The following is a 57671-nucleotide window of genomic DNA, read 5'->3' as shown; positions in this document are numbered from 1 at the left end:
ATGGACCTTGCACGCCACCGGTTCGCTGACCACGGCCGCCGAGGAACCCGCCGCGATCACGGAGTGGCCGCCGTCCGGCGCGGAACCCGTTGACCTGGAAGGCTTCTACACCACGCTCGCTGACGCCGGACTCAGCTACGGGGATCCGTTCCGCGGCCTGCGCGCGGCCTGGCGCCAAGGTGACGACGTCTTCGCCGAGGTCTCGCTGCCCGAGGGCACCGACGTCCGCGGGTTCGGGCTGCATCCGGCCCTGCTCGACGCCGCCCTGCACGCCGTCGGCCTGACCGGCGGCCCGGCGCGGCTGCCGTTCTCGTGGGCCGGGCTGGCGTTGCACGCCACCGGTGCGAGCACGTTGCGTGCCAGGCTCACCCCGGTCGGCCAGGACGCCGTTTCCTTGCAGGTCACCGACGGCACGGGCGCGCCGGTGCTTTCGGCCGCATCGCTGAGCCTGCGTCCTGTCGGCGATGGGCCGCTGCCCAGCGCCGCCACCGACGCGCTGTTCGGCATCGACTGGATCCCCGTCGCACTGCCTTCAGAGGCCGAAGACGTCGCCGTGTACGAGGCCTCTTCGGTCGAGGCCACTCTGGAAGCGTTGCAGGAGGCCGAAGACCGGCTCGTCGTGCACCTCACCGGAGACAGCCCGGCGCACGCCGCCGTCGCCGGACTGGTGCGTAGCGCACAGGCAGAGTACCCGGACAAGTTCGTCCTGGTCCACGGCGACGGGGACGCCCGGATCGCGGCCGCCACCGGTGAACCCGAGGTCAGGCTGACCGAGGACGGCCCGCGCGTGCCCCGCCTGACGCGGTCCCGCGCCACCGCCGACCCGGACTGGGCGCTCGACGGAACCGTGCTGGTCACCGGCGGTACCGGCGGACTCGGCGCGCACGTCGCGCGGCGGCTCGTCGAGCGGCACGGCGTGCGGCACTTGCTGCTCGTCGGGCGCCGGGGCGCCGACGCCCCCGGCGCCGAAGTCCTCCGGGAGGATCTGCGCGCGCTCGGCGCCGAGGTGACGATCGCCGCTTGCGACGTCGCCGACCGGTCCCAGCTCGAGTCCGTGCTCGCGCTCGTCGAAGAACCGCTCAGCGGCGTGGTGCACGCGGCGGGCATCCTCGACGACGGCGTCCTCACCGCGATGACCCCCGAGCGGCTCGCCGCCGTCGCGGGCCCGAAGGCGGAGGCCGCGCGGCACCTGCACGAACTGACCACCGGCCTCAAGCTGTTCGTCACGTTCTCCTCGATCGCCGGTGCCCTCGGCGCGCCCGGTCAAGCGAACTACGCGGCGGCCAACGGCTACCTCGACGGGCTCGCCACGCTCCGGCGCGCCCAGGGCCTTCCCGGGACGTCGATCGCTTACGGCCTCTGGGAAACCGGCATGGGCGAGGGGCGCGGGGGAGCGGCGCTGCCCGTCGAAGCCGGTCTTGAGCTGTTCGACCTGCTGGCCTTCGGTGACGACCCGCGTCCCGTCGCGACCAAGCTGGACCTCGCCGCGCTGCGCGCCGAAGCCGAGGTGCCGCACGTGCTGCGGAGCCTGGTCCGGCCGCGACGCCGCCGTGCGGCGGAGGAAGCGGAAGCCGCGGGGCTGCGGCAGCGGTTGGCGGGCGTTCCCGCCGGTGAACGCACGCGGCTGCTGACCGAACTGGTCCGCACCGAGGCCGCGCACGTCCTCAGTCACACCAGCCCGGACGCCGTCGAAGCCGACCGCGCGTTCGGTGACCTCGGCTTCGACTCGCTCACCGCGGTCGAGTTCCGCAACCGCCTCAGCACGGTGACTGGGCTGCGGCTGCCGGCGACGTTGACCTTCGACCACCCGACCCCGGCGGCGCTGGCCGAATTCCTGCTCGCCGAACTGCTCGACGAACCCGCCGACGCGACCCCGGTCTTCACCGCGGCCCGCGCCGACGGCGACCCGATCGTCATCGTCGGCATGGCGTGCCGCTACCCGGGCGGCGTGACGTCGCCGGAAGAGCTGTGGGACCTCGTCTCCGGCGGCCGCGACGGCGTGACCCGGTTCCCCGAGGACCGCGGCTGGGACGTCGACGGCATTTACGACCCCGACCCCGACCGGCCGGGCAAGACCTACACCCGCGAAGGCGGATTCCTGCACGACGCGGGTGACTTCGACCCCGAGTTCTTCGGGATTTCGCCCCGGGAAGCGCTCGCGATGGACCCGCAGCAGCGCCTGCTGCTCGAAGTCGCGTGGGAGGCGCTGGAGCGCTCCGGCACCGACCCGACGGCGCTCAAGGGCAGCCCGACCGGCGTGTTCGCCGGCGTCATGTACCACGACTACGGCACCCGGCTCGGCAACGACGTCCCCGACGACGTCGAGGGTTTCCTCGGCACCGGCACCTCGGGTTCCGTGCTGTCCGGCCGCGTCGCCTACACCCTCGGCCTGGAGGGACCGGCGGTCTCGGTCGACACCGCTTGCTCCTCGTCGCTGGTCGCCCTGCACTGGGCGACGCAGGCGCTGAAGTCGGGAGAGTGCTCGCTGGCGCTGGCCGGTGGTGTCACGGTGATGGCGACGCCGGAGACGTTCATCGGGTTCTCCCGTCAGCGCGGCCTCGCCGCCGACGGCCGCTGCAAGTCCTTCTCGTCCGACGCCGACGGGACCGGCTGGGCCGAAGGCGCCGGAATGCTCGTGCTGGAAAGGCTTTCCGACGCGCGCCGCAACGGACACCAGGTGCTCGCGGTCGTCAAGGGCTCCGCAGTGAATTCCGACGGCGCGTCCAACGGCCTCACCGCCCCCAACGGTCCCTCGCAGCAACGCGTGATCCGCCAGGCGCTGGCCGCCGCCGGTGTCCCGTCGTCCACTGTGGACGCTGTCGAGGCGCACGGCACTGGCACGACCTTGGGCGACCCGATCGAGGCGCAGGCGCTGCTGGCCACCTACGGCCGCGAGCGCGACGGAGAACCGCTGTACCTGGGTTCGGTGAAGTCCAACTTCGGGCACACGCAGGCCGCGGCTGGTGTCGCCGGGATCATCAAGATGGTCCAGGCGATGCACCACGGCGTCCTGCCGCCGACGCTGCACCTCGGCGAGCCGTCACCGCACGTCGACTGGGAAGCCGGTGACGTCGAGTTGCTGGGCGAAGGCCGTGGCTGGCCGGAGACCGGACGTCCGCGGCGGTCCGCCGTGTCGTCCTTCGGGATCAGCGGGACCAACGCACACGTCATCCTCGAACAGCCTCCGATCGAAACATCCGCCCCGCGCGAGGTCGTGACCCCGGCACTGGTGCCGTGGGTGCTCTCCGGTCGCGCCGAAGACACCCTGCGGGAGCAGGCCGGACGCCTGCTCGGCCGGGACGGCGAGCCGGTCGACGTCGGCTTCGCACTGGCCACGACCCGGACCGCGCACGAACGGCGTGCAGTCGTGCTCGGTGCCACGGAAGAGGAACTCCGCGCCGGACTCGGCTCGCTGGCCGAGGGCACGACCACGCCGTCGGTCGTCACCGGACGCGTACTGCCCGGACGGACAGCGTTCCTGTTCACCGGTCAGGGATCCCAGCGGCTCGGCATGGGCGAAGGGCTCTACGCCGCCTTCCCGGTGTTCGCCGCTGCTTACGATGAGGTCACCGCGCTGCTCCCGACCGGCGGCGACTTGAACCGCACCGGCGCCGCGCAGCCGGCGATCTTCGCGCTGGAGGTCGCGCTGTACCGGCTCGCCGAGTCCTGGGGAGTCGTGCCCGACTTCGTGGCCGGGCACTCGATCGGCGAGATCGCGGCCGCTCACGTGGCGGGCGTGCTTTCGCTGGAAGACGCCGCCAAGCTCGTCGAAGCGCGCGGACGGCTGATGGAGGCGCTGCCCGAGGGCGGCGCGATGGTCGCGGTCCAGGCGAGCGAGGACGAGGTGCGCGAGCACCTGACGCCGAAGGTCTCCTTGGCCGCCGTGAACGGCCCGAACGCGGTCGTTCTCTCGGGTGCCGCGTCGCCGACGCTGAAGCTGGCCAAGAAGTTCGAGAAGCTCGGCCGCCGCACCAAGAGGCTGGACGTCTCGCACGCGTTCCACTCGGCTCTGATGGAACCGATGCTCGACGAGTTCGCCGCCGTGGTGGCCGAACTCGACTTCTCGGCACCGAAGGTCCCGTTCGTGTCCACAGTGAGCGAATCAGCGGATCTGACCGACCCGGCTTACTGGGTCCGCCATGTCCGCGAGACCGTCCGGTTCGCCGCCGGGCTGGCGTGGCTGCGCGAGGCCGGGGTGACCAAGTTCGTCGAGCTGGGCCCGGCCGCCGTGCTGACCGCGCTCGCCGACGACGGCCCGGACACCTTCGCGGCGTCATTCCTGCGCGCCGACCGCGACGAGGCGGAGACCGCGCTCACCACTCTGGCCGCCGCCTACACCCGAGGTGTCGCCGTCGACTGGGCCGCGGTGTTCCGCCCGACCGGGGCCCGCGTCGTCGACCTGCCGACGTCGGTGTTCGACCGCCGCCGGTTCTGGCTCGCCGCCGGGTCCGGGGCGGGCGACGTCACCACGGCCGGGCTCCAGGCCGCCGGGCACCCGCTGCTGGGCGCCGCGGTGCCGTTCGCCGACGGCGACGGCTGGGTGCTCACCGGACGGCTTTCGGTCGCCACGCATCCGTGGCTGGCCGGGCACGCCGCGTTCGGCGAAGTGCTCGTCCCCGGCACCGGCCTGCTCGAACTCGCCGTCCGCGCCGGTGACGAAGCCGGCTGCGGAGGTGTGGAAGAACTGACCCTCGCCGCGCCGCTGGTGCTGCCGCCGCACGGCGCGCTGGACGTCCAGGTCCTCGTCGGCGCGGCGGGCACGGGTGGACGTCGTCCGGTTTCGGTGCACTCGCGTGCCCCGCAAGGGGAGTGGACCGAACACGCCACCGGCACGCTCACGCCGGAGACGGCCGCGGTGCCGTCCGGACTGACCGCGTGGCCGCCCGCCGCCGAGCCGGTCTCTCTCGACGGGCTCTACGCGGACATGGCGGCCGCGGGTCTCGACTACGGCCCGCCGTTCCGCGGCCTCACCACCGCCTGGCGCGACGGGGACACCGTGTTCGCCGAGGTGGAACTGCCCGAGGGCACCGAAGTCGACGGCTTCGGCCTGCATCCGGCGCTGCTCGACGCCGCCCTGCACACCTTGGGGCTGCTCCCGGGCGAGGGCACCCGCTTGCCGTTCCTGTTCGGCGACGTCACCCTGCACGCCACCGGCGCCACCGCGCTGCGCGTCCGGGTCACGCCTGCCGGATCCGGATTCTCCTTGCTGGTCACCGACACCACGGGCGCACCGGTCGCCACGATCGGCACGGTCGCCGTCCGGGTGGCGGAGGCGCCGCGACAGCGCGGCACAGACTCGCTGTACGAGCTCACCTGGGTCGAGGTACCCGCCGACGGCGAAGTGACCGAGGACGTCCAGGTCTTCACCGCGCCGGAAGGCGAGCCGCGAGAGGCGCTGGCCGCGACCCTGACCGCGATCCAGGAGTTCCTGGCCGACGGCGGGACGCGTCTGGTGGTGCGCACCGGTGACACTCCGGCAGGCGCCGCCGTCCGCGGTCTCGCCCGCACCGCCGCTTCGGAACACCCGGACCGGTTCGTCGTCCTCGAAGGGGAGGACGTCGCGACCGCGCTCGCTACCGGCGAACCGCAGGTCCGGATCCGCGACGGCGTCGCGGAGGTCCCGCGACTGGCTCGCACGACTCCGGGTGAGGCCGCGAGCTGGGGCGAGGGCACGGTTCTCGTCACCGGCGGCACCGGCGGGGTCGGGGCCGCGATCGCCCGGCACCTCGCACCCGGCGTCACCAAGCTGGTCCTCACCAGCCGCCGGGGCCTCGACGCGCCCGGCGCGGCGGAGCTGGCGGAAGAACTCGGCGCCGACGTCGTCGCCTGCGACGTCACCGACCGCGACGCGCTCGCCGCCCTGCTCGACGGGATCGAAGACCTCACCGGGATCGTGCACGCCGCCGGCGTGCTCGATGACGGCGTCGTCACCGAGCTGACCCCGGAGCGCTTCGACACCGTGCTGCGGCCCAAGGCCGAGGCGGCACTCGCGCTTCACGAGCTCACCCTCGGCAAGCCCCTGACCCAGTTCGTCCTGGTGTCCTCGGTTTCCGGGATCCTCGGCGGTCCGGGGCAGGCCAGTTACGCCGCGGCCAACGCCCTGCTCGACGACCTCGCGCGACGACGTCACGCCGAAGGCCTGCCTGCCCGTTCGCTCGCGTACGGCTTGTGGGCCAACGGCATGGGCGGACAGTCCGATGTGGACCGTCTGGCCCGCGCCGGATTCGGGGCACTGACCGACGAAGAAGGCCTGGCGCTGTTCGACGCCGCACTGGCCGCCTCGACGCCGGTCCCGGTGCCGGTCAAGCTCGACCTGGCGACGCTGCGCACGCTGGCCCGCACGAGCGAGCCCGCACCCGCGCTGCGCGGCCTGGTCCGGGTGCCCAGGCGACGGGGTGCGGCCAACGCCGCGGCCGCCGCCGGGCTGACCGCGACGCTCACCCGGCTTTCGCCCGCCGACCAGCTCTCGCATCTGGTCGATCTGGTCCGCGGCCACGTCGCCGACGTGCTCGGACACGGCACCGCGACGTCGGTCGAGACCGGTCGCGCCTTCACGGAACTCGGTTTCGACTCGCTCACCGCGGTCGAACTGCGCAACCGGCTCGGTGAGGCGACCGGGCTGCGGCTGCCCGCCACGCTGATCTTCGACCACCCGAACCCGGCGGCACTGGCGACCTACATCCGCTCCGAACTCGCCGGTGACGAAGCAGGTGTGGACGTCGAGCCGGTGCGGGTGGCCGGGCCGGACGAGCCCATCGCGATCGTCGCGATGAGCTGCCGGTTCCCGGGCGGCGTCAGCTCGCCGGAGGACCTGTGGCGCTTGGTCGCTGAAGGAACCGACGCGATCACGCCGTTCCCGTCCGACCGTGGCTGGGATCTCGACGGGCTGTACCACCCGGACCCCGACCACGCGGGCACCAGCTACGCCCGCGAGGGTGGTTTCCTGCACGATGCCGCCGACTTCGACGCGGAGTTCTTCGGTATCTCGCCGCGGGAAGCGGTCACCGTCGACCCGCAGCAGCGGCTGCTGCTGGAGACCGCGCAGGAGGCGTTCGAGCGCGCCGGGATCGACCCGGTCTCGCTCAGGGGCAGCGCCACCGGTGTGTTCGCCGGCGTCATGTACGACGACTACGCCTCCCGGCTGGCCGCCACACCGGAAGGGATGGAAGGCCTCCTCGGGACCGGCAGCGCGAGCAGCGTGCTGACCGGCCGCGTCGCCTACACCTTCGGGCTCGAAGGCCCGGCGGTGTCGGTCGACACGGCGTGCTCCTCGTCGCTGGTCGCCCTGCACTGGGCGGCGCAGGCGCTGCGCTCCGGTGAATGCGGGCTGGCGCTGGTGGGCGGCGCGACCGTGATGGCCAGCCCCAACCCGTTCATCGAGTTCTCCCGTCAGCGCGGCCTGGCCGCCGACGGCCGGTGCAAGCCGTTCGCGGCCGCGGCCGACGGCACCGCCTGGGCCGAGGGCGCCGGATTCCTGCTCCTGGAACGGCTTTCCGACGCGCGCCGCAACGGACGTCACGTGCTGGCTGTCGTCCGTGGCAGCGCGGTCAACCAGGACGGCGCGTCCAACGGCATGACCGCGCCCAACGGTCCCTCGCAGCAGCGGGTGATCCGCCGGGCGCTGGCGGCTGCGGGCGTCGAGTCGTCCACTGTGGACATCGTCGAGGCACACGGCACCGGAACCGCGCTGGGTGACCCGATCGAGGCGCAGGCGTTGCTGGCCACCTACGGCCAGGACCGTGAGGAACCGCTGTGGCTGGGTTCGGTGAAGTCCAACATCGGCCACACGCAGGCCGCGGCCGGGCTCGCCGGGATCATCAAGATGGTCGAGGCGATGAACCACGGCGTCCTGCCCGCCACCCTGCACGTCGACGAGCCGTCACCGCACGTCGACTGGAGCGAAGGCGAAGTCCGGCTGCTCACCGAGGCACGTCCTTGGCCTGAAGCCGATCGTCCCCGGCGCGCGGCGGTGTCGGCGTTCGGCATCAGCGGCACCAACGCGCACGTCATCCTGGAGCAGGTCCCGGATCCCGTGAAGCACAGAGCCTCGGCGGCGCCGTCGCTCCTGCCGTGGGTGCTGAGCGCCCGCACCGAGGAAGCGCTGCGGGCTCAGGCCGGACGACTGCTCGGCACCGTCGGATTCGCCGACCCGGTCGACATCGGCTTCGCGCTGGCGACCACCCGGACCGCGTTCGAACGGCGTGCGGTGCTCACCGGCGACTTGCGTGCCGGGCTGGCCGCCCTCGCCGGTGGCCGGACCACCCCGGAGGTCGTCACCGGTCGTGCGGCCGAAGGCAAGCTCGCGATGCTGTTCACCGGTCAGGGTTCCCAGCGGCTCGGTATGGGCCAGGGGCTCTATGACGCTTTCCCGGTGTTCGCAGCGGCTTATGATGAGGTCGCCGCGCTGCTGCCCCTCGACGGTGATATCGACCGCACCGGCACCGCGCAGCCCGCGATCTTCGCTCTCGAAGTGGCGTTGTTCCGGCTGGTGGAGTCGTGGGGGATCCGGCCCGACTTCCTGGCCGGGCACTCGATCGGCGAGATCGCGGCCGCGCACGTCGCGGGTGTGTTCTCGCTGGAGGATGCGGCGAAACTCGTCGAGGCGCGCGGACGGCTGATGGAGGCGCTGCCCGAGGGTGGCGCGATGGTCGCGGTCCAGGCCACGGAAGACGAGGTGCGCGAGTACCTGTCTGATGAGGTGTGCCTGGCAGCGGTCAACGGGCCGCAGGCGATCGTGCTGTCCGGTATGGACGGTCCAGTGCACGCGGTGGCCGAGGCGTTCGCCAAGGAGGGCCGCCGCACCAAGGCCTTGGTGGTGTCGCACGCGTTCCACTCGGCGCTGATGGAACCGATGCTGGCGGAGTTCGCCGAAGTGGCGGGATCCCTGACCTACGCGGAGCCCCGGATCCCGATCGTGTCCACCGTGACTGAATCGGCCGATCTGACCGACCCCGGCTACTGGGTCCGGCACGTCCGCGAAACCGTGCGGTTCGCCGACGGTGTCACCGCACTCGCCGCTGCGGGCGTCACCCGGTTCGCCGAACTGGGCCCGGACGGCGTGCTCTCCGCGATGGGCCTCGACAGTGCCCCCGACGCGGTGTTCGTTCCGGTGCTACGCAAGGACCGAGATGAGCGGAAGACCGCCGCACTCGCATTTAGCCGACTAGTTGCGGCAGGTACCGAGGTCGACTGGACGGCGTTCTTCGACGGCACCGACGCCCACGCCGTCCCGCTCCCCACCTACGCGTTCCAGCGTGAACGCTTCTGGCTCGACCCGCCCGCCGTCGCCGGTGACGCCGCCGGGCTGGGCCTGGCCGCCGCCGGACATCCGCTGCTCGGGGCGACCGTGCCGACAGCGGGCGAGGACGGCTTGGTCGGCTACGGCAGGCTGTCGCGCGCCGTGCAGCCGTGGCTGGCCGATCACGCGGTGCTCGGCACCGTGCTGGTCCCCGGCGCGGCACTGGTCGAACTCGCCGTCCGGGCGGGCGACGAACTCGGCTGCTCCCGCGTCGCCGAACTGACGCTGGCCGCGCCGATGGTGCTGCCGGAGACCGGCGGACTCGCCGTGCAGGTCGTGGTCGGTGCCGCGGACGACGACGGACGGCGTCCGGTGTCGATCCACTCCCGCCTCGACGAGGCTCCGTGGACCGAGCACGCGACCGGCCTGCTCGCCCCCGGAGACGCTTACCCCGCGGCGAAGGATGCAGCGTGGCCGCCCGCCGGGGCCGAAAGCCTCGACGTCACCGACCTTTACGCGGGTCTCGCCGACGCGGGCCTGCAGTACGGGCCGGTGTTCCAGGGCCTCACCGCCGCGTGGCTCGTGGGTGACGAGGTCTGCGCGGACCTCGAACTGCCCGCCGCCGCGCACGGCGACGCCGGGAAGTTCGGCCTGCATCCGGCTCTGCTCGACGCCGCGCTGCACGCCATCGGCCTGCTGCCCGGGAACGCCGAGACCACCCGGCTGCCGTTCCTCTGGCGTGACGTCGTCCTGCACGCGGCCGGCGCCACCGCCGCCCGCGTCCGGGTCGCCGCCTCCGGTACCGACTCGGTGCGCCTGGAGCTCACCGACGGCGCCGGGGCGCCGGTCCTGACGGTGGGATCGTTGCTGCTGCGCGAGGTCGCCGACCTCGGCCCGGCCGCTCCGTCCACTTCGGACTCGCTGTTCCGGCTCGGCTGGGCTCAGGTCACGAACGAATCCCCGGCTCCGTCGACAGAGCTGCTCTCGGCGGTACCGGGAGCCGAAGACACCCCGGCGGCCGCGCACGCTCTGCTGCGAAGCACGCTGGCGAAGCTCCAGGAGTGGCTGGCCGAGGAGAAGGAAACCCTTCTCGTGGTGCGCACCGAGAACGCGGTCGCTGTGTCTACTTCGGACCTTGTCGACCCAGCGTCGGCCGCGGTCTGGGGCCTGGTCCGCAGTGCCCAGTCCGAGAACCCCGGCCGTCTGGTGCTGCTCGACGCGGCCGAGTCCGACGTCGACACCGCGCTGGCCGTGCTGGGCGACGAAACCCAGCTGGCCGTCCGGGACGGCGTCGTCCACGCCGTCCGGCTGCTGACCGCCGCGTCGTCGCAGGATCTCGTGCCGCCGTGGCACGAACCGGCCTGGCGTCTGGACAGTGTCGTCAAGGGAACGCTCGACAGGCTCTCCTTCGAGCCGTACCCGGAGGTGCTCGAACCGTTGCTGCCGCGCGAGGTCCGGATCGCGACCCGCGCGGCCGGGACGAACTTCCGCGACGTGCTCAACGTGCTCGGCATGTACCCGGGCGACGCGGGCCGGATCGGCTACGAGGCCGCCGGGGTCATCACCGACGTCGGGTCCGAAGTGGACGATCTCGCCGTGGGTGACCGCGTGATGGGCCTGGTGCACGGCGGGTTCGGCCCGCTCACCTTCGCCGACCGCGAGCTGGTGGCCAAGATGCCCGAGGGCTGGACGTTCGAAGAGGCCGCGTCGGTGCCGCTGGTGTTCCTCACCGCTTACTACGCGCTGACCGACCTCGGCGCGCTGAAGAAGGGCGAGTCGGTGCTCATCCACGCCGCGGCAGGCGGCGTCGGCATGGCCGCCACGCAGCTCGCCCGGCACCTCGGCGCCGAGGTGTTCGGCACCGCGAGCGAGGGCAAGTGGGACGTCCTGCGCGCCGCCGGACTGGCCGACGACCACATCGCCTCGTCGCGGACGCTCGACTTCGAGAAGCGGTTCCGCGACACCACCGGCGGGAACGGCGTGGACGTCGTCCTCAACGCGCTGACCGGCGACTTCATCGACGCCTCGATGCGCCTGTTACCGCGCGGTGGACGGTTCGTGGAAATGGGGAAGACCGACGTCCGTCCGGACGGCGGCGCCGCGGGGCACCATCCCGGTGTGACTTACCAGGCGTTCGACGTGATCGACGCGGGCAATCGCCGGATCGCGCGGATATGGGAGGAGTTGATCGCCTTGTTCGACCAGGGCGCGCTCACCCCGCTGCCGATCCGGACCTGGGATCTGCGCCGGGCACCGGAGGCACTGCGCTTCCTGTCCCAGGCCAAGCACGTCGGCAAGGTCGTGCTGACCGTGCCGCGCCGCCCGATCGGCGGCACGGTGCTCGTCACCGGCGGCACCGGCGGCCTCGGCGCGGTACTGGCCAAGCACCTGGTCACCAAGCACGGCGTCACCGACCTGGTGCTCACCAGCCGTCGCGGCCCGGACGCGCCCGGCGCTGCCGAACTGGCGGTGGAACTGACCGAACTGGGCGCGAACGTGCGGATCGAGGCGTGCGACGCCGCCGACCGCGCTTCGCTCGCCGAAGTACTGAACCGCACGCCTGGGCTGACCGGCGTGGTGCACGCGGCCGGCGTCCTCGACGACGGCCTGCTGACCGCGCTCACTCCCGAGCGGCTCGAGAAGGTGCTGCGGCCCAAGGTGGACGCGGCGTGGAACCTGCACGAACTCACCCGTGGCCACGACCTGACCCTGTTCGCCCTCTTCTCCTCGGCCGCCGGAGTGCTCGGCGCGCCGGGGCAGGCGAACTACGCCGCGGCGAACACCTTCCTCGACGGGCTGGCGCACCACCGCCGCGGTCTGGGCCTGCCCGCGACCTCGCTCGCCTTCGGCCTCTGGGCCGACGGTATGGGCGACTCGGCGGACGCGGACCGGATGGGCCGCGACGGGGTCGGCAGTTTCGACCCGGCCGAGGGACTGGAGCTGTTCGACCTGGCCACCGGCCTGGCCGAGCCCGTTTCGGTGCCGGTCAAGCTCGACGTCGCCGGGCTCCGCTCGATGACCGGACCGGTGCCGCCGCTGCTGCGCGGTCTCGTCCGCGGTTCGGTGCGGCGTGCCGCGCCGGTGGACGCGGCGGCGCAGGCCGACGGGCTCAAGCGGCGGCTCGCCGGGCTTTCGCAGGCGGACGCCGAACTGGTGCTGCTCGGGGTGGTGCGCGGTCAGGCCGCGGCCGCGCTCGGGCACGACGGCGCGGACTCGATCGAGCCGGGCCGGGCGTTCACCGAACTCGGCTTCGACTCGCTGACCGCTGTCGAGCTGCGCAACGGGCTCGACGCGGCCACCGGGCTGCGCCTGCCCGCGACGCTGATCTTCGACTACCCGACCCCGGACGATCTCGCCAAGTTCCTGCAGTCGGAAGTGGTGCCCGCCGCCGGGGCCGCGGAAACCGGCCTGGAGTCGGGGATCGACCGGCTCGCCGCCGAGCTGTCCACAGTGGACATCGCGGCCGCGGACGGTGCCGAGGTCGAGGCGAAGCTGCGGAACCTGGTGGCCCTGTGGCAGGACCGCGTCCGGCCGTCCGGCGGCGACGCGGATCTGGAAGTGGACACCATCGACGACATGTTCGCCCTGCTGGACAACGAACTCTGACCCCGGCCCGGCGCCGCGAGGAGGACCACCGTCATGACGACCGACGAGCGGACGCTCGACTACCTCAAGCGACTGACCGCCGAACTGCGTGAGACGCGGCGCCGTCTGCGAGAAGCCGAGGAGAGCGGCTCGGAACCCCTCGCGGTGATCGGCATGGCCTGCCGGTTCCCGGGCGGGGTCACCTCGCCGGAAGGACTGTGGGACCTCGTCGACGGTGGCGGCGACGGGATGACGGGCTTCCCGGCGAACCGGGGCTGGGACACCGACGGGCTGTACCACCCGGACCCGGAACACCGGGGCACGAGCTACAGCGACCAGGGCGGATTCCTGCACGACGCCGGGGAATTCGACGCGGGCTTCTTCGGCATCTCGCCGCGGGAAGCCCTCGCGATGGACCCCCAGCAGCGGCTGCTGCTGGAGGTCACCTGGGAGACGTTCGAGCGGGCGGGGCTGGACACGGCCGCGCTCAAGGGCAGCGCCACCGGCGTGTTCGCCGGGGCCATGCGCAGCGAGTACGTCTCCGGGTTCGACGGCGGATCCGAAGAGGTCGAAGGGTTCCTCGGCACCGGCTCGGCCAACAGCGTGCTTTCGGGCCGGCTCGCCTACACCCTCGGCCTGGAGGGCCCGGCGGTCACCATCGACACGGCGTGCTCGTCTTCGCTGGTCGCGGTCCACCTCGCGGCGCACGCGCTGCGGTCCGGGGAGTGCTCGCTGGCGCTGGCCGGCGGGGTCACGGTGATGGCGACGCCGGAGACGTTCGTCGAGTTCTCGCGTCAGCGCGGCATGGCGCCGAACGGGCGCTGCAAGGCGTTCGCCGCCGGGGCCGACGGCACCGGCTGGTCCGAGGGCGCGGGCATGCTCCTGCTGGAGCGGCTGTCCGACGCCCGCCGCAACGGTCACCGGATCCTCGCCGTCATCAAGGGTTCCGCGGTCAACCAGGACGGCGCGTCCAACGGCCTGACCGCGCCCAACGGTCCGGCCCAGCAGCGCGTCATCCGTGCCGCGCTGAAGAACGCGAAGCTGACCGCCGCCGACGTCGACGCCGTCGAGGCGCACGGCACCGGCACGACGCTCGGTGACCCGATCGAGGCGCAGGCGCTGCTGGCCACCTACGGCCGTGAGCGGGAGAACCCGCTGTGGCTCGGCTCGGTCAAGTCCAACATCGGGCACACCCAGGCCGCCGCGGGGGCCGCCGGGATCATCAAGATGGTCGAGGCGATGCGCCGCGGCGTGCTGCCCCGCACCCTGCATATCGACGAGGCTTCCCCGCACGTCGACTGGGCGGCCGGGGCCGTCGAACTGCTCACCGAACCGAAGCCGTGGGACACCGGTGACCGGCCGCGCCGCGCCGGGGTGTCGTCCTTCGGCATGAGCGGCACCAACGCGCACGTCATCCTGGAGCAGGCTCCCGCGAACGAGGACGCCGAGCCGGAGCGGACTCCGCCCGCCGTCCAGACGTGGCCGCTTTCGGCTCGCGGTCCCGCCGCGCTGAAAGCCTCCGCCGCACAGCTTCTGTCCACAGTAGACACTGTTGACCCGCTTGACCTCGGCTGGTCGCTGGCCACCACCCGGACCGCGCTGGAGTCACGCGCCGCGATCGTCGGCAGTGGCCTGGAAGACCTCAAGGCCGGGCTGACCGCGCTCGCCGAGGGCGAACCCGCGCCCGGTGTCGTCACCGGCGAACCGCTGCTCGGGCGCACCGCGTTCCTGTTCTCCGGGATGGGCGCCCAGCGTTGCGGCATGGGCCGCGAGCTCTACGACACCTTCCCCGCCTACCGTGCCGCCTTCGACGAGGCATGCGCCGCGCTCGACACCCACCTCGACCGCCCGCTGGCCGACGTCGTCTTCGGCGACGACCAGAAGCTGCTCGACCGGATGACCTTCGCCCAGCCCGCGATGTTCGCCCTGCAAGTGGCGCTCTTCCGGCTGCTCCAGGCGTGGGGCGTGCGGCCGGACTACGTCGTCGGGCACTCCGCCGGTGAACTGGCCGCGGCCCACGTCGCCGGGGTCTGGGACCTGGCGGGTGCCGCGCGGATGATCACCGCGCGCGGCCGTCTGATGGAGGCGCAGCCGCCGGGCGGCGCGATGATCGGCATCCAGGCGACCGAGGAGGAGGTCGCGGCCGAACTGACCGACGGCCTCGCCATCGGCGCGCTCAACGCCCCCGACTCGATCGTCGTGTCCGGCGAGGAGGCCGCGGCCGAAGCGCTGGCCGCCAAATTCGCCGAACGCGGCCGCAAGATCAAGCGGCTCAACATCTCCCACGCGTCGCATTCGGCGCGGATGGACGGCATGCTCGCCGAATTCGGCGCCATCGCCGAAGAAACCCCGCACGGGACGCCGTCGATCCCCGTGGTCTCCAACGTGACCGGCCGCCTCGCCGGACCCGACGAGGTCACCGTGCCCGGCTACTGGCCGCGACACGTCCGGCAGCCCGTCCGGTTCGCCGACGGCATCGGATTCCTGCGCGGCGAAGGGGTTTCCCGGTTCGTCGAGATCGGGCCGGATTCGGTGCTGGCCGGCATGGTCGCGCGGACGCTGCCGCCCGAAGGCATCCTCACCGTCCCGGTGCTGCGCAAGGACCGCCCGGAAGCGCGGACCGCGATGACCGTGCTCGCCGAACTGCACGTCCGCGGCGCCCGCGTCGAGTGGACCGCGTTCCACAAGGGCACCGGAGCCCGCACGATCGACCTGCCGACGTACCCGTTCCAGCGCGAGAACTACTGGCTGCGCGGCGGCCACAGCGCGGGCGACCCGGGCGGGCTCGGCCTGGCCGACGCCGCGCATCCGCTGCTGGGCGCGGCCGTCCCGCTCGCCGACGGCGCCGGAGTCGTGCTGACCGGGCGGATCTCGCCGTCCACCCATCCCTGGCTCACCGATCACGCCGTCGCGGGCACCGTCATCGTTCCCGGCACCGCGCTGGTCGAACTCGCGCTGCGAGCCGGTGACGAAGCCGGCTGCGCGCACCTGGAAGAACTCACCCTCCGCGAGCCGATGGTCCTGGCCGGTCCGCTGGACGTCCAGGTCGTCCTGGCAGGACCGGACGAGAGCGGCCGACGCGCTGTCGCCGTGTACTCCCGCGCCGGTGAGGGCGCCTGGACGCTGCACGGCTCGGGCACCTTGGCCCCGCAGGCCCCGGCCGCGAGCTTCGATCTGGCCGAGTGGCCGCCGCGCGACGCCGTGTCCGTGGATGTCACCGACGTCTACCCGGTGTTCGCCGCCGCAGGCCTCGAATACGGCCCGGTCTTCCGAGGACTCAAGGCCGCTTGGCGGCTCGGTGAGGAGATCTTCGCCGAGACCGCGCTGCCGGAAGACACCGCGAAGGCCGACGTCGAGCAGTTCGGCCTCCACCCCGCGCTGCTGGACGCCGGGCTGCACGCGATCGGCCTGCTGGCCGACGAGCCGGGTGGTGCGAAGCTGCCGTTCCTCTGGCAGGACGTCACCCTGCACGCCACCGGCGCGTCCGCGCTGCGGCTGAAGCTGACACCGGGGAAGTCCGGCGCGGTCACCCTGCGCGCCGCCGACGGCACCGGCGCCCCGGTCGTCACCATCGGTTCCCTGACGCTGCGCGAACTCGCTCCCGTCACCTTGGCGACCCCTGGCCTCGACTCGCTGTTCCGCCTCGACTGGACCCCGGTGCCCACCCCGGCGGACCCGGCCCAGGTCGAGTGGGCGTACCACGGGCGGGTCGGCGGCGGCGCCGTGCCGCCGGTGGTCGTGCTCCCGGTGTTCACCGACCCGGCCGGTGCGAGCATCGCGACCCGCGAGGTTCTCGCCGTCCTCCAGCAGTTCTCCACCGAAGACCGGTTCGCCGACGCGAAACTCGTCGTCGTCACCTGCGCCGCGATCGGTCCTGGTCGCGTCGATCCGGCCGCCGCCGCGGTCTGGGGCCTCGGCCGCTCCGCGCAGAGCGAACTCCCCGGCCGCGTCGTCCTCGTCGACACCGAGACCGGCGACCTCTCCGACACCGAACTCGCCGCAGCGCTCGCGACCGGCGAACCCCAGCTGACCTTGCGCGACGGCGGTTTCGCAGCCCTGCGCCTCGGCCCGGTCCCCGGCACCGACGAACTCAGCCCGCCCGCCGAACCCGCGTGGCGCCTCGGCATGGCCGCCCGCGGCACCCTGGACGAACTGCGCCTCGAACCCTGCCCCCAGGCCCTGGAACCCTTGGCAGCCGGGCACATCCGGGTCGCCGTCGGCGCCGCGGGCCTCAACTTCCGCGACGCGCTCAACGTCCTCGGCATGTTCGAGGGCGAACCCGGCCCGCTCGGCAACGAAATCGCCGGTGTGGTCCTTGAGGTCGGGTCTGAAGTGGACGATCTGGTGCCTGGCGACCGGATCATGGGTGTCGCGATCGGCGGCATCGGCTCCATCACGACCGCGCAGCGTTCGATGTGTGCGCGTATTCCGGAGAACTGGTCGGACGAGGAAGCCGCGTCCGTGCCCCTGGTGTTCCTCACCGCCTACTTCGGCCTCAAGGAACTCGCCGGGCTGAAGGCGGGGGAGTCCGTCCTCGTCCACGCGGGCGCCGGTGGCGTCGGCATGGCGGCGATCCAGATCGCCCGCCACCTCGGCGCCGAGGTCTACAGCACCGCGAGCCCCGCGAAGCAGCATGTGCTGACTGAAGCAGGGCTGGACGACGGTCACATCGCCAACTCCCGCACCCTCGACTTCGAGCAGCACTTCTCCGCCACCAGCGAAGGACGCGGTGTCGACGTCGTCCTCGACGCGCTCACCGGCGACTTCGTGGACGCCTCCCTGCGGCTGCTGCCGCGCGGCGGCCGGTTCCTGGAGATGGGCAAGGCCGGACTTCGCGACCCCGACGAGGTCGCCGCGCAGCACCCCGGCGTCGAGTACCGGCCTTACGACCTCATCGAGGCGGGTCCGGAGCAGTTCTCCCGCATGTGGGCCGAAGTGCTGGACCTGTTCGCGAGCGGTGTCCTGAAGCCGTTGCCACGCCACGTCTGGGACGTCCGCCGGGCGCCCGAGGCGTTCCGGTTGCTCAGCCAGGCCAAGCACATCGGCAAGGTCGTGCTCACCATCCCACGCGGCCCGGAGCCCGACGGCACGGTGCTGATCACCGGCGGTACCGGTGGCCTCGGCGCGATGCTCGCCAAGCACCTGATCGCCGAGTACGGCGTCCGGCACCTGCTCCTGACCAGCCGTCGCGGTCCCGACGCCCCCGGTGCTTCCGAGCTGTCACACGAGTTGCAGGCTCTCGGCGCGACCGTCACCATCGCCGCGTGCGACAGCGCGGACCGCGACGCCGTCGCCGCGCTGCTGGCCGCCATTCCCGGCGAGCACCCTCTCACCGCCGTCGTCCACGCGACCGGCGTCCTCGACGACGCCCCGATCGACGCGCTGAACCCCGAACGCCTCGACCGCGTCCTCGCTCCCAAGGCCGACGCTGCCTGGCACCTGCACGAGTTGACCGCGGACCTCCCGTTGCGCTGGTTCGTCCAGTTCTCTTCGGCCGCCGGCGTGCTCGGAAACCCGGGCCAGGGCAACTACGCCGCCGCCAACGCCTTCCTCGACGGCCTCGCCACCCGCCGCCGCGCCGAAGGTCTCGCGGCACAGTCCGTCGCGTGGGGCCTGTGGTCCGGCGGCATGAAGGGCGAACTCGGCGACGCGGGCGAAGAACGCATGCGCCGCAGCGGTTTCCCGCCGATCAACCCCGAAGAGGGTCTGGCGATGTTCGACCGCGCGGTCGGCCTCGACCACGCCGTCCTGCTCGGCCTCAAATTCGACCGCGCGACCGTCCGCGGCAGCGACGCCCCGATCTCGCGGCTGATCCGCGGGCTGGTCGGCGGCTCCGGCCGGGCCAAGGCCAAGACCGCCACCGCCGAGCAGGCGGGCGAACTGCGGCGCAAACTCGCCGGGCTGCCCGCCCCGGACCGCGACGACCTGCTGCTGGACCTGGTGCGCCGCGAGGTCGCGCTGGTCCTCGGTCACGCCGACGCGGCCGGGATCGCCGCGACCCGTGCCTTCAACGAAATCGGCTTCGACTCGCTCACCGCGGTCGAACTGCGCAACCGTCTCGGCGCCGCGACCGGTCTCCGGCTGCCCGCGACGCTCGTCTTCGACCACCCGACGCCCGACGCGCTGAAAGTCTTCCTGCGCGGCGAACTCGTCGGGGATGAGACGCCGGCCCCGGTCGTGGTTTCCCCCGCCACGGCCGGGTCCGGTATCCACGACGACCCGATCGTCATCGTCGGCATGGGCTGCCGGTACCCGGGCGAGGTCACCTCACCCGCCGAGCTCTGGCAGCTGGTCGCCGAAGGCCGCGACGGCGTCGGAGACTTCCCGGCCGACCGCGACTGGCCCCTGGACTCGCTGTTCCACCCGGACCCCGACCACCGCGGCACCACCTACGCCTCCGAAGGTGCTTTCCTTTACAACGCGGGCGATTTCGACGCCGAGTTCTTCGGGATCTCGCCGCGTGAGGCGCTGGCCATGGACCCGCAGCAGCGCCAGGTCCTCGAGACCGCGTGGGAGGCGCTGGAGCGCTCCGGGATCGACCCAGGTTCCCTGCGCGGCACCAGCACCGGGGTGTTCGCCGGGGCGCTGTCCAACGACTACATCTCGCGGCTGAGCGCGATTCCCGAGCAGGTAGAAGGATTCCTCGGCACCGCGTCGTTCAGCAGCGTCGTGTCGGGCCGCGTCGCCTACGCGCTGGGGCTGGAAGGCCCGGCGGTTTCCGTCGACACCGCCTGCTCGTCTTCGCTGGTGGCGGTGCACCTGGCCGCGCAGTCGCTGCGGTCGGGGGAGTGCACGCTGGCCCTGGCGGGCGGCGTCAACGTGATGGCGTCGCCGGACATGTTCGTCGAGTTCTCGCGGCAGCGCGGACTGGCGCCGGACGGCCGCTGCAAGCCGTTCGCCGGGGCCGCCGACGGCACGAACTGGGCCGAAGGCGTCGGAATCCTGGTGCTGGAGCGGCTCTCCGACGCGCGCCGCAACCGACACCGGGTGCTGGCCGTCGTCAAGGGTTCCGCGGTCAACCAGGACGGCGCGTCCAACGGTCTCACCGCCCCCAACGGACCTTCGCAGCAGCGAGTGATCCGTTCCGCGCTGGCCAACGCCGGGGTCGAAGCGTCCACTGTGGACGTCGTCGAAGCGCACGGAACGGGAACGCCGCTCGGCGACCCGATCGAGGCGCAGGCCCTGCTGGCCACCTACGGCCGTGACCGCGAGCGGCCGCTGCTGCTCGGTTCGGTCAAGTCCAACATCGGCCACACGCAGGCCGCCGCCGGGGTCGCCGGGATCATCAAGATGGTCGAGGCGATGAACCACGGTGTCGTCCCGGCGAGCCTGCACGTCGACGAGCCGACCCCGCACGTCGACTGGACCACCGGCGACATCGCGCTGCTCACCGAGCGGACGCCGTGGCCGGAGACCGGTGGCCCGCGTCGCGCCGGGGTGTCGTCGTTCGGCATCAGCGGCACCAACGCCCACGTCGTTCTCGAACAGGCCCCGGCTGAAGCCGAGCCCGAACCTTCGCAGTCGCTGCCCGTCGTGCCTCTGCTGCTTTCCGGACGCACTCCGGAGGCGCTGGCCGCGCAGGCTTCCCGTCTGTCCACTGTGGAGCACTCGGTCGACACCGGTTTCTCGCTGGCGACCACCCGTACTCACCACGCGCACCGCGCGGTCGTCGTCGGCGAGCCCGGCGCCGGACTGCGGACGCTGGCCTCCGGCGAACCCGCGTCCGGTCGACTCGCGTTCCTGTTCACCGGTCAGGGGTCGCAGCGCGCCGGAATGGGACGCGGTCTCCACGCCGCTTTCCCCGCGTTCGCCAAGGCCTACGACGAGGTCGCCGCACTGCTCCCGCTCGACGGCGACCTGAGCCGGACCGGCACCGCCCAGCCCGCGATCTTCGCCCTCGAAGTCGCGCTCTACCGGCTCTTCGAGTCCTGGGGTGTGCGGCCCGCGTTCGTCGCCGGGCACTCGATCGGCGAGATCGCCGCCGCGCACGTAGCGGGTGTGTTCTCGCTGGAAGACGCGGCGAAGCTGATCGAGGCGCGCGGCAGGCTGATGGAGGCGCTGCCCGAAGGCGGCGTGATGGTCGCCGTGCAGGCGACCGAAGCCGAGGTCGCCGAGTTCGACGGTGTCGCCGTCGCGGCGATCAACGGCCCGGACGCGATCGTGCTCTCGGGCGCGGAGGAACCGGTGCTCGCCGCCGCTTCGGCTCTCGAAGCGCGTGGCCGCAAGGTGAAGCGGCTCGACGTCTCCCACGCGTTCCACTCACCGCTGATGGACCCGATGCTCGACGAGTTCGCCGCCGTGGTGCGGGAACTGTCGTTCTCGCAACCGCGGATCCCGGTCGTGTCGACCGTTGCTGTGCAGGCCGGTCTGACCGACCCCGCGTACTGGGTGCGGCACGTGCGGGAACCAGTCCGGTTCGCCGACGCGCTGACCGCCCTTTCGGCCGAAAACGTGGCCACCTTCCTCGAAATCGGCCCGGCGGCGGTGCTTTCGGCGCTGGCCGCGGGGTCCGGCGAGGCGATCCCGGCCCTGCGCGACGAGAAGGACGAGCCGGAGACCGCGGTCACCGCGCTGGCCCGCCTGCACGTCCGCGGGATCGACGTCGACTGGCCCGCGTTCTTCGCCCCCGCGAAACCGCGCGTCGTCGACCTGCCGACCTACGCCTTCCAGCACGAGCGGTACTGGCTGCGCGAGCCCGCCATGGCGCGCGTCGCCGGCGGCCTGCGCCATCCGGTCCTGGCTTCCGCCGTGACCTCGGCCGACGACGGTTCGGTCCTGTGCACCGGTGTTCTGCCCACCGAACCCTCGGACACGCTGCTCGTCGAACTGGCGATCCGCGCCGGTGACGAGGTCGGCGCGGGCACTCTCGCCGAGTTCGCCGTCGAGGCGCCGCTGACCGGGGACCGCGAGGTCCAGGTCTCCGTCGGCGCCGAGAACGACGGCCGCCGCCCGGTGTCGGTCCACACCCGGACCGGCGCGGGCTGGCAGCGGCACGGCACCGGATTCCTGGTCACCACCCCGGCCCCGGCGCCGCGGGTCCCGGAAGACACCCTGACCGAACTGACCCTGCCGGACGACAGTGCCCAGCTGTACGGCCTGCACCCGAGCCTGCTCGACCCGGTCCTGGTCGAACGCGGCTGGCCGGTCGCCTGGCGGAACGTCACCCTGCACGCCACCGGCGCCACCACCGTCCGGGCGCACCTGAGCCCGGCGGGGGAGCTGGCGGTGTTCGACCTCGCGGGAGCCCCGGTGCTGTCCGCCGAGGTGACTTTCGGTGAGCGCCCGGCGGCCGTGACGGCGCCGAGCGAGTCGCTCCACCGGATCGTCTGGTCGCCGGTTCCGGCGGGCGACGGCGAAACGTCGTGGGCCCGTCTTGAAGACGTCGGCGCTGAGCTGCCCGAAGCAGTCGTCCTGGAACTCGCCGAACCCGCGGCTGACGTGGCCGACGCGGCGCGTGCGGCGACCGCGACCGTCCTCGCCGCACTGCAGGAGTCCCAAGCCGCCCGCCTGGTCGTGCTGACCGCCGGCGCCGTCGCACTGTCCGAAGAGGACGGTGCGGATCCGGCCGCCGCCGCGGTCTGGGGCCTGGTGCGCGCGGCGCAGTCGGAGAACCCGGGCCGGTTCGTCCTCGTGGACGGCGATGGCGACACGACGATGCTCGGCAAGGCACTGGCCACCGGCGAAGACCAACTGCTGTTGCGGGAAGGCAAGCTGTACGCGCCGAAGTTGACGCTGGTGCGTGCTCAAGCCGCAGAGACCCCGACCTTGGCCGGGGGAGCGGTGCTCGTAACCGGCGGTACCGGCGGACTCGGTGCCCACCTCGCCCGGCACCTGGTCCAGGCGCACGGCGTCCGGGAGCTGGTGCTCACGAGCCGACGCGGCCCGGACGCCCTGGGCGCGACCGAGTTGTCCGACGAGTTGAAGGCCCTCGGCGCGAACGTTCGCATCGAAGCCTGCGACGTCGCCGACCGTGCCGCTGTCGAAACCCTCCTGGCCGGGATCCCCCGGCTGAGCGGGATCGTGCACGCGGCGGGTGTCCTCGACGACGGTCTCGTCGGCGCGCTCACCCCGGAGCGGCTCGCGACGGTGTTCGGCCCGAAGGCCGCCGCCGCTTGGCATCTGCACGAACTGACCAAGGGCCACGAGCTCACCGCGTTCGTCCTGTTCTCCTCGGCCGCCGGGGTCTTCGGCAACGCCGGGCAGGGCAACTACGCCGCCGCCAACGCCTTCCTCGACGGTCTCGCCGTGCACCGCCGCGCGCTCGGCCTGCCCGCCCGCTCGCTGGCCTGGGGCCGCTGGGCGGACGGCATGGGCGGCGCGCTGGGCACCCAGGCCGGGCAACGCTTGAGCCGCAACGGTTTCCCCGCGCTGAGCACGGACGAAGGCCTGGCGCTGTTCGACGCGGCGCTGGTCGCGGACGTGGCCGCGTCGGTCCCGGTCAAACTCGACCGAGACGGGCTCGCCGCGGCTGGACAGCTTCCGCCGATCCTGCGCGACCTGGTGCCCGCGGTCCGGCGCACGGCCGCGGCGGCCGACGCCGGCGCACTGCGGGTCAAGCTCGCCGGACTGGCCGAATCCGACCAGGAACGCGCGTTGCTCGACCTGGTGCGCGGACAGGCCGCGGCGGTCCTCGGACACGCCGGGGCGGCCGCGATCGCCCCCGGCCGCGGCTTCCTCGACCTCGGGTTCGACTCGCTCACCGCGGTCGAGTTCCGGACCGCGCTGGCCGCCGCGACCGGTCTCACCCTGCCCACGACGGTCGTCTTCGACTATCCGGCGCCGGACGCGCTGGCCAAGTACCTCCAGACCGAACTCGCCCCCGAGACCGGTGCCGGTGCCGCGGTGACCGAACAGATCACCCGGCTCGAAGCCCTGCTCGACGGCGCCGACCCCGGCGACGTGGAGATCGACGGGCGGCTGAAGCGGCTGGTGGCGGCCTGGGCGGCGAAGAAGCCCGCGCACGCCATCGCCGACCTCGACGCCGCGTCCCCGGACGACCTCCTCGCGCTGATCGACGACGAGTTCGGCCCGCGCTGAGACCCCCATCCATTCAGGAGCCGTGACATGCCTTCGGAAGAGCAGTACGTCGACTACCTCAAGCGGATGGCGGCCGACCTGCGGGAGAGCCGCCGCGAGCTGGCGGACGCGCGGGAGAAGGAGACCGAGCCCATCGCGATCGTCGCGATGAGCTGCCGGTTCCCCGGTGGCGTCCGCACCCCGGAACAGCTGTGGGAGCTGGTCGACGGTGGCGGCGACGCGATCTCGCCGTTCCCCGCCGACCGCGGCTGGGACACCGACGCGATCCACGACCTCGACCCGTCCGTCCCCGGCACCAGCTACGTCCGCGAAGGCGGCTTCCTGCATGACGCCGCGGAGTTCGACAACGAGCTGTTCGGCATCTCGCCCCGGGAGGCCGAAGCGACCGACCCGCAGCAGCGGCTGCTGCTGGAGACGGCGTGGGAGGCCGTCGAGCGGGCCGGGATCGACCCGCATTCGCTCAAGGGCAGCGCCACCGGCGTGTTCGCCGGTGTCGGATTCACCGACTACGCGTCGCGGCTGTCAGCACTGCCCGAGGAACACGAGGGCTACCTCGGCATCGGCACCTCCGGCAGCGTCGTGTCCGGCCGCGTCTCCTACGCGCTCGGCCTCGAAGGGCCGTCGGTGTCGATCGACACGGCGTGCTCGTCTTCGCTGGTCGCGGTCCATCTCGCCGCCCGCGCACTGCGGTCGGGGGAGTGCACGCTGGCCCTGGCGGGCGGCGTCACGGTGATGGCGACGCCGGGCGCGTTCGTCGAGTTCTCGCGGCAGCGGGGGCTCGCGCCGGACGGCCGCTGCAAGCCGTTCGCGGCCGCCGCCGACGGCACGAACTGGGCCGAGGGCGCCGGGATGCTGGTGCTGGAACGCCTTTCCGACGCGCGCCGCCACGGTCATCCGGTCCTCGCGCTGGTCCGGGGCAGCGCGGTCAACTCCGACGGCGCGTCCAGCGGCCTGACCGCGCCCAACGGCCCCTCGCAGCAGCGCGTGATCCGCGCCGCGCTGGCGAACGCCGGAGTCGAGGCGTCCACTGTGGACGTCGTCGAGGCGCACGGCACCGGCACCGCGCTGGGTGACCCGATCGAGGCGCAAGCCCTGCTGGCCACCTACGGCCGGGACCGCGAAACGCCGTTGTGGCTGGGTTCGGTGAAGTCCAACATCGGCCACACCCAGGCCGCCGCCGGACTCGCCGGGATCGTCAAACTGGTCGAAGCGATGCGGCACGCCACGCTGCCCGCGACCCTGCACATCGACGCGCCGTCCCCGCACGTGGACTGGGCGGCGGGCTCGGTGGAACTGCTCGCCGAACCCCGCCCGTGGGCCGCGTCCGACCGGCCGCGCCGGGCCGGTGTGTCGTCGTTCGGGATCAGCGGCACCAACGCGCACGTCATCCTCGAACAGCCGTCCGAAGAGGCCGCAGCGGACCGCGAGATCGTGGCGCCGCCGGTGGTTCCGTACGTGCTGTCCGGTGCCTCGCCCACCGCGGTCCGCGCGCAGGCGGCCGCTCTGTTGTCCACTGTGGACGAATCCGGCGCCGAGCCGGTCGACGTCGCGCTCTCCCTCGCCACCACTCGCGCCGGGATGGAGCACCGCGCGGTCGTCACCGGGGCGGATCGCGCCGAGCTGGCCGCCGGTCTCCGCGCCCTCGCGGGCGGCGAAGCGGGCACAGTCACCGGCAGCGACACCGCCGGACGCCTGGCCGTGCTGTTCACCGGCCAGGGCTCGCAGCGGCTCGGTATGGGACGCCGTCTCCACGAGTGTTTCCCGGTGTTCGCCGATGCCTTCGACGCGGCTTGCGCGCACCTTCCCGGCGTGCGGGATGTCGTGTTCGGCGCCGACGCCGCCCGGCTCGACCGCACCGAATTCGCCCAGCCCGCCCTGTTCGCGTTCGAGGTCGCGCTCTTCCGGCTCGTCACCTCTTGGGGCGTGAGCCCGGATTTCCTCACCGGGCACTCGGTCGGGGAGATCGCGGCCGCGCACGTCGCCGGGGTGCTTTCCCTGGAGGACGCCGCTCTTCTCGTCGCTGCCCGCGGCAAGCTGATGCAGGCGCTGCCCGAGGGCGGCGCGATGATCGCACTGGAGGCGACCGAGGACGAGGTCCGCCCGTACCTGTCCGCCGACGTCGCCCTCGCGGCGGTCAACGGCCCGCGCGCGGTGGTCCTGTCCGGCGCCGAGGCCGCGACCACCGCCGTCGCCGAACGCTTCCCGGGCCGTCGCACGACCCGCCTTTCGGTGTCCCACGCTTTTCACTCGGCGCTGATGGAGCCGATGCTGGCCGAGTTCGCCGCGGTCGCGCGGACCCTGACCTACCGTGAGCCCACGATTCCGGTCGTCTCGACGCTGACCGGCGAGACCGCCGACAGGCTCACCGATCCGGAGTACTGGGCCGAGCACGTCCGCGGCACCGTCCGGTTCGCCGACGCGGTGGAAACCCTGCACGGCCAAGGCGTCACGACGTTCCTCGAACTCGGTCCGGACGCAGGCCTGACCCCGATGGGCCGCTCGGTCCTCCCTGACGGCGCGGTCTTCGCCGCGGCCCAGCGCAAGGACCGCGATCAGGCCGCCACGCTCGTCACCGCGCTGGGCCTCGTCCACGCGCACGGCGCCCGCGTCGACTGGTCCGCCTACCTCGGCGGCAGCGGCGCACGCGTGGTCACGCTGCCGACCTATCCCTTCCAGCGCAAACGGTTCTGGCTGGAAGACCCGGGCGCGGACGTGGTCGCCGCCGAGGACGGCCGGTTCTGGTCGGTCGTCGAATCCGGCGACGTCGGCGAGTTCGCCGCCGAACTGAAACTGTCCGACGTCGAAGCGCCGCTCGGCACGGTCCTGCCCGCGCTGTCGCGTTATCGCCGTGTCCGGTCGCTGGCGGCCGAAGCGACGTCGCTGGCCTACCACGTCCGCTGGCAGCCCTTCACTCCCGCGACGACCACGGCCACCGGCCGCTGGCTGCTCGTCACGTCGACCCAGGAACACCCGTGGATCGAGACCGCTCTTGAGACCTTGTCCGGTGCCGAAGTGCGGCGGCTGGTCGTGGAGCACCCCGATCGCCTGGAGCTGCCTGACGAGTCTTTCGACGGCATCCTGTCCCTGCTGGCCCTCGACGAGACCGAGACCGACGGACTGTCCTTCGGCGCCGAAGCCACCATGGCGCTGGTCCGGGCGCTGGCCGCCCGCGATCCGCAAGGTCCACTGTGGACGCTCACCCGCGGCGCGGTCTCGATCGGCGCCCACGACGCGCCGGACTCACCCGCCCAGGCCCAGCTGTGGGGCTTCGGCCGCGCGGCGGCGTTGGAGAACCCGCAGGCGTGGGGCGGTCTCGTCGACGTCCCGGCCGAGCCGGGGGAGCGGACCGTCGCCCTCCTGCGCGGAGTCCTCACCGGTCCTCGTGGTGAGGACCAGGTCGCCGTCCGGGCCACCGGAGCCTTCGGCAGGCGGCTCGCCCACGCCGAGCCCACCGAGCCCAAACGGTCCTGGCAGCCGCGCGGCACCGTGCTCGTCACCGGCGGCACCGGCGGCCTCGGCGGGATCGTCGCCCGCTGGCTCGTCGAAAACGGCGCCGAACATGTCGTTCTCGTTTCGCGTCAAGGAGAAGCCGCGCCCGGTGCGGCCGACCTGGCGGGCGATCGCGTGACCATCGCCGCCTGCGACGTCGCCGACAAGAACGCCCTCGCGGCCGTCATCGAGCCGGTCCGTGACGACCTCCGCGCGGTCTTCCACCTCGCCGGCGTCCTCGAACTCGGCCTCATCGAGTCGATGGACCGCACGCGCTACGCCGACGTCCTGCGCCCGAAGGTCGCCGGGACGCGCAACCTCGAAGAGCTGACCGAAGGCCTCGACCTCGACGCCTTCGTCTTGTTCTCGTCGATCGCCGCCTCCATCGGCAACGCGGTCCAGAGCGCTTACGGTGCCTCGAACGCGTACCTCGAAGCCGTCGCACAACGGCGCCGCGCGAACGGCCTGCCCGCGACGTCGATCGCGTGGGGCCGCTGGGGCAAGGTCGGCATGGGTGTCGGCGCGGACCTCGACGAAATGCTCAGCGGACTCGGGGTCCCGGCCATGGCGCCGGAGACCGGTCTGGTCGCGCTCGGCCAGGCGCTGGACCGTGACGAGACCGCGCTGACCGTCGCCGAGCTGACCTGGGAGAAGTTCGCCCCGCCGTTCGCCGCGCTGCGCCCGAGCCCGCTGCTGGCCGACCTTCCCGAGGTCGTCACCATCGCCGAGGCCGAAGCCGCCCAGGCAGCCGAGGGCGCGGAAGCCGCCGACGCGTGGCGGACCCGGCTCGCCGGGCTTCCCGAGGCCGAACGCGAACGCGTCATCACCGAACTGGTCCTGACCCACACCGCCGCCGTGCTCGGGCACACCGACGGCGTCCCGGCCGGGCAGCAGTTCACCAAACTGGGCATCGATTCGCTCACCGCCATCGAACTGCGCGGCCGGATCAACACCGAGACCGGGCTGGCGCTCCCGCCGACGATGGTGTTCGACCACGCGACCCCGGCCGCGCTCGCCGCACACCTGCTGGCCGCGCTCACCCCGGCCGTGCGGGAGACGCGGACCGTCGTCACCGGGCCGGCCGCCGCGGGCCAGGACGTCGCCGTCGTCGGCCTCTCCTGCCGCTTCGCCGGCGGCAGCGACACCCCGGAGAAGTTCTGGCAGAACCTCGTCCAGGGCAAGGATCTGGTCCGCGAGGTCCCACCGGACCGCTGGACCGCCGCCGACTACTACGACCCCGACCGCACCGCGCCGGGCAAGGCGTACACGCAGCAGGGCGCGTTCGTCGACGACATCGCCGGCTGGGACGCGGCGTTCTTCGGCCTCTCGCCGCAGGAAGCGCGACGGCTCGACCCGACCTTCCGGCTGCTCATGGAGCTGGTGTGGGAAGGCATCGAGGACGCCGGGCTCACCGCCGACGAACTGCGCGGCAGCCGCACCGGCGTGTTCGCCGGGCTGATCGACACCATGCAGTACAGCATGCGGCAGCTCGAAGCCGACGGCATGGACGCGGCCGACGACCCCTACTTCGGCCTCGGCAGCTCGCTTTCCGCCGCCGCCGGGCGCATCGCGCATCTGCTCGACCTGCGCGGGCCCTGCCTGACCGTCGACACCGCCTGCTCGTCGGCGCTGAGCGCGGCGCATCTGGCCGTGCAGAGCCTCCGGCGCGGCGAATGCGACATCGCGATCGTCGGCGCCGCGTCGGCGATGATCAACCCGGACGTCTTCATCCAGTCCTGCAAGATGAGCATGCTCGCCGTCGACGGCCGCACCAAGACCTTCGACGAGAGCGCCGACGGCTACGTCATCGGCGAGGGCGGCGGCGTCGTCGTGCTCCGCCGGGCGGGCGAGGTCGGCCCATCCCACCGGACCCGCGCGGTCATCCGCGGCACCGCGACCAACCAGGACGGCCGCAGCAACGGGCTCACCGCGCCCAACCGCGCGGCGCAGAACGCGGTCATCCGCGCGGCGCTGGCCGACGCCGGGGTCACCCCCGACGAGATCGGTTTCGTCGAGGCGCACGGCTCCGGCACGCAGCTCGGCGACGCGATCGAGTTCACCGCGCTCGGCGAGATCTTCGGCGAACGGAACGCGCCCGAGCCGCTCTACGTCGGCGCCGTCAAGACGAACGTCGGCCACACGCTCGCCGCGGCCGGTATGGCCGGGCTGATCAAAACCGTGCTGTCGCTGGAAAACGGCACCCTGCCGGGCAACCTGCACATGAGCACGCCGAACTCGGTGGTCACCGTGGACGGCACCGTGCGCCCGGTCCCCGCCGCGCGGCCGTTCCCGGCCAACGGCGCCGGGATCCTGCGTGCGGGCGTCAGCTCCTTCGGCTGGTCCGGCTCGAACGTGCACTTCGTCCTCGACCAGGCCGCGCCCGCGCCGATGCCCGCCCCGGGCCCGGACTGGCAGCTGCTCACGGTTTCCGGCCAGAGCGAAGCCGGTCTGCGCGCCAACGCGGAGGCGCTGGCCGGAAACCTGACCGGAGAACTGGCCGACGTCGCCTTCACCACCCAGGCCGGGCGTAGCGCGCTCCCGCTTCGTAAGGCGGTGCTGGTGCGCGATCACGCCGACGCCGTCGCGGCCCTGCGCGCGGTCACCGGCGGCGAGGTCGTCACCGACAAGCGGCGCTTCGGCCTGCTGCTGCCCGGCACCCGCCGCGCGTGGCAGGGCACCACCGACGAGCTGTACCGCACCGAACTCGCGTTCCGTGCCGCGATCGACGAATGCGCTGCCCTGCTGGACGGCCGCGTCGATCTGCTCGGCGCGCTCTACGGCATGGCCCAGGCCGACGAACGGGCCGTGGTCTTCGCCGTCGAGTACGCCTTCACCCGGTTGCTGACGGCGTGGGGTCTCGAACCGGCCGTGCTGCTCGGACGCGGGACCGGCGAATGCGTCGCCGCGGTCGCTGCCGGGCTGTTCGGCCTCGCCGAGGGCCTCGAACTCGCGCTCGGTGGACCCGTTCCGCAGGCGGGAACCCCGGCGGTGCCGGTGATCTCGCCGCGTACCGGCACGGTGCTCACCGCCGCCGAGGCCGCCGACCCGGCGCACTGGCGGATCGCGGACGAGCGTTTCGAAGACGGCCTGCTGGCGCTGGCCAAGTACGCCGGTGTGCTGGTCGAAGCCGGGCTCGGCGACGACGGCGCCGTGGCGGCCGGCCGCTATCTGCCGCAGACGCCGGTCGTCTCGCTGTTGCCGGAGCCGGTACCCGGGGCCGGACGACAGGCTTGGCTGACCGCGCTCGGCGCGCTCTGGGAGCACGGCGTCCAGATCGGCTGGGCGGACGGCGCCGGACCGGACCGCCGGTTCGTTTCCCTGCCCGGCTACCGCTTCCAGCGCACTCGCTACTGGCCGGAGGTCGCTTCTCGTGGTGGCGGCTGGTCGCTGTCGCAGATGTCCACCGGTGAGCCGCGGCCGGAGACGCCGGTCCGTGACGGGCTGGCCGCGCACACGCCGACGTGGCGCCGGGACAGCACGCGCCGGGTGCCCGCGACGCCGGGCGACCTGGTCCTGTTCGCCGAGCCGGGCTCGTTCGCCGACGGCTTCGCGGCCGCGGCGGAGGCCGCCGGACACCGCGTCACGGTCGCCTCCGAGATCACGCGCCAGGTGCTCGCCGGGGACGGTCCACTCCGGATCGTGCACGCCCTCGGGCTCACCGCCAGCGGCCTCGAATCCGGCTTCTACAGCCTCTTGGAACTCGGCAAGGCCATCGGCGCCGAATGCGCCGCTCGCCGGGTCGACCTGCTCGCGCTGGGACACGGCGGCTTCGACGTCCTCGGCGGGGACGCCACCGACGCCTTCGCCCCGACCATCGCCGCGACGGCAGACGCGATCGCCGCCGAGTACCCGTCGGTCCACGCGCAGTACGCGGACTTCGACCGCGCCGGCGAAAATGCAGCCCAGGCCCTGCACGAACTCGATCTCCTGGCGGCATCCACAGTGGACACAGTGGATGGCGTCGCGGTCGCCGCTTGGCGAGGCGGACGGCGCTGGCTGCGCGGCTTCGACGTCGTCGAGCTGCCCGAAACCGACGACGCACTGGCCTGGAAGCCCGGCGGGACCTACCTGATCACCGGCGGGCTCGGCGTGCTCGGCCTGGCGTTGGCCAGGCGGCTCGCGCCGCTGGGCGTGAATCTCGCGCTGGCAGGCCGCTCCGAACTGCCGCCGGAGGAGACCTGGGACGCCTGGATCTCCGACCACGGTGTCGACGACCGCACGAGTGAAGTCCTGCTGGCGGTGCGCGATCTGCGTGCCCTCGGTGCCGACGTCCTGACGCTGCGAGCCGACGTCAGCGCTCCCGGCGAGGCCGCCGCGCTGCTGGCCGAGGTCCGCGGCTACTTCGGTTACCTCGACGGCGTCGTGCACGCCGCCGGGATCGCCGGTGGCGGCCTGCTGCAGAACAAGACCCGCGAGCAGGCGGCCGCGGTGCTGGCGCCGAAGATCGACGGCACCCTCGCCCTGACCGACGCGCTGCGCGTCGAACCGGTCGACCTGCTGGTCCTGTACTCCTCGACGGTGACGCTCACCGTCGGCGTCGGCGAGATCGACTACTCCGCGGCCAACGCCTTCCTCGACGGGGTCGCCTCGGCCTCGGCGGGGGGACGTGGTCCGGCGAAACAGGTCGTGTCGGTCGCGTGGGGTCCCTGGCAGCTGGACGCCTGGACGTCGTCCGGGCTCTCGGGGTCCGCCGAAGCACAGGAGGGATCCCGCAAGTTCCGCGAGGAGTTCGGCATCGGCGCCGAGGAAGGCACCGAACTGCTCTCGCGGATCGTCGCCTCCGGCGAGCCGCTGGTGACGGTGCTGCCGCTCCCGCTGACCGACGTGCTGGCCGCGCTCGCCCGGATGGGTTCGGTCGACGCGCTGGTCGGCGCCGACGCCGCGATCCCCACCGGCGAGCGGTACCCGCGGCCCGAACTGCGCACCGCGTATGTCGCCCCGCGCACCCCGGCGGAGGTGCGCGTCGCCGCCGCCTGGTGCGACTGCCTCGGCCTGGAAGAGGTCGGGGTGCACGACCCGTTCTTCGACCTCGGCGGCACTTCCCTGATCGGCCTGGTGCTGATCGGCCGCGTCGCCAAGGAGTTCGGCGTCGAACTGGCGCCGGCGAGCCTCTTCGAGAAGCCGACCATCGCCGAATTCGTCACGCTCCTCGGTGAACCCGGCGCGCCGCAGGTGGCCGCCGAACCCGCCGAAGACGTCTCCGCCCGCGGCGAACGCCGCCGCGCCCGCACCGCGAAGCTCCGCAATCGCCCGAGCCGGACCGGAAGGTGAACCACCCCATGACCACGCGAGAACGGGACACCGGCGACGACATCGCGATCGTCGGCATGGCCGGGAACTTCCCCGGCGCCCCCGACATCGGCAAGTTCTGGGCCGACCTGTGCGCCGGCCGCGACGGCATCACCCGGATGACCCGCGCCGAACTGCTCGCCGCGGGCGTCCCCGCCGAAGTGGCCGACGATCCCGCGTTCGTCCCCGCGGCCGGCCTGCTGCCCGGGATCGACCGCTTCGACGCCGACTTCTTCGGCTACAACCGGACCGACGCCGAGCTGCTCGACCCGCAGCACCGGCTGTTCCTCGAATGCGCGTGGCACGCGCTGGAGGACGCGGGCGTCGACCCGGACCGTATCGAAGGCCTGGCGGGGGTGTTCGCCGGCGGTGCTCCGAGCACCTATCTGCTGTCGAACCTGCTGTCCAACGACGTCACCGCGCTGACCGTCGGGCCGGACCAGCTGATCCTGCAGAACGAGAAGGACCTGATCGCGTCCCGGCTGTCGTACGCGCTCGACCTGACCGGCCCGTCGATCAGCGTCCAGAGCTGTAGCTCGACCGCGCTCGCCGCCGTCGCGCAGGGCTGCTCCAGCCTGCTCACCGGCGAGTCCGACCTCGTGGTCTCCGGCTCGGTTTCCGTTGTCGTGCCCCAGGAACCGGGCTACCTCTACCGCGAGGGCAGCCGGTTCGCCCCCGACGGGATCAACCGGATCCTCGACGCGGGCGCCAACGGCAAGGTCCCCGGCAACGGTCTCGGCGTCGTCGTGCTGCGGCGGCTGGACGACGCGCTGGCCGACGGCGACCGGGTCTACGCGGTGATCCGCGGCTGGGCCATCCACCACGAGGGCAACCGCGCGCGGCAGGGGTTCAACCTGCCGGGCGTGCCCGGTCAGGCCGCCGTCGTCGCCGAGGCGATGGCCGCCGCCGACGTCGAACCGGCCGAGATCGACCACATCGAAGTGTCCACTTTGGGCACTCCGTTCGGTGACGTCGCCGAGATCTCGGCGCTGCAGAAGATCTTCGACGTCGACGACGTCGAGCGGATCACGCTCGGCTCGATCGACGCGAACCTCGGGCACATCAACCAGGCGGGTGGCATCGCCCGGCTGATCAAGGCAGCGCTGGCGCTGCACCACGAGAAGCAGCCGCCCGCGGTCAACTTCGAGAAGCCCAACGCGCAGCTGGCCCTCAGCGGTGACAAACTCGTCGTGCCGACGGAACTGACCGACTGGCCGCGCGGTGAGCGGCCTCGGCTGGCCGGGGTCAGCGCATACGGCTTCGGCGGCACCGACGCCCACGTCGTCATCGAGGAAGCGCCGGAGGACTGCCCGGAGCGTCCCGCGGCCCGGCCGTATCAGCTGCTCACCTGGTCAGCGCGGACTCCCGAAGCGGCCGACGCGATGACCGGCAGGCTCGCCGCCGACAGTCCTGAATGGACAGATCTCGCCGACGTCGCCTACACGCTGCACAACGGGCGAAAGGCGTTCGAGCACCGGCGGATGACGGTCGTGTCCTCTGTGGACGACGCCGCCGACGCGTTCGGGTCCGAGACCCGGGTGGTCGCCGAAGCGGACTCGAAGCCGAGGAAAGCGGGCTTCCTGCTCGCCGGTGTCGGTGAGCAGTACCGCGGCATGGCCGGCGGGCTGTACGAGAGCGAGCCGGAGTTCAAGGCCGCCGTCGACGAATGCGCCGCGCTTTTCAAGTCTCATCTCGGCACCGACCCGACGGCGAGCCTGCACGGCGACCGCGGTTCCGACGGCGGGGATCTGGCCCGGTTGCTGGGCCGCGTCACCGACGCCGAGGACGCGTCGCCGTCCGTCACCCAGCCCGCCGTGTTCACCCTCGGCTACGCGCTCGGCCGTCTCCTGCGCGCCTGGGGTCTCCAGCCCTCCGTGCTCGCCGGGTACAGCGTCGGCGAGTTCGCCGCCGCCGCGCTCGCGGGCGCCCTGACGCTCGAAGAAGCCACCGCGCTGGTGGCCACCCGCGCGAAGCTGATCGAGAAGCTGCCCGAAGGCACGATGGCCGCGATCCCGCTGGGCGCCGCCGAACTCACCGCGCTGGTGGGCGACGTGACCGCGTTCGGTGTCGACGTCGCCGCGCTGAACGGGCCGCGGATGATCGTGGTGTCCGGCTCGGGCGACGGCGTCGAGAAACTGGCCGCCGCGCTCGCCGAACACGGCGTCCCGGCCCGGCCGCTGCGCACGACCCACGCCTTCCACTCGCGTGCCCTGCGCCCCGCCGCCGCCGAACTGACCGCTTGGGCACGGAAGAACCTCACCCCGCGCGAGCCCGAAGTGCCCTACCTGTCGAACGTCACCGGCGCGCCGATCACCGCGAAGCAGCTCAACGATCCCGGGTACTGGGCCGAGCACATGTGCCGTCCCGTGCGGTTCGCCGCGATGATCGAGCATCTTGCCAGTACTTCCCCGGATACCGTGTTGCTGGAGCTGGGAGCCGGGCAGTCGCTCGGCTCGATGTTCCGCGGTCACCCCGATTTCCCGCAGACCTCGTGGCCGCTGCTGGTACCCACCCTGCCCGGCGAGGCCGACCCCCGCCAGGACACGGCCGTGCTCACCGAAGCGCTCGGCCGGGCCTGGCTTTCCGGGGCGGACATCGACTGGCGGGCCTATCACGACGGCCGTGACCCGCGGAAGACCACGTTGCCCGGTTATCCGTTCCAGCGCGACCGCTACTGGATCGAACCGACCCAGGCCGCCGCCGACATCGCGCTCGGCGCCCGGTCCACCCGGCCGGTCTACCTGATCGAAGGCGAACTCGACGTCACCGCCCGGGATCTGGCCGCCCGGCTGGGCGCCGACCTGGGCGCGACCGTCGTGTTCGCCGAAGAGCACCCCGGCGGCGCCGACGCGGTGCGGGCCGCCCACGGCCGGCTCGACGGCGTGCTGGACCTGACCACGAGCAACGCAGCCAAGGAGGAACGATGACCCTCGTCGGAGTCGTCGGCGCCGGTGTGATGGGCACCGGGGTCGCGCAGAATCTCGCCACCAGCGGCCACGAGGCCGTGCTCATCGAGGTCGACCCGGGCAAGCTGGCCGACGCCCGCGACCGGATCGAACTCGAATGCCGGATGAGCCGGATGCTCGGCGGTCCGGAGATCGACGCGGCCGCCGTGCTCGGCCGGATCACCTTCGGCACCGAACTCGACCTCCTCGCCGAAGCCGAGGTCGTGATCGAGAACATCACCGAGAACTGGGACCTGAAGTCCCGCCTGTACCCGAAGCTCGACGAGGCCTGCAAAGCCGACACGGTGTTCGTCGTCAACACCTCCGCCATCCCGATCACCAAGGTCGCCGCGCTCACCCAGCGCCAGGACAAGGTGATGGGCGTCCACTTCATGAACCCCGTGCCGATGAAGCCGTCGTGCGAGTTCATCCCCGGCTACCACACCAGCGAGTCCACCAAGGACATCGTCCGCGAGCTGCTGCTGTCGATGGGGAAGAAGCCGATCCCGGTCAACGACGCCTCCGGGTTCGTCTCCAACCGCGTGCTCATGCTCACCGTCAACGAGGCCGCTTTCCTCGTCCACGAAGGAGTCGCGGACGCGGAGACGGTCGACGAGGTGTTCCGCGGCTGCTTCGGGCATCCGATGGGCCCGCTCGAGACCGCCGACCTGATCGGCGTCGACACGATCCTGTACAGCGTCGAGGTCCTCTACGACGAGTTCAACGACAGCAAGTACCGGCCCTGCCCGCTGCTCAAGCAGATGACCGCGGCCGGGCTGCACGGCCGCAAGAGCGGCAAGGGTTTCTACAACTACAGCGGCTGACCACCTCCCTTTGACAAGAAAGGCATCCACCATGTCGCAGGACGTCCGCGGCGAGATCCGCGCCTTCATCGGGGCGAAGTTCCCCAGCCTGTCGTTCACCGACGAACAGGACATCTTCGCACTGGGTTTCGTGAACTCGCTGTTCGCGATGGAGCTGGTCATGTTCATCGAGAAGGCGTTCGCCACGCGGATCCCCAACGAGGAACTGAAGCTGGACAACTTCCGCGCCGTCACGCGGATGACCGAGCTGGTCGAGCGGCGCACCGCCGCGGCCGCGCACTGAACGGGAGAAAGACGTGAGGGCGAGGACACGGCCCGAAACACCGGAAGTCGAGGTGGTCGGGCGTTTCGTCGACGAGGAGGTCTGCCCGCAGGCGGACGCGTGGGACCGGGCCGAGAACATCCCCGGTGACGTGCTGCGGCGGGTCGGGGAACTGGGACTGTGGGCCCCGTTCCTGCCCGCCGAGGCGGGCGGCGCCGGGCTGGACATGGTCACCCTCGGGCGGCTGCACGAGGAGGTCGGCCGCGGCTGTTCGTCGCTGCGGAGCCTGCTCACCGTGCACACCATGGCGACCGCGACGGTGCAGCGCTGGGGCGACGACGAGCAGCGCGAACGCTGGCTGCCCGTGCTCTCGGAAGGCACGACACTGGGCGCGTTCTGCCTGACCGAACCGGACCACAGCGGCAGCGACTCGACAGCCGCCGGAACCGTGGCTGTCGCCGAGAACGGCGTCTGGACGTTGCGGGGCCGCAAGACCTGGATCACCGGCGGCCAGGTCGCCGGACTGTTCCTGGTGTTCGCCGGCACGGCCACCGGGATGAGCGCGTTCCTGGTGCCCTCGGACCATCCGGGAGTCCGCGTGACCCCGGTCCGGCACATGCTCGGCACCACCGCGAGCATGCTGGCGACCATCGAGTTCGACGACGTCCGGCTCGACCCGTCCGCGCTGGTCGGGCCGCCGGGCTGGGCCGCGGGCACGGTGATGACCGGCGCGCTCGACCTCGGACGCTACAGCGTGGCGTGCGGCTCGGTCGGGATCGTGCGAGCGGCGCTCGCCGCGTCGGCCGCCTACACGTCGGCGCGTTCGGCGGGCGGCGGGCTGCTGCGGGATCTGCCGCAGATCCGCGCCAAGATCAGCGAAATGGTCACCGCGCGCGACGCCGCGCGGCTGCTGTGCGAGAAGGCGGGCAGGCTCAAGGACGCGGGCGACCCGGCGACCATCATGGCGACCTGGGTGGCCAAGTACTTCGCGTCCACGGCCGCGGCCAAGGCGGCTTCGGACGCGGTCCAGATCCACGGCGCGAACGGCTGCGGCCCCGACTACCCGGTGGCCCGGCTGTACCGCGACGCGAAAGTCATGGAGATCATCGAGGGCAGCACCCAGATCCAGGAGCTGACCATCGCGGACGAGGCCTACCGGGAGGTGTCGGGATGACCGAGATCTTGGAGAAACCCCAGCGGGGCCGCATCAAATGCGTGGTGTGGGACCTGGACAACACGGTGTGGGACGGGACCCTGCTCGAAGACGGCGAGGTCACCGTGCGCCCCGAAGTGGTCGCGGAGATCCGGCGGCTCGACGAGCTGGGCGTGCTGCATTCGGTGGCCAGCCGCAACGACCACGAAGCGGCGATGGCGCGGCTGAAGGCGGCCGGGCTCGACGAGTACTTCCTGTACCCGCAGATCAGCTGGAACCCCAAATCCGGTTCGGTGGAAAGGATCGCGAAGGCGCTCAACATCGGCCTCGACGCGATCGCGTTCGTCGACGACCAGCCCTTCGAACTGGAGGAGGTCGCGCACGCGCTGCCGTCGGTCAAGACCGTCGACGTCGCGGACCTGGGGGAGACCCTGGCGTCGGAGGAGTTCCGGCCCAAGTTCGTCACCGACGAGTCGAAGGTGCGCCGCGAGCTCTACCGCGCGGCCGCCGTACGGGAGCAGATCGAGCACGACCACGAGGGCACCAGCGAGGAATTCCTGTCCACTTTGGACATGAAGTTCACGATCGCCCACGCCCAGCGGGAGGATCTGCAGCGGGCCGAGGAACTGACCGTCCGCACCAACCAGCTCAACTCGACCGGCCGCACCTACTCCTACGAAGAGCTGGACGAACTACGGACCTCGCCCGACCACGTGCTGCTCGTCGCCTCCCTTTCGGACAAGTACGGCGGTTACGGCAAGATCGGCCTGGCGCTGGCCGAACGCGGCGCGGAGGCCTGGCACCTGCGGATGATGCTGATGTCGTGCCGCGTGATGTCGCGCGGGGTCGGCACGGTCCTGCTCAACCACATCATGGGGCTGGCGAAGGAAGACGGCGCGAAGCTGCGCGCGGACTTCGTCGAGACCGGGCGCAACAGGGTCATGTACGTGACCTACGCGTTCGCGGGTTTCTCCGAGATCTCACGGGACGGCGACAGGCTCGTCCTGGAGTCCGACCTGAGCACGATCCAGCCACCGCCGCCCTATCTGACGATGGAGCTGCGATGACCGCACCGATCACGGCGCGGCCCTGGCTGCCCGGCGGGGTCCCGCCGGGCGGGGTGACGAAGCTGTTCTGTTTCCCGCACGCCGGAGCGAGCGCGGCGGTCTACCGGGAATGGGTCCTCGCGGCGGGCGACGAGCTGGTCGTCCTGCCGGTCCAGCTGCCCGGCCGGGCCGAACGCGGCCGTGAGACCCCGCACGAAGACGTCGAAAGCCTTGTCGAGGCAGCGATCGACGGCCTTGGTGACGCGCTGACCGGGGACTTCGCGTTCTTCGGGCACAGCGTCGGCGCCCTGACCGCGTACCTGCTCACCCGCCGGCTCGCCGAGCGCGGGGCCACGCTGCCGAAGCACCTGTTCGTATCGGGAAGGGCAGCACCGCAGCTGCCCGACACCCGGCTTCAGCTGCGGGCGCTGCCGGACGAGCGGCTCGCCGCCGAACTGCACGCTCTCGGCGGGCTGCCGGACGTCCTGCGGCGCGAACGGGACCTGCTGGCGATGTTCCTGCCGTTGATGCGGGCCGATCTGGCCGTCAACGAGACGTACCGGCACGTGCCGGGGGAGTCGCTGCCGGTGCCGCTGACCGTGTTCGGTGGTGACCGCGACCCGCGGGCCGATCTGGACGAACTGGCGGCGTGGCTCGAACTCGCCGCCGACTCGGCGATGGTCACCTATCCGGGCGGGCACTTCTACCTCGAACAGCGCGTACCGGAGCTGCTGGGTGTGATCCACCGGAAGCTGGGCCGATGACGACGCAGTGGTTCCCGGCCTGGAAACAGCCTTCGGGCGCGCTGGGCGAACGGCTCCGCCCCGGCCGGGACGCGCACGTGTGGCGAGTCCCCCTCGCGCGGGTGCTCGCGCCGGGCTCGGCCGAGGCCTACGGCCTGCTCGGCGCGCTGTCCGAAGACGAGTTGCGCCGGGCGGCGGCCATCACGGTGGACGAGGAACGGGCCCGGTTCCTGGCCTCGCACGTCGCCCTGCGAGACATCCTCAGCTCATACACCGGCACTCCGCCGACCGCGCTGCGGTTCACTCGCGACGGTGACCGTCCGGCTTTGGCCGGTACGACGGGGATCGAGTTCAGCCTGTCCCGTTCCGGCGCGCTGGCGCTGGTCGCGGTCGCCGCAGGGGTCCGGGTCGGCGTCGACGTCGAAGAGGTCCGGGAGGTCGACCACGACGGTCTCGCCGCGCGGACGCTGCGCCCGGAGGAGGCCGCCGCCGTACGCGAGCCGCTGACCTTCTTCCGGTACTGGACCTGCAAGGAGGCCTATCTCAAGGTCGACGGCACCGGCCTGGCCGGACTGCCGGGACCTTCCTTCACTCTCACCGGCGGCGACGTCGAACTCGATAACCGTCCTGAATGGACGATCACGGAACTGGACGCCGGCGCCGGCCACGCGGCCGCGCTGGCCGTCCCGGCGCGACCGGTCACCGTGCGCGCCTTCGACTGGCTCCCCGGCAGGCCGCGACCGGCCGTGGTGCACCGGAAAGGCGGAGTGAAATGAGCGACCCGAAAGCGGAGCTCGAAGCGTTCATCCAGACCACGGAGTTCAGCTGCCTCGGCGCTCGCGCGGCGTTGAAGAAGGGCTCGATCGTCCACGGCCACTACCCGGCGCTGGGGGATCCGGAATCGGCGCGTGCCCACTACCGCGACATCCTCGGCTACGCCCGCGACATCCGGCCCACGTTGTCGGACAAGAGCTTCCGCACTTTCGTCTCCACTTTCGAGGAGCCTGGCGGGATCCTCGACGAGGAAGAGCACGAACGCCTGCTGTGGCGCCATCTCCAGCTCATGCACGACATCGACAGCCGGACCTACGGCCTCGACGAAGGCGCGACGTCCGATCCTGACGAGCCGAACTTCGGCTTCCACGTGGCGGGGCACTCGTTCTTCGTCGTCGGAATGCACCCGGGCGCTTCCCGGGCGAGCCGCCGGTACCCCCGGCCGGCGATCGCGTTCAACTCGCTGATGCAGTTCATGTTGCTGGGCGACAAGTTCTTCTCGATGCAGGACGCGATCCGCAAACGCGAGACGACCAACAACGGCTCGGTCAACCCGAGCTTCACCACCTACGAGTACCAGATGCCGTCCCGCCACTTCTCGGGCCGGATGACCGAAGAGGACTGGAAGTGCCCGTTCACCTCGCGGCACGAGCCCTCGTCGGTCAAGTACACCTCGGACGTGATGCAGCGCCCCACCGGCTGATCCCGTCACGCCGTGCGCCCCCGGCAGCTTCGGCGACCGGGGGCTCGTCGTTCTGTCCTGGCTGATGGCAAGTCCGTGAAGGCCTCCTTCCCTACTCTCAAGGTAGGGAAGGAGGCCTTCACGGACTTCAGGCGAGGGCTTCGACGCGTCGCACTGTCGGGCGGCAGAGCAGCGCGGTGCGGGTCGCGCGCGGGATCCGCTGGTAGACCAGCTCCCGCAGCGTCGCGCGGCGGAACGTGTAACCGGCGTCGTCGTCCTCGCGCCGCAGCACCGAGAGGCTCGCGAGCCGGGACAGCGTCCCCTCGATCTCGGTGGTGTCCCGGCCGCAGACCGCGGCGACGTCCTCCGCGGTGAACGCGTCCCCGGTGAGGCTGGCCGCCTTCAGGAGGGATTTCTCGGCGGCGGGCAGGTTGTCGAGCTGCGCGGCGAGCGTCCGGCGGACCAGCGGGGGTGTCATCGCCTGGCCCAGTCCCGGAAACGGGGACGTCCTGCTGTGCACCCCCTGGGCGTACGCGTGCGCGAACCGGGGATTCCCGCCGATCCTGGTGATCAGGTCCTGCCTGCCGCGGATGAGCCGGGCGGTGCCGGGAAGCAGCTTGTCGAGCAGTTTGCCGACGGCGTCGTCGGAAAGCGGGGCGAGGCTGACCGTCGTCCCGCAGCGTTCGCCGTGTTCGGCTTCCAGTAGACCGGGCCGGGCGGACGCCACGATCAGGACCGGCAGTCCCGCACAGGCTTCCCCGAGCCGGTCGACCGCGTCCCGTGTCTCGAGGTCGGCGCGGTGCAGGTCGTCGGCCAGCACCACCAGCGGCCCGTAGGCGGTCAGCTCACCGGCAGCGGTCCGAAGCGCCGCGTCGCCGCCCTCGGTGCGCAGCCGCGAGGCGGTCTGGGGGAGCAGTCCCGGGACGACGGCGAACGCTTCGGCGACGTCGGCCCCGGCGTCCAACACCCGGATCCGGGGTTGCTCGGACAAGGTCTCGGCGAACTCGGCGAGGAGCCGGCTCTTGCCGATCCCGGGCTCGCCGAGCACCGTCACCCGATGCGGGCGGCCGCCGCGCTCGACGAAACCGAGAAGATGGCTCAACAGATCGAGGTCGTGCTCGCGGCCGACGAAGCCGCCGGGATCGGCGGGCTCCGCCACCGGGCGCTGGCGGGCCGAAACGGCGTGCCACCAGCCAGGCGAGTCTTCGGAAGCCTCGTGCACCACGGCGGGCTCTGAGGCCTCGCGGACCGCGTCCGACACCCGGATCCGGCCTTCGGGCGCGCGCAGCGCCGAGCGGACACAGCGGTCCAGCACGGGACCCGCGACCTGCCCGGGGCCGGCGGCGGTGAACTCGACGAGGACGTCACCGCTGTCGACGCCGATCTGGGTGGCGATCCCGGCCGTGGCCAGCCGGTCGAGGATCCGCAGCGCGGTCCGGGTCGCGTGGACGGCGTCGTCGTCACCGGTGCGGGGGAGGCCGAACAGGGCCAGCACGACCGGGCCGGATTCCCCGGGCAGATGCGCGCCCGCGGCGAGAGCCTCTTCCTCGACGACGGTCCGCAGTCGCGCCTGCACCTCGACGGCCTCTTCGGGGTCGTCGTCCGGTGTGGCGGCGAGGGCGACACCGATCGCGACGACCGGCTTCCGCTCGCTTTCGACGGGTTCCGTGCGCGGGAGCGCGATCACCGGGGCGGGCGTGAACGGCAGCGGCTCGACCACCGGAGCGGGCTCGGCCGCCGGTACGGGTTCGGGCCGCGGCGCCGGTTCCGGCCGCCGGGTGAGCAGGGTTTCGTCGTGCTGGAGGATCGCGCGCTCCAGTTCGCGCAGTTCCTTGCCCGGCTCCAGGCCGAGGCCCTCGGCGAGGCTGGCCCGCGTCGCGCGGTAGACCTCGAGGGCGTCGACGTGACGGCCGCAGCGGTAGAGCGCGGTCATGAGCTGGGCGTTGAGCCGCTCACGGTTCGGGTTGGCCTCCGCCATCCCGCGCAGGTCGGTGAGCACCTCGTGGTGGTGTCCCCGGTCCAGCTCCAGCCCGAAGAGATCCTCGTGGACGGCGATCCGCTGGTCCTCCAGCGCGACCAGTTCGGGCCACACCACGCCGGTCTCGGTGAGGTCGGCGAGCACCGGGCCACGCCACAGCGCGAGCGCGTCGCGGTAGGCCGAGACGGCCCGATCGACGTCGCCGCCCGCCTGCGCCGTCCGGCCGTCGGCGGCGAGCCGCCGGAAGCGGGAGACGTCGACCTGGTCGCTGTCGACACGCAGCAGGTAGCCGGGCGCGTGGGTGAGCAGCATGGCCTGCTCGGCGGCGCCGGTCCGCTGGGCCAGCGTGGCGCGCAGGCCCGAAACGGCGTTCTGCACCATCTTGCGCGCGGTGGCGGGGATCTCGTCCGCCCAGATCGCCTGCAGCAACGTGCTGGTGGCGATGACCTCGTTGTGGCGCAACAGGAGATAGGCGAGTACGGCCCGCTGGGTCGCCCCGCGCAGCACGACCGGACGTCCGTCGTGCACGACGTTGAAGGGGCCGAGGAGATCGAAACGCACGGGGTCACCACCTTGCTTGGAACTTGCGAAGACGATCTCCACCGTGGCCCCGCACCCCGCCTCCCGACAACGCTGTGGCGCGGATACTGGCTCGGTGCCAGTGGCACCCGAGAACGATGCCAGTTACCGCCCGATGTGTTGACAGTGGACGTTCCCACTGCTAGACGCGCGCGCCCACTCCCGCATTTAGTCACCTACTTGCGAGGCTTCCGGGCGCGTGAAGGCCTCACTGATCGCAAGTAGGTGACTAAATGCGGGAGGAATCAGGTGCGGTAGTCGCCGGTCAGGATCGCCGCCGCGAGTTCCACCCGGGACGTGTACCCGGTCCGGGAGAACAGCCGGCTGAGCCTGCCTTCCACGCTCTTCTCGCTGGTTTCCAGGACGACTGCCAGCTGCCGGTTGGTGAGTCCTTCGGCGACGAGGATCGCCAGCAGCCGTTCGTTCTCGGCGGTCGTCTCCGTCCGGCCAGGTCCGGCGAAGCCGTTGTCGCGCAACAGCTTCCGCAGTCGGCCGCGCCAGAACCAGGCGCCGACCTCGCCGAACAGTTCGTACGCCTCGGTCCAGGACTGTTCCGGCCGGTGCCCGGCGAGGCCCGCCTGCAGGAGGGTCATCGCCGACTCGTACGGGACGTCGCGGCGTTCGCGCGCGATGGCCGCGGCGCGCCGGGCGGAGGCGGGCTCGCGATGGACCGCCGCGCGGGCCAGGTAGTGGTTCTGGTGCGCGCGGGCGGTGTCGAGCTGGGTCGCCGTGCGCGCCGCGCGCCGCACCCAGTGTTCCCCTTCGCGCTGCTTGTTCCGCGCCAACGCGGAGCGCGCCAGGTCGGCCCAGAGGTCTTCGGTGCCCAGGACGTAGCCGCCCGCGTCGGCGCTGCGCGCGGCCGAGTACAGCAACGCGTCGGCGCCTTCGGTGTCGCCGAGTTTGCTGAGCACGGTGAACTCGGCGTGGTCGAGTGTGTGCCGCATCCCGGAGGGACGGCTGTCGGCGGCGAGTGTCCTGGCACGTGAGAGCCAGCCCTGCGCGCCGAGGATCCGAATCGCGCATTGTGTCAGCAGATAGTGCAGCGGCCGCGCCGGATCGGTGCCGCCCAGCATGGTCCGGCGGGCCAGTTCCATCGCCTCGGGCCAGTCCCCGCCCAGGTAGTTCAGCGCGAACCGGTTGGCGATGGGCAGTTGTTCGGCGTTCAGCCCGGACTCGGTGATCCGCCGTCGCGCCTGCCGGAGGTCCCCCAGCTGCAACAGCATTTCCACTTCGAACCGGTACTGTTCGACCTCGTACTGCGGCAAATGCGTGGACCGCCACAGTTCCGGGTGCGCCATGAGGGTGTGCAGCTGGGACGTGTCGCCGAGCACGACGCCGCAGGCCGCGAGGAACATCGTGCCGAAGTCGGCGGTGATGTGGTTGCTCCCGGTCCACACCGCGCGTTCCCGTTCGAGCAGGTCGCGCGTCTCGATCCAGCGATGGTTCAGCAGCAGGGCGTACGCCCGGTTGACCACCATCAGGGCGGGGTCGTCCGGCAGCACCGGGGACGCGCCCGCGGCGATCTCGGCGAGCTCACCCAGATCACCGCGGGCGGCGAGCCCGGAGATGAACACCGTCGACAGTTCCTGCGCCTGCGCCGGTTCGAGGTGGCCGAGATGTTTGCAGAGCACCTGCCGCGCGCAGTCCCCGGCCTCGGCGGCCCGGTAGTGCAACGCCTTGGCCGAGCTCAGCATCATCAGCACGACGGTCCGCTCCGGCGGTTCGGTCACCCAGGCCAACGTGGCGTGGAGCCAGCGTTCCGCCTTGGCACCATCGGTGAACAGCACCCGCTCGCCGTTCTTGAGGAGCTCTTCCGACGCGCGGTGCGTGTCGACGAGTGACCCGGCCTGGGTGATCCAGTCGAGCACCAGATCCGGGTCGGAGGCGGACGCGGACCCCGACCACGCGGCGTGGACCGCCTGGGCGGCCAGGCTGCGGGTGGCGTACGGCCCGATCCCGGCCAGCAGGGCGTCCCGGACGGCGGGGACCCGGAACCGGTGTCCACCGTCCCGATCCCGCACGAGGACGCGTTCGGCGACGAGCCTGTCCAGCACCCCGTGGAGGTCGCTGTCCGGCCAGCCGAGCGCGGTCGCGGCCAGCCCGGCGGCCGAGGCGCCGAGCGGGCAGAGCACCGCCATCGTCTCGGCCACCTCCCGCACGCCGCCTGCCGCCCCGGTCACCGCGCGCAGGAGCGGATGGTCCTCGGTGGCCACCGGCTTGTCGACCCTGTCGACGCGGTAGGCGGTGCGGTCGACGATCCGCAGGGCACCGGCGGACCGGTAGCCGTGCACGAGCGCGGTCAGCGCGGCGGGGTTTCCCCGGGCCGCGGCGTGCAGTTCGCTCACCAGGCCGTCGTTCGGCAGCGCCGAGACCAGTCCGGTCAGCAGCGACCGCGACTGCGCTCGCGAAAGCGGCCGGAGGAACCGCAGCTTCGCGCGTCCGCCCGCCCGTAGCCGTGCGAAGGCGCCGCGCAGCGCGGGACTCCCGGAGAGGTCGTCCCCCGCGCCGATCCGCAGCGTCGCGACCACGCTGATCGGCGTCTCCGCCGAACACCGGTGCAGGAGCGGGCTCACCAGCCGGGCCGTGTGCTCGTCGAGCCACTGCGCGTCGTCGACCAGGACCACCAGCGGGGTCTGCGTGCGCAGGAGGGCGAACACGGCCGTCGCGATCTTCGCGACCGTTTCCGGGGTCGGCGTGGTCTCGCCCGCCCTGGCGAGCATGGCCAGCACCGATCGCCGCGCGGGCTCCTCCTCGGCGCGGTCCGCGCCGAGGAGGACGAGAAGCCGGAAGATCGCGCCGTAGGGGAGCGTCCGGTCGAGTTCGGCCAGCCGCAGTACCAGCACCTTGGCCGACGGGGTGAGCTCTTCGGCGAGCCTGTCGAGCACCGTGCCGCGGCCGCAGCCGGGCTCGCCCGCGAGCACCGTCAGCGGGGTCTCGCCGGGACCGGCGTCGTCCCGCAGGATCCCCACCTCCTCGATACGGACATCCGTCCGCAGTCCCGTCCCGGCGCCCGGGTGCCTGGTGCTCATGCGCCCAGTTCACCAGGATGGAGCCCGGCTGGCCGTCACCCAACCGTATGAACCATGCCGTCGGTACGGCCTCGGTCGACCAGCGCCCGGTAATTCGTTCCGGGTTCCGGCGGTTCTCCGGCCGTCGACAAACCGGCCGGTATGCTGAGAGTCCGCACGAGAAGGAGCCGGCCATGACACGAGCGACCACCCGGAAGGCCGAGGCGAGCGGCGAAGATCAGGCCGCCGTCCCGCGCCGTCTGCTGTCGCACGCCACGAAGCTCTTCGCCAAGAAGGGTTTCGACCGCACCTCCGTGCAGGAGATCGTCGAGGCGGCCGGGGTCACCAAGGGCGCGATGTACCACTACTTCGGCTCCAAGGACGACCTCCTCTACGAGATCTACGCCCGGGTGCTGCGTGCGCAGACCGAGCAACTGGAAAAGGTGGCCTCGAGCGAGGCTCCGCTGCGGGAGCGGTTGCGTTCCGCCGCCTCCGACGTCGTCGTCAGCACGATCGACAACCTCGACGACAACACGATCTTCATGCAGTCCATGCACCAGCTCAGCGTGGAGAAGCAGAAGGCCGTCCGCGCGGAACGCCGCAAGTATCACGAGCGGTTCCGCACGCTGATCGAAGAAGGCCAGGAGTCCGGCGAGTTCCGCGCGGACAAACCGGCCGACGTGATCGTCGACTTCTTCTTCGGCTCGGTCCACCACCTCGGTTCCTGGTACCGGCGTGGCGGCGCGCTCTCGGCCCGCCAGATCGGCGACCACTTCGCCGATCTCCTGCTGGCCTCGTTGCGACCCGAGTAGCGACAGGCGCTCAGCCCGGTGGCGCGGGCACCAGGCGTTCGACGAACAGGTCGAAGCGGCGTTCGAGCACCGTGCCCACCTCCCAATAGTCGCTGAAGGCGAGCAACCCTGTCGCCACTTCTTCGGCGGCGTCCGGAGGCCAGCCCTGGGCGGCCAGACTCGATCTCAACGCTTCGGTGTAGTCGGAATAGGTGAAGCCGGGCAGCTCCGCGACGAGCGCCGTCGTCGTCCCGCCGTGCGAGTTCAGCCCGCCGAACGACCGTCCGCAGCCGCAGTCGGAATCGGGCGAGCCCTCGCCGGCTTCACAGCACGGGGCGATCCAGATCAGTTCGCCTTCGACACAGAAGGAGAAGTCGTTCTCCCGCGTGCCCTGGGTCCTCGAGGTGGCCACGAGCAGTTTCATGATGACTCCCTGTTCGATCAGATGTTCGAACAAGGTGTACCGGCGGGGTACGACACTTTTCGGGCCGCACCCCGCCGGGGGAGATCAGGCGGGCAGGTCGATCAGCGGCGCGAGGGCCGCGCGATGCCGCCCAGGAGTGCCCAAGGCGATCTCGTCGCTCTTCGCCCGCTTCAGGTACAGGTGCGCCGGGTGCTCCCAGGTCATGCCGATCCCGCCGTGCAGCTGGATCGCCTCTTCGGCGGCGTGGACGGCGATGAGGGAGTTCCTCGCCTGCGCCACCGCGACGGCGATCGCGATGTCCTCGCCGGAAGCCAGGCAGTCGGCGGCGTAGCGCGCGGTCGCCCTGGCGTTGACCAGATCCGTGTACAGGTTCGCCAGCCGGTGCTTCAGCGACTGGAAGGACCCGACCTGGCGGCCGAACTGGTAGCGCTCCTTGAGGTAGCGCACCGTTTCGGTCAGGGCCCATTCGGCGATCCCGAGCTGTTCCGAAGCGAGCAGCCCCGCCGCGGTCAGGAGTGCCGTGTCGAGCGCGGATGTCGCCGCCGAGGCGACGGCGACGCGCTTCGCGGCCACGTTCTCCAAGGTGACGTCGGCGATGCGCCGGGTGAGGTCCAGGGAGATCGCCTCGGTGACCGTCACGCCCGCCGAAGCCGCGTCGACCGTGTACAGGCCGGGACCGTCGGGCCCCACTGCCGGGACGACGATCAGCTCGGCCACCGAAGCGTCGGCGACGCTGCGGACCTGGCCGTTGAGCGTGCCGTCGGCGGCCGCGGTGACCGTCGAGGGGAACTCGGCGCCGGGCGTGGTCGAGAGCGGTACGGCCAGCGCGCCGATGAGCGCGCCCGCGGCCAGTTTCCCGAGCTTTTCTGCCACTTCCGCCTGCGACGTGTCCGTCGCCAGCAGGGCGGACGTCGCCAGGACGGCACTGCCGAGATAGGGGACGGGGGCGACGCTGCGCCCGAGTTCCTCCATCACGACGGCGACTTCACGCGCCGACGCTCCGTGCCCGCCCAGCGCCTCCGGGACGGCGAGGCCCGCCGCGCCGAGATCGGCGGCGAGGGTGCGCCACAACGGCAGGTCGTACGGTTCCGCCGTCTCGGTCCTGGCGATCAGGGACGCCGGTTCCGCGCGGTCCTTGAGCAGGTCGCGGACGCTGGCGCGAAGGTCCTCTTCGACCTCGGAATACAGCAGGTCGCTCATCGGGGCAGGTCCTTCCAGGCGACGTCCTTGTCGATCCGCGGCTCGGACGGCAGCCCCAGCACACGTTCGGCGATGATGTTGCGCAGGACCTCCGAGGTGCCGCCCTCGATGGAGTTCCCCTTCGCGCGCAGATAGCGGTACCCGGCTTCGCGGCCGAGGAAGTTCACGCCGTCGGGACGCCGCATCGTCCAGTCGTCGTAGCGCAGGCCTTCGTCGCCGAGCAGTTCGATCTCCAGCCCGGACGCGGCCTGGTTCAGCTCGGAGAACGCGACCTTGACCGCGGAACCCTCCGGGCCGGGCGCGCCGGCGGCGAGTTGCTGCCGCAGCCGTGAACTCACCAGGCGCAGGCTTTCGCCCTCCACCCACAGTTTCAGCAGGCGATCGTGCAGTTCGGAGGTCCGCAGTTCCGGACGTTCTCGCCAGGTTTCCGTGAGGACGCCGACCATCCCGCCGTCGCGCGGGAACTCGGTCCCGCCGATCGCGACCCGTTCGTTCATCAGGGTGGTCTGCGCGACCTTCCAGCCCTCGCCGACCGCGCCGAGGCGGTGCGCGTCGGGAATGCGGACCTCGCTGAGGAAGACCTCGTTGAACTCGGCCTCGCCGGTGATCTGGCGCAGCGGCCGGACTTCCACGCCCGGAGCGGTCATGTCGCACAGGAAGTACGTCATGCCGCGATGCTTCGGCACGTCGGGATCGGTGCGGGTGACCAGGATCGCCCACTGCGACTTGTGCGCGCCCGACGTCCAGACCTTCTGCCCGGTGACCACCCAGTCGTCGCCGTCGCGCACCGCGCGGGTGCCCAGCGCGGCGAGGTCGGATCCGGCACCCGGCTCGCTGAACAGCTGGCACCACACCTCCCGCTCGGTCCACAGTGGACGAAGGAAGCGCTGGTGCTGTTCGGGTGTGCCGAAGGCGAGGATGGTGGGCGCGGCCATCCCGAGGCCGATCCCGATCCGCCGTTTGTCGTTGTCCGGCGCGCCCGCCGCCGCGAGCTCTTTGTCCACGACGGACTGCAGTGAGCGCGGCGCGTTCAGGCCGCCCAGTCCCTCGGGGAAGTGGATCCACGCCAGCCCGGCGTCGAACCGCGCGTCGAGGAAGTCCTGGCGCGGCGTGCTTTCCGGCGGATACGCGGCCAACAGCTCGGCCACGCTCCCCTTGAGTTCCTGAGGTGTCGTCACTTCTTCTCCCCGCGGTACTTCTTCAGTTCACGGTGCGCCAGCGAGCGCTTGTGCACCTCGTCCGGGCCGTCGGCCAGCCGCAGCGTCCGCACCTGCGCCCACATTTCGGCGACCGGGAAGTCCTGGCTGACCCCGCCCGCGCCGAACAGCTGCACGGCCTTGTCGAGGATCCACTCGACGGTGATCGGCGTGGAGATCTTGATCGCCTGGATCTCGGTGTGCGCGCCCTGGTTGCCGACGGTGTCCATCAGCCACGCGGTCTTGAGCACCAGCAGCCGCTGCTGCTCGATCTTGACCCGTGCTTCGGCGATCCAGTCCTGCACCACGCCCTGTTCGGCGATCGGCTTGCCGAACGTCTCACGCGCAAGCGCCCGGCGGCACATCAGTTCCAGTGCGCGTTCGGCCATGCCGATGGCGCGCATGCAGTGGTGGATGCGGCCGGGGCCGAGGCGGGCCTGCGCTACGGCGAACCCGTCGCCCTCGCCGGCGATGAGGTTCTCCGACGGCACGCGGACGTCCTCGAAGAGCACTTCGGCGTGTCCGCCGTGGTCGCCGTCGGTGTAGCCGAACACGTGCATACCGCGCTTCACCGTCATGCCGGGGGTGTCGCGGGGGACCAGGATCATGCTCTGCTGCTTGTGCGCGGGCGCGTCCGGATCGGTCTTGCCCATCACGATGAAGATCTTGCAGTTCGGGTTCATCGCGCCGGAGATGTACCACTTGCGGCCGTTGATGACGTATTCGTCGCCGTCACGGCGGATGCTGGTGGCGATGTTGCGCGCGTCGGAGGAGGCGACGTCGGGTTCGGTCATCGCGAACGCGGACCGGATCTCACCGTCCAGCAACGGCTGAAGCCACTGCTTCTTCTGTTGCTCGGTGCCGAACATGGTGAGGACTTCCATGTTCCCGGTGTCCGGCGCCGCGCAGTTCAGCGCGGTCGGGGCGAGCCGGAGGCTGCGGCCGGTGATCTCGGCCAGCGGCGCGTACTGCAGGTTCGTCAGTCCTGCGCCGTGGTCACCGGGGAGGAAGAAGTTCCACAGTCCGCGTTTGCGGGCCTCGGCCTTCAGATCCTCGACGACCGGCGGTTGCGACCACTCGCTGTCGCGCTCGGCCAGCTGAGTCTCGAAGACGGCCTCGGCCGGGTAGATGTGCGAATCCATGAACTCGAGGAGTTTTCCCCGCAGTTCCTCGGTTTTCGCGTCGAAGGCGAAGTCCATCTCTATCCCTCTTCCTTGTCTTCGGGGGCGCGCGGTCGACGAATGCGTAGCCAGGCCGCGGCTTTCAAAGCCTTCTCTCGTTCGCGATGAGGGCGGCCCGCTCCCCATTCGCGAGGCCTTCGGCCAGCGCGCGCGCCGTTTGGCCGCCTTTCGGGTAAGTCATCGCACGTCCCTGTCAATCTTCCTTGAGAGTTTCGTTGCCGTGCGCGATCAACGGGACGACGCCCGAGCCGATGCCGTCGAATCCGGCGCCGACGGTCTGGCCCTTGCTGTAGCGGAGGTGGATGCCTTCCAAGATCACCGCGAGTTTGAAAAAGGCGAAGCCCACGTACCAGTTGAGCCGGGAGACGTCGCGCCCCGAACGCTCGGCGTACCGGGCGATGACCTCGTCGTTGCGCGGATACCCCGGCGCGGAACTGGCGTTGGACACGAACTGCAGGGACACCTTGTCACGTTCGGCGTAGGCCACCAGCAGCGCGAGGTCGGTCAGCGGGTCGCCGAGGGTGGACATCTCCCAGTCCAGCACCGCGGTGATCCGGTCGTCCGCGTTCACCAGCACGTTGTCGAGCCGGTAGTCGCCGTGGACGATCGAAGGCCTGCCCGATTCCGGCACCGACGAGGCGAGCCGGTCGTGCAGTTCGTCGACGCCGGGGAGATCGCGGCTGCGGTTTCCGTCGAGCTGCTTCTTCCAGCGTCGCAACTGGCGTTCGAGGAAACCTTCCGGGCGGCCGAAATCGCCCAGCCCCACCGATTCCGGATCGACCGCGTGCAGCTCGACCAGGGTGTCGACCAGCTCGTCCGCGATCGCCTTCGTCCTGGCGGGACCCAGCGCGGCCAGTTCGGTGTCGGAGCGGAACGGCGTGCCCTCCACGAACTCCATCACGTAGAACCGCGAGCCGATGACGTCGGTGTCCTCGCACAGCAGCACCGTTTCCGGCACCGGGACGGTCGTGCCGTGCAGGCCGGAGATCACCCGGAACTCGCGGCCCATGTCGTGCGCGGTCGGCAGGACGTGGCCCAGCGGCGGGCGGCGGACCACCCAGCGGGACCGGCCGTCGCCCACGACGTAGGTGAGGTTGGACCGGCCCCCTTCCACGACCTGGCCGCTCAGGCCGCCTTGGACGAGACCGGGCCGGTGCTCGTCCAGGTGGGCTTTGAGCCGGGCCAGGTCGAGGCCCGGCAGGTCGGTCTGGTTCATGGTGCCTCCAGCGTCTCGCTTTCCAGTTACAGTACCGACCAGTCGGTATGTCGGGTAGTGGCGGTCCGGCGGGGTGCCGGAGGTCACCCTGTCAGGCGATGAGCCGGACGACCATTTCCGCGACGCACGCCGGTTTCGGCTCGCCGTCGATCTCGATCGTCCACCGGACGACGGCCTGCTTGCCACCGGCGACGTCGGTGACCTCGATCAGTTCGGCGCCCGCCCGGATCTTCGAGCCCACCTTGACCGGCTGGGGGAACCGGACCTTGTTGAGGCCGTAGTTGATGCCCATCTTGAGCCCGTTGACCCGGTAGAGCTTCCCGACGAACCCCGAAATGAGCGAAAGCGTCAGGAAACCGTGGGCGATCGGCGCCCCGAACGGGCCTTCGGCCGCCTTCTCGGCGTCGACGTGGATCCACTGGTGGTCGTCGGTGGCGTCGGCGAACAGGTTCACCCGTTCCTGGGTGAGCGTCAGCCATTCGCTGTGGCCGAAGTGCTCGCCGACGGCGTTCTCGAACTCCTGCAGGGAGGCGAATTCGCGCATGGCTCAGTCCTTCGGTCCGCCGGCGACGTAGATGACCTGGCCGGAGATGAACCCGGCGCCGTCGCTCACCAGGAACGACGCGAGGTTCGCGATGTCGTCGGGGGTGCCGACGCGCTGCACGGGGATCTGCGACGCGGCCGCGGCCTTGAAGTCCTCGAACGACATGCCGATCCGCTCGGCGGTCGCCGCGGTCATGTCGGTGGCGATGAAGCCGGGGGCGATGGCGTTCGCGGTGACGTTGAACTTGCCCAGTTCGATCGCGAGGGTCTTGGTGAAGCCCTGCATGCCCGCCTTGGCCGCGGAGTAGTTGACCTGGCCGCGGTTGCCCAGCGCCGAGGTGCTGGACAGGTTGACGATGCGGCCCCACTTCTCCTGCGTCTGGTACTTCTGCACCTCGCGGGTCATCAGGAACGAGCCCTTCAGGTGCACGCCCAGCACCGAGTCCCAGTCCTGTTCGGTCATCTTGAACAGCAGGTTGTCGCGGGTGATGCCGGCGTTGTTGATCAGCACGGTCGGCGCGCCGAGCTCTTCGGCCACCCGGGTCACCGCGGCCTCGACCTGCGCGGCGTCGTTGACGTCCAGCGAGACACCGACGGCCTTGCCACCTTCGGCGACGATCGTCTCGGCTCCCTGCTTGACCCCCGCCTCGTCGAGGTCCAGCAGGCCGACGGCGAATCCGTCGGAAGCGAGGCGCTTGGCCACGGCCGCGCCGATGCCACGGCCGGCGCCGGTGACGATCGCTACGCGGGAGGGGTGTTCGGTCACGGGTCTGCTCCTCGTCGTCGAGTTGAAGTGACGCTGAGTCTGCCGTACTAAGCGGTCGGTCTGTAGTGGCGCCGCAGAGGACATCGCCTGTGACCTGAGTCACGGCCTGCCCGAACGGATATTCCGGACGACCTGATCGTCCCCGATGTATAGCGCTCCGACCTGCGGTTCCGAAAGCCTCGGCGCACCGATACGAGCGCAAACGGAGGTGCCACATGCGCCGAAGAGCCCATGTCCTGGCCGGTCTGCTCCTGGTGACCACGCTGGGAGTGACCGGCGCGCAGGCCGCGTCCGGCGAGCCGGTGCGGGAGGGCGTCACGGCGCCGAGCCCGCGCACGCTCACCCTGATCACCGGCGACCGGGTCACCGTGCAGGAGCGCCAAGGCGGGGCTCCCGCACTTTCGGTGCAGCCGGGACCCGGCCGGGAACGGATGGGTTTCCAGCGCAGCCAGGACAAGAGCGGCTGGTCGGTCTACCCGGCCGACGCGTTGCCGCTGGTGGCGAAGGGAGTGCTGGACAAGGGTCTGTTCCGGATCGACAGGCTGCTCGCCGACGGCTACGACGACAGCGCGCGGGCGACCCTCCCGCTGATCGTGAAGCAGGAAGGTGCGGCGGCCATCGCGGGCGCGACCGCGGTGCGGCGGCTGGACAGCATCGGCGCGACCGCGTTCGCCCAGCCCAAGAACCGCGCGAGCGAGTTCTGGTCCACGTTGACCGGTCCCCGTGCGGCTTCGGTGCGGAAGGTGTGGCTGGACCGCAGGGTCAGGGCGAACCTCGACCACAGCGTGCCGCAGATCGGCGCGCCGCAGGCCTGGCAGAGCGGGTTCACCGGCAGGAACGTCAAGGTCGCGGTCCTGGACACCGGCGTCGACGCCGGTCACCCGGATCTGGCGGGCAAGATCGTCGCGGCGAAGGACTTCTCCGGCGGCGGGGATCCCACGGACAGGCACGGCCACGGAACCCACGTCGCCTCGACGATCCTGGGTTCCGGCGCCGCCTCCGCGGGCCGGCTGAAGGGTGTCGCGCCCGACGCCGGGCTGCTCGCGGGCAAGGTGCTCGGGGACGACGGCAGCGGCGGCTGGTCCGAGATCATCAGCGGGATGGAGTGGGCGGTCGCCGAGGGCGCCAAGGTGATCAACCTGAGCCTCGGCGGCGAAGACGGAGAGGACGTCGACCCGCTGGAAGACGCGGTGAACCGGCTCACCGAGGAGCACGGCGTGCTGTTCGTGATCGCCGCGGGCAACGACGGGGAACGCGGGGCGGGCACCGTCGGTTCGCCGGGCAGCGCCGATGCGGCACTCACCGTCGGCGCGGTGGACCGGGCCGACGCGCCGGCGTCGTTCTCCGGCAAGGGACCGCGGCGGGGAGACAACGCGGTCAAGCCGGAGATCACCGCACCGGGCGTGGAGATCGTCGCGGCGAAGGCGGGCGGCGGCTATCAGCCGATGTCGGGCACCTCGATGGCGACGCCGCACGTGGCGGGCGCGGCGGCGCTGCTCGCCCAGCAGCACCCCGACTGGCGGCCGGAGCGGATCAAGGCAGGGCTCACAGGCAGCGCGAAGCCGACCGAAGGGCTGACGGTCTTCCAGCAGGGAGCGGGACGGACGGACGTCGCCAAGGCGGTTCGGCAGCGGGTGAGCACCGACGTCACCACGCTGGCGTTCGGCACCGTTCCGGTGGCCGATCCGAAACCGCTCACCCGGGAGATCACTTACCGCAACAACGGTGACCAGCCCGTCGATCTCGACCTGCGGCTGGATGTCCGCGACGAGAACGGGAAGCCGGCGGTCGACGGCCTGGTCACGGTGGACCGGCCGAGGATCACGGTGCCCGCCGGGGCGACCGCGACCGCGACGATCACGGTGAACCCCGCGCAGAAGCCACGCGGCGCCTATGGCGGCACGCTGCTCGCCACCTCCGCCTCCGGTGCCGAAGTCCGAAACCTGATCGGCGCCGACCTCCGGCGCGAGGTCTTCTCGGCCGACATCAAGCTTTTCGACCGCAAGGGCGGCAAGGCGAGCGGCATGGTGTTCGTGACCAATTTGGACAACGGTGACGGGAAGGTGCTGTCCGCACAGGACGGCGGCGGCCCGATCCGGCTGCCGCAGGGCCGGTATCTGTTCGTCTCGCAGATCTCCGAATCGCCGGGGATGAGCTTGGTGAGTGAGCCGGGCTTCGTGCTCGATCGCGATCGGGAAGTCGTGCTGGACGGGCGCTTGGCGAAACCCGTGACGGTGCGGACGGACCGCCCGGACGCCAGTTCGAACGGCCAGATCGTCGCCTTCTCCGAACGCGTCGCGGGCCGGGGGAGCACGAGCTATTCGTGGTACCAGCCGAGGCTCTTCCACGACGACCAGTACGCCTACGTCGCGCCGACCCGGACGGCCGTGCCCGACTTCGACTTCGTCGTCACGGCCATGCTGAGCAAGCAGACCGGCGAGGGTCGTTCGGAGAACAGCCCGTACCTGTACAACCTGCAATTTCCCGGCAAGGGCCGCGTCCCCGACGTCTCCGCCTATCGGGTGCGTGACCACGAACTGGCGAAGGTGAACGCGACTTACGCCGCGACGGGCAAGCAATGGGGCAACCTGCACGTGCTGCCTTCGCCCTACGACAACGAATCCGACCTCGGCGACGCCTGGTTCCTCACCGCGCAGGCTCAGCTGCCCTCGACGCGGGAAGAGTTCTACAGCACCGGGAAGATTCGCTGGCTGAAGCGGCTCTTCGTGGATCGGGTCGCCACCAACGGAACTTGGAGCGACACCCAGGAAACCGCGGCAGGCGTCGAATACCGCGCGGGTCAACAGTCCAAAGAGGACTGGAATCGCGCGGTCGTCGGACCGACGCTGGCGAAGCTGACCAAGACGGTACGCGACGGGGACACTCTCAGCCTCCTGTTCCCGCTGCTCGCGGCCCGCGGCGACCGCGTCAGCCTCTCGGTGATGGAGGGCACCACCCGGCTCATGCGAGACGGGAAGGAGATCGGTTCCGTGCCCCGGGTTCCCGGTCACCTCTGGCCGAACAACGGCCCGGTGACCTTCACCGCGCCGCCGGAAGCGGGCGACTACACGCTGACCATCGACGCGAAACGGCCGGAGGGCGCCAACGCCGAGTTGTCCGCCAACGTGGTCACGTCGTGGAAGTTCCGCTCGCAACGGACGGCGAGCGAAAAGCCGCTGCCGCTGATGGCGCTGAGGGCCACTCCGTCGCTCGGTCCGGCCAACGACGCTTGGCGCCTGCTCCCGCTCGCCGTGCCGATCGAGGTCGAGCGCCCCGCCGGGATGGCGGGAACCATCCGGCAGGTCACCGCCGAGGCTTCCTTCGACGGCGGCAAGACCTGGCACCGTCAGCCCGTCTTCGGGGCCGGTCAGCACCGGCAGGCCTTTGTCTTGGCGCCGCCGTTCGGTTCCTCGGCCTTCGTGTCGTTGCGGCTGGTGGCGACGGATTCGGTCGGGAACGCGGTGACGCAGACGATCACGAACGCCTACCGGCTGCGGTAACCCCTTCGGCCTCGTGAGTGGTAGGGACGGTTAGGGCGGACCGGTATTTGTCTATCTTCCGCTGACCTGCGCGAAGGTGGCGACTCAGGAGAGTTCCGGGCCGACGGTGGAGGAATCGGGACGTTCAGCTTGGATCCACCGGTGTTGATGTGGTGTTTGGGGTGTGTCTGGGTACGCAAATGCCCTCTGGCTTGGGATGATTGTTCTTGCGACGGAACAAAA

At 71.6% G+C, this 57671-nt stretch carries 22 protein-coding genes (1 of these 22 running past the window's edge); 13 read left to right on the top strand and 9 right to left on the bottom strand.

What is annotated here, in order from left to right; all coding sequences use genetic code 11:
• The 11 genes in view from ACFOSH_RS12280 to gntA are tightly spaced (at most 33 nt apart) and all read left to right on the top strand, a layout consistent with a single transcriptional unit that may run on beyond the window.
• Positions 1 to 12844 carry the 3' portion of an SDR family NAD(P)-dependent oxidoreductase gene (locus ACFOSH_RS12280; RefSeq protein WP_378238920.1) on the top strand. Its footprint begins 8837 nt before the window's first position, so only the last 12844 of its 21681 coding nucleotides appear in the window; the start codon falls outside the window, past its left edge; it ends in the stop codon at positions 12842 to 12844.
• A gap of 33 nt (positions 12845 to 12877) precedes the next feature.
• Positions 12878 to 23860 carry an SDR family NAD(P)-dependent oxidoreductase gene (locus ACFOSH_RS12275; RefSeq protein ID WP_378238919.1) on the top strand — a complete coding sequence of 3661 codons (10983 nt, stop codon included), beginning with the start codon at positions 12878 to 12880 and terminating at the stop codon, positions 23858 to 23860.
• Positions 23861 to 23887: 27 nt separating this feature from the next.
• Positions 23888 to 32620 (top strand): type I polyketide synthase, encoded by an 8733-nt coding sequence (locus ACFOSH_RS12270; protein WP_378238918.1) that lies wholly within the window; start codon positions 23888 to 23890, stop codon positions 32618 to 32620.
• 8 nt (positions 32621 to 32628) lie between these two features.
• The gene (locus ACFOSH_RS12265; protein ID WP_378238917.1) at positions 32629 to 35565 is read left to right on the top strand and encodes a type I polyketide synthase; all 2937 of its coding nucleotides are present in this window, start codon (positions 32629 to 32631) and stop codon (positions 35563 to 35565) included.
• Positions 35562 to 36407 carry a 3-hydroxyacyl-CoA dehydrogenase family protein gene (locus tag ACFOSH_RS12260; protein WP_378238916.1) on the top strand — a complete coding sequence of 282 codons (846 nt, stop codon included), beginning with the start codon at positions 35562 to 35564 and terminating at the stop codon, positions 36405 to 36407. The genes ACFOSH_RS12265 and ACFOSH_RS12260 overlap by 4 nt, the downstream gene beginning before the upstream one ends.
• Positions 36408 to 36438: 31 nt before the next feature.
• Positions 36439 to 36690 carry an acyl carrier protein gene (locus ACFOSH_RS12255; protein ID WP_378238915.1) on the top strand — a complete coding sequence of 84 codons (252 nt, stop codon included), beginning with the start codon at positions 36439 to 36441 and terminating at the stop codon, positions 36688 to 36690.
• Between the two features lie 13 nt (positions 36691 to 36703).
• Positions 36704 to 37843 carry an acyl-CoA dehydrogenase family protein gene (locus tag ACFOSH_RS12250; RefSeq protein WP_378238914.1) on the top strand — a complete coding sequence of 380 codons (1140 nt, stop codon included), beginning with the start codon at positions 36704 to 36706 and terminating at the stop codon, positions 37841 to 37843.
• Positions 37840 to 38889 (top strand): HAD-IIIC family phosphatase, encoded by a 1050-nt coding sequence (locus ACFOSH_RS12245; protein ID WP_378238913.1) that lies wholly within the window; start codon positions 37840 to 37842, stop codon positions 38887 to 38889. Before ACFOSH_RS12250 ends, ACFOSH_RS12245 begins: the two co-directional genes overlap by 4 nt.
• Positions 38886 to 39632, top strand: a complete 747-nt coding sequence (locus tag ACFOSH_RS12240) for a thioesterase II family protein (RefSeq protein WP_378238912.1) — start codon at positions 38886 to 38888, stop codon at positions 39630 to 39632. Before ACFOSH_RS12245 ends, ACFOSH_RS12240 begins: the two co-directional genes overlap by 4 nt.
• Positions 39629 to 40387 carry a 4'-phosphopantetheinyl transferase family protein gene (locus ACFOSH_RS12235; RefSeq protein ID WP_378238911.1) on the top strand — a complete coding sequence of 253 codons (759 nt, stop codon included), beginning with the start codon at positions 39629 to 39631 and terminating at the stop codon, positions 40385 to 40387. The genes ACFOSH_RS12240 and ACFOSH_RS12235 overlap by 4 nt, the downstream gene beginning before the upstream one ends.
• Positions 40384 to 41088 carry a guanitoxin biosynthesis heme-dependent pre-guanitoxin N-hydroxylase GntA gene (gene gntA / locus ACFOSH_RS12230; RefSeq protein ID WP_378238910.1) on the top strand — a complete coding sequence of 235 codons (705 nt, stop codon included), beginning with the start codon at positions 40384 to 40386 and terminating at the stop codon, positions 41086 to 41088. The genes ACFOSH_RS12235 and gntA overlap by 4 nt, the downstream gene beginning before the upstream one ends.
• Before the next feature lie 127 nt (positions 41089 to 41215).
• On the opposite strand, the gene ACFOSH_RS12225 is transcribed toward gntA, so the two are convergent.
• Positions 41216 to 43606 (bottom strand): BTAD domain-containing putative transcriptional regulator, encoded by a 2391-nt coding sequence (locus tag ACFOSH_RS12225; protein WP_378238909.1) that lies wholly within the window; start codon positions 43604 to 43606, stop codon positions 41216 to 41218.
• Positions 43607 to 43869: 263 nt separating this feature from the next.
• Positions 43870 to 46653 carry an AAA family ATPase gene (locus ACFOSH_RS12220; RefSeq protein ID WP_378238908.1) on the bottom strand — a complete coding sequence of 928 codons (2784 nt, stop codon included), beginning with the start codon at positions 46651 to 46653 and terminating at the stop codon, positions 43870 to 43872.
• A 173-nt stretch (positions 46654 to 46826) separates the two neighbouring features.
• Between ACFOSH_RS12220 and ACFOSH_RS12215 the strand changes: the two genes are divergently transcribed.
• The gene (locus ACFOSH_RS12215; RefSeq protein WP_378238907.1) at positions 46827 to 47444 is read left to right on the top strand and encodes a TetR/AcrR family transcriptional regulator; all 618 of its coding nucleotides are present in this window, start codon (positions 46827 to 46829) and stop codon (positions 47442 to 47444) included.
• Between the two features lie 10 nt (positions 47445 to 47454).
• On the opposite strand, the gene ACFOSH_RS12210 is transcribed toward ACFOSH_RS12215, so the two are convergent.
• The 7 genes from ACFOSH_RS12210 to fabG form a co-directional block, all read right to left on the bottom strand.
• A complete protein-coding gene (locus tag ACFOSH_RS12210; protein WP_378238906.1) occupies positions 47455 to 47847 on the bottom strand; it encodes a DUF7715 family protein in 393 nt (130 codons plus the stop codon).
• 84 nt (positions 47848 to 47931) lie between these two features.
• The gene (locus ACFOSH_RS12205; protein ID WP_378238905.1) at positions 47932 to 49047 is read right to left on the bottom strand and encodes an acyl-CoA dehydrogenase family protein; all 1116 of its coding nucleotides are present in this window, start codon (positions 49045 to 49047) and stop codon (positions 47932 to 47934) included.
• Positions 49044 to 50225, bottom strand: coding sequence for an acyl-CoA dehydrogenase family protein (locus ACFOSH_RS12200; RefSeq protein ID WP_378238904.1), 1182 nt, complete (start codon positions 50223 to 50225; stop codon positions 49044 to 49046). The genes ACFOSH_RS12205 and ACFOSH_RS12200 overlap by 4 nt, the downstream gene beginning before the upstream one ends.
• Positions 50222 to 51442, bottom strand: a complete 1221-nt coding sequence (locus ACFOSH_RS12195) for an acyl-CoA dehydrogenase family protein (RefSeq protein WP_378238903.1) — start codon at positions 51440 to 51442, stop codon at positions 50222 to 50224. Before ACFOSH_RS12195 ends, ACFOSH_RS12200 begins: the two co-directional genes overlap by 4 nt.
• Before the next feature lie 175 nt (positions 51443 to 51617).
• Entirely contained in the window at positions 51618 to 52640 is a 1023-nt protein-coding gene (locus ACFOSH_RS12190) for a phosphotransferase family protein (protein WP_378238902.1), read from the bottom strand.
• Between the two features lie 91 nt (positions 52641 to 52731).
• Positions 52732 to 53184, bottom strand: a complete 453-nt coding sequence (locus tag ACFOSH_RS12185) for a MaoC family dehydratase (RefSeq protein WP_378238901.1) — start codon at positions 53182 to 53184, stop codon at positions 52732 to 52734.
• A gap of 3 nt (positions 53185 to 53187) precedes the next feature.
• The gene (fabG, locus tag ACFOSH_RS12180; RefSeq protein WP_378238900.1) at positions 53188 to 53949 is read right to left on the bottom strand and encodes a 3-oxoacyl-ACP reductase FabG; all 762 of its coding nucleotides are present in this window, start codon (positions 53947 to 53949) and stop codon (positions 53188 to 53190) included.
• A 215-nt stretch (positions 53950 to 54164) separates the two neighbouring features.
• Here fabG and ACFOSH_RS12175 point away from each other — a divergent pair, with 215 nt between their 5' ends.
• Positions 54165 to 57449: a S8 family peptidase gene (locus ACFOSH_RS12175; protein WP_378238899.1), complete on the top strand. Its 3285-nt coding sequence runs from the start codon at positions 54165 to 54167 to the stop codon at positions 57447 to 57449.
• Positions 57450 to 57671 lie beyond the last annotated feature (222 nt).

Source organism: Amycolatopsis speibonae (assembly GCF_042647925.1).
GTDB classification, from domain to species: domain Bacteria; phylum Actinomycetota; class Actinomycetes; order Mycobacteriales; family Pseudonocardiaceae; genus Amycolatopsis; species Amycolatopsis speibonae.
Note: the sequence above shows the minus strand (reverse complement) of the source record. Positions and strands in the feature narration are given on the sequence as shown.

Coding starts and splice junctions, on each gene's coding strand:
- ACFOSH_RS12275 (WP_378238919.1), top strand. CDS start 12,878: ATGACGACCGACGAGCGGACGCTCGACTACCTCAAGCGACTGACCGCC.
- ACFOSH_RS12270 (WP_378238918.1), top strand. CDS start 23,888: ATGCCTTCGGAAGAGCAGTACGTCGACTACCTCAAGCGGATGGCGGCC.
- ACFOSH_RS12265 (WP_378238917.1), top strand. CDS start 32,629: ATGACCACGCGAGAACGGGACACCGGCGACGACATCGCGATCGTCGGC.
- ACFOSH_RS12260 (WP_378238916.1), top strand. CDS start 35,562: ATGACCCTCGTCGGAGTCGTCGGCGCCGGTGTGATGGGCACCGGGGTC.
- ACFOSH_RS12255 (WP_378238915.1), top strand. CDS start 36,439: ATGTCGCAGGACGTCCGCGGCGAGATCCGCGCCTTCATCGGGGCGAAG.
- ACFOSH_RS12245 (WP_378238913.1), top strand. CDS start 37,840: ATGACCGAGATCTTGGAGAAACCCCAGCGGGGCCGCATCAAATGCGTG.
- ACFOSH_RS12240 (WP_378238912.1), top strand. CDS start 38,886: ATGACCGCACCGATCACGGCGCGGCCCTGGCTGCCCGGCGGGGTCCCG.
- ACFOSH_RS12235 (WP_378238911.1), top strand. CDS start 39,629: ATGACGACGCAGTGGTTCCCGGCCTGGAAACAGCCTTCGGGCGCGCTG.
- gntA (WP_378238910.1), top strand. CDS start 40,384: ATGAGCGACCCGAAAGCGGAGCTCGAAGCGTTCATCCAGACCACGGAG.
- ACFOSH_RS12220 (WP_378238908.1), bottom strand. CDS start 46,653: ATGAGCACCAGGCACCCGGGCGCCGGGACGGGACTGCGGACGGATGTC.
- ACFOSH_RS12215 (WP_378238907.1), top strand. CDS start 46,827: ATGACACGAGCGACCACCCGGAAGGCCGAGGCGAGCGGCGAAGATCAG.
- ACFOSH_RS12210 (WP_378238906.1), bottom strand. CDS start 47,847: ATGAAACTGCTCGTGGCCACCTCGAGGACCCAGGGCACGCGGGAGAAC.
- ACFOSH_RS12205 (WP_378238905.1), bottom strand. CDS start 49,047: ATGAGCGACCTGCTGTATTCCGAGGTCGAAGAGGACCTTCGCGCCAGC.
- ACFOSH_RS12195 (WP_378238903.1), bottom strand. CDS start 51,442: ATGGACTTCGCCTTCGACGCGAAAACCGAGGAACTGCGGGGAAAACTC.
- ACFOSH_RS12190 (WP_378238902.1), bottom strand. CDS start 52,640: ATGAACCAGACCGACCTGCCGGGCCTCGACCTGGCCCGGCTCAAAGCC.
- ACFOSH_RS12185 (WP_378238901.1), bottom strand. CDS start 53,184: ATGCGCGAATTCGCCTCCCTGCAGGAGTTCGAGAACGCCGTCGGCGAG.
- ACFOSH_RS12175 (WP_378238899.1), top strand. CDS start 54,165: ATGCGCCGAAGAGCCCATGTCCTGGCCGGTCTGCTCCTGGTGACCACG.